The organism is Rhizorhabdus sp. (assembly GCF_018006725.1).
Lineage (GTDB): Bacteria > Pseudomonadota > Alphaproteobacteria > Sphingomonadales > Sphingomonadaceae > Rhizorhabdus.
Map to the genome: position 1 here is coordinate 1 of NZ_JAGMXV010000002.1, position 55,264 is coordinate 55,264.

Annotated in this window: 60 protein-coding genes, 1 pseudogene and 1 riboswitch (1 of these 62 cut by a window edge); of the genes and pseudogenes, 40 read left to right on the forward strand and 21 right to left on the reverse strand. The window is 66.8% G+C overall.

Annotated features, from left to right (window positions below):
* The 8 genes from ccoO to KAY22_RS00565 form a co-directional block, all read left to right on the forward strand.
* A partial coding sequence (ccoO, locus tag KAY22_RS00530) for a cytochrome-c oxidase, cbb3-type subunit II (RefSeq protein ID WP_296618806.1) occupies positions 1–566 on the forward strand: 566 nt, incomplete at its 5' end.
* Entirely contained in the window at positions 563–727 is a 165-nt protein-coding gene (locus tag KAY22_RS00535; RefSeq protein WP_296618808.1) for a cbb3-type cytochrome c oxidase subunit 3, read from the forward strand. The genes ccoO and KAY22_RS00535, both read left to right, overlap by 4 nt.
* Positions 720–1,589 carry a cytochrome-c oxidase, cbb3-type subunit III gene (ccoP, locus tag KAY22_RS00540; protein WP_296618810.1) on the forward strand — a complete coding sequence of 290 codons (870 nt, stop codon included), beginning with the start codon at positions 720–722 and terminating at the stop codon, positions 1,587–1,589. Before KAY22_RS00535 ends, ccoP begins: the two co-directional genes overlap by 8 nt.
* A complete protein-coding gene (gene ccoG / locus KAY22_RS00545; RefSeq protein ID WP_296618812.1) occupies positions 1,589–3,031 on the forward strand; it encodes a cytochrome c oxidase accessory protein CcoG in 1,443 nt (480 codons plus the stop codon). Before ccoP ends, ccoG begins: the two co-directional genes overlap by 1 nt.
* A complete protein-coding gene (locus KAY22_RS00550; RefSeq protein ID WP_296618814.1) occupies positions 3,032–3,487 on the forward strand; it encodes a FixH family protein in 456 nt (151 codons plus the stop codon).
* A complete protein-coding gene (locus KAY22_RS00555; protein ID WP_296618816.1) occupies positions 3,484–5,604 on the forward strand; it encodes a heavy metal translocating P-type ATPase in 2,121 nt (706 codons plus the stop codon). The genes KAY22_RS00550 and KAY22_RS00555 overlap by 4 nt, the downstream gene beginning before the upstream one ends.
* Positions 5,601–5,768 carry a cbb3-type cytochrome oxidase assembly protein CcoS gene (gene ccoS / locus KAY22_RS00560; RefSeq protein ID WP_296618818.1) on the forward strand — a complete coding sequence of 56 codons (168 nt, stop codon included), beginning with the start codon at positions 5,601–5,603 and terminating at the stop codon, positions 5,766–5,768. The genes KAY22_RS00555 and ccoS overlap by 4 nt, the downstream gene beginning before the upstream one ends.
* Positions 5,769–5,891: 123 nt before the next feature.
* Positions 5,892–7,358 carry a porin gene (locus KAY22_RS00565; protein ID WP_296618821.1) on the forward strand — a complete coding sequence of 489 codons (1,467 nt, stop codon included), beginning with the start codon at positions 5,892–5,894 and terminating at the stop codon, positions 7,356–7,358.
* A gap of 5 nt (positions 7,359–7,363) precedes the next feature.
* On the opposite strand, the gene KAY22_RS00570 is transcribed toward KAY22_RS00565, so the two are convergent.
* Together KAY22_RS00570 and KAY22_RS00575 are read right to left on the reverse strand one after the other, a co-directional pair.
* Positions 7,364–7,579, reverse strand: coding sequence for a hypothetical protein (locus KAY22_RS00570; RefSeq protein WP_366514051.1), 216 nt, complete (start codon positions 7,577–7,579; stop codon positions 7,364–7,366).
* Positions 7,580–7,689: 110 nt separating this feature from the next.
* Positions 7,690–8,349 (reverse strand): OmpW family protein, encoded by a 660-nt coding sequence (locus KAY22_RS00575; protein ID WP_296618824.1) that lies wholly within the window; start codon positions 8,347–8,349, stop codon positions 7,690–7,692.
* A 130-nt stretch (positions 8,350–8,479) separates the two neighbouring features.
* Here KAY22_RS00575 and hemN point away from each other — a divergent pair, with 130 nt between their 5' ends.
* The 6 genes from hemN (at position 8,480) to KAY22_RS00605 (ending at position 13,881) form a co-directional block, all read left to right on the forward strand.
* Complete coding sequence (gene hemN / locus KAY22_RS00580; protein ID WP_296618827.1) at positions 8,480–9,799, forward strand: oxygen-independent coproporphyrinogen III oxidase; 1,320 nt, start codon at positions 8,480–8,482, stop codon at positions 9,797–9,799.
* Positions 9,789–10,019, forward strand: a complete 231-nt coding sequence (locus KAY22_RS00585; protein WP_296618830.1) for a hypothetical protein — start codon at positions 9,789–9,791, stop codon at positions 10,017–10,019. The genes hemN and KAY22_RS00585 overlap by 11 nt, the downstream gene beginning before the upstream one ends.
* A 26-nt stretch (positions 10,020–10,045) precedes the next feature.
* Positions 10,046–10,573: a GNAT family N-acetyltransferase gene (locus KAY22_RS00590; protein ID WP_296618833.1), complete on the forward strand. Its 528-nt coding sequence runs from the start codon at positions 10,046–10,048 to the stop codon at positions 10,571–10,573.
* 184 nt (positions 10,574–10,757) lie between these two features.
* Positions 10,758–12,428, forward strand: coding sequence for an MFS transporter (locus tag KAY22_RS00595; protein WP_296618977.1), 1,671 nt, complete (start codon positions 10,758–10,760; stop codon positions 12,426–12,428).
* Positions 12,429–12,540: 112 nt separating this feature from the next.
* Positions 12,541–12,900, forward strand: a complete 360-nt coding sequence (locus KAY22_RS00600; protein ID WP_296618836.1) for a hypothetical protein — start codon at positions 12,541–12,543, stop codon at positions 12,898–12,900.
* 159 nt (positions 12,901–13,059) lie between these two features.
* Positions 13,060–13,881, forward strand: a complete 822-nt coding sequence (locus tag KAY22_RS00605; protein ID WP_296618839.1) for a phosphatase PAP2 family protein — start codon at positions 13,060–13,062, stop codon at positions 13,879–13,881.
* A gap of 4 nt (positions 13,882–13,885) precedes the next feature.
* Here KAY22_RS00605 and KAY22_RS00610 read toward each other — a convergent pair whose 3' ends face one another.
* On the reverse strand, positions 13,886–14,326 hold the full coding sequence (locus tag KAY22_RS00610) for a MerC domain-containing protein (protein WP_296618842.1): 441 nt from the start codon (positions 14,324–14,326) through the stop codon (positions 13,886–13,888).
* A 68-nt stretch (positions 14,327–14,394) separates the two neighbouring features.
* Between KAY22_RS00610 and KAY22_RS00615 the strand changes: the two genes are divergently transcribed.
* The 9 genes from KAY22_RS00615 (at position 14,395) to lexA (ending at position 23,102) form a co-directional block, all read left to right on the forward strand.
* On the forward strand, positions 14,395–15,018 hold the full coding sequence (locus KAY22_RS00615; protein ID WP_296618843.1) for a DUF1826 domain-containing protein: 624 nt from the start codon (positions 14,395–14,397) through the stop codon (positions 15,016–15,018).
* A gap of 64 nt (positions 15,019–15,082) precedes the next feature.
* Positions 15,083–15,676: an aminodeoxychorismate/anthranilate synthase component II gene (locus KAY22_RS00620; RefSeq protein WP_296618846.1), complete on the forward strand. Its 594-nt coding sequence runs from the start codon at positions 15,083–15,085 to the stop codon at positions 15,674–15,676.
* Positions 15,673–16,665 carry an anthranilate phosphoribosyltransferase gene (gene trpD, locus KAY22_RS00625; RefSeq protein WP_296618979.1) on the forward strand — a complete coding sequence of 331 codons (993 nt, stop codon included), beginning with the start codon at positions 15,673–15,675 and terminating at the stop codon, positions 16,663–16,665. The genes KAY22_RS00620 and trpD overlap by 4 nt, the downstream gene beginning before the upstream one ends.
* Positions 16,666–16,977: 312 nt before the next feature.
* Positions 16,978–19,386: a TonB-dependent receptor gene (locus tag KAY22_RS00630; protein WP_296618849.1), complete on the forward strand. Its 2,409-nt coding sequence runs from the start codon at positions 16,978–16,980 to the stop codon at positions 19,384–19,386.
* Positions 19,387–19,534: 148 nt separating this feature from the next.
* On the forward strand, positions 19,535–19,855 hold the full coding sequence (locus KAY22_RS00635; protein ID WP_296618853.1) for a PilZ domain-containing protein: 321 nt from the start codon (positions 19,535–19,537) through the stop codon (positions 19,853–19,855).
* Positions 19,856–19,927: 72 nt separating this feature from the next.
* Positions 19,928–20,722, forward strand: a complete 795-nt coding sequence (gene trpC / locus KAY22_RS00640) for an indole-3-glycerol phosphate synthase TrpC (protein ID WP_296618857.1) — start codon at positions 19,928–19,930, stop codon at positions 20,720–20,722.
* Complete coding sequence (gene moaC / locus KAY22_RS00645; protein ID WP_296618859.1) at positions 20,719–21,192, forward strand: cyclic pyranopterin monophosphate synthase MoaC; 474 nt, start codon at positions 20,719–20,721, stop codon at positions 21,190–21,192. The genes trpC and moaC overlap by 4 nt, the downstream gene beginning before the upstream one ends.
* Complete coding sequence (gene glp, locus KAY22_RS00650; protein WP_296618861.1) at positions 21,192–22,379, forward strand: gephyrin-like molybdotransferase Glp; 1,188 nt, start codon at positions 21,192–21,194, stop codon at positions 22,377–22,379. Before moaC ends, glp begins: the two co-directional genes overlap by 1 nt.
* Before the next feature lie 57 nt (positions 22,380–22,436).
* The gene (gene lexA / locus KAY22_RS00655) at positions 22,437–23,102 is read left to right on the forward strand and encodes a transcriptional repressor LexA (protein ID WP_296618863.1); all 666 of its coding nucleotides are present in this window, start codon (positions 22,437–22,439) and stop codon (positions 23,100–23,102) included.
* Positions 23,103–23,151: 49 nt separating this feature from the next.
* Here the strand turns inward: lexA and KAY22_RS00660 are convergent, their stop codons facing one another.
* The 4 genes from KAY22_RS00660 to KAY22_RS00675 all read right to left on the reverse strand — a co-directional run bounded on the left by KAY22_RS00660 (position 23,152) and on the right by KAY22_RS00675 (position 26,683).
* Positions 23,152–23,526, reverse strand: a complete 375-nt coding sequence (locus KAY22_RS00660) for a VOC family protein (RefSeq protein WP_296618867.1) — start codon at positions 23,524–23,526, stop codon at positions 23,152–23,154.
* A gap of 61 nt (positions 23,527–23,587) precedes the next feature.
* Positions 23,588–24,127, reverse strand: coding sequence for a GNAT family N-acetyltransferase (locus tag KAY22_RS00665; protein WP_296618869.1), 540 nt, complete (start codon positions 24,125–24,127; stop codon positions 23,588–23,590).
* Positions 24,124–26,268, reverse strand: a complete 2,145-nt coding sequence (locus KAY22_RS00670) for a ComEC/Rec2 family competence protein (RefSeq protein WP_296618871.1) — start codon at positions 26,266–26,268, stop codon at positions 24,124–24,126. Before KAY22_RS00670 ends, KAY22_RS00665 begins: the two co-directional genes overlap by 4 nt.
* On the reverse strand, positions 26,237–26,683 hold the full coding sequence (locus KAY22_RS00675) for a nuclear transport factor 2 family protein (RefSeq protein WP_296618872.1): 447 nt from the start codon (positions 26,681–26,683) through the stop codon (positions 26,237–26,239). The genes KAY22_RS00670 and KAY22_RS00675 overlap by 32 nt, the downstream gene beginning before the upstream one ends.
* 218 nt (positions 26,684–26,901) lie before the next feature.
* Here KAY22_RS00675 and gltX point away from each other — a divergent pair, with 218 nt between their 5' ends.
* From gltX to KAY22_RS00710, 7 genes are all read left to right on the forward strand, one after another.
* Entirely contained in the window at positions 26,902–28,326 is a 1,425-nt protein-coding gene (gltX, locus tag KAY22_RS00680; protein WP_296618873.1) for a glutamate--tRNA ligase, read from the forward strand.
* Between the two features lie 66 nt (positions 28,327–28,392).
* Complete coding sequence (gene gltA, locus KAY22_RS00685; RefSeq protein ID WP_296618875.1) at positions 28,393–29,676, forward strand: citrate synthase; 1,284 nt, start codon at positions 28,393–28,395, stop codon at positions 29,674–29,676.
* Between the two features lie 484 nt (positions 29,677–30,160).
* Complete coding sequence (locus KAY22_RS00690; protein WP_296618877.1) at positions 30,161–30,757, forward strand: permease; 597 nt, start codon at positions 30,161–30,163, stop codon at positions 30,755–30,757.
* An 80-nt stretch (positions 30,758–30,837) separates the two neighbouring features.
* Positions 30,838–31,134: a PqqD family protein gene (locus KAY22_RS00695; protein WP_296618881.1), complete on the forward strand. Its 297-nt coding sequence runs from the start codon at positions 30,838–30,840 to the stop codon at positions 31,132–31,134.
* On the forward strand, positions 31,118–31,903 hold the full coding sequence (locus KAY22_RS00700; protein WP_296618882.1) for a hypothetical protein: 786 nt from the start codon (positions 31,118–31,120) through the stop codon (positions 31,901–31,903). The genes KAY22_RS00695 and KAY22_RS00700 overlap by 17 nt, the downstream gene beginning before the upstream one ends.
* Positions 31,807–32,874, forward strand: coding sequence for a hypothetical protein (locus KAY22_RS00705; protein WP_296618885.1), 1,068 nt, complete (start codon positions 31,807–31,809; stop codon positions 32,872–32,874). Before KAY22_RS00700 ends, KAY22_RS00705 begins: the two co-directional genes overlap by 97 nt.
* On the forward strand, positions 32,871–33,704 hold the full coding sequence (locus KAY22_RS00710) for a sulfotransferase domain-containing protein (protein ID WP_296618887.1): 834 nt from the start codon (positions 32,871–32,873) through the stop codon (positions 33,702–33,704). The genes KAY22_RS00705 and KAY22_RS00710 overlap by 4 nt, the downstream gene beginning before the upstream one ends.
* A gap of 4 nt (positions 33,705–33,708) precedes the next feature.
* Here the strand turns inward: KAY22_RS00710 and KAY22_RS00715 are convergent, their stop codons facing one another.
* The 4 genes from KAY22_RS00715 to KAY22_RS00730 all read right to left on the reverse strand — a co-directional run bounded on the left by KAY22_RS00715 (position 33,709) and on the right by KAY22_RS00730 (position 39,154).
* Positions 33,709–35,592: an asparagine synthase-related protein gene (locus KAY22_RS00715; RefSeq protein WP_296618890.1), complete on the reverse strand. Its 1,884-nt coding sequence runs from the start codon at positions 35,590–35,592 to the stop codon at positions 33,709–33,711.
* A 62-nt stretch (positions 35,593–35,654) separates the two neighbouring features.
* Positions 35,655–35,816 carry a hypothetical protein gene (locus tag KAY22_RS00720; protein ID WP_296618891.1) on the reverse strand — a complete coding sequence of 54 codons (162 nt, stop codon included), beginning with the start codon at positions 35,814–35,816 and terminating at the stop codon, positions 35,655–35,657.
* A gap of 107 nt (positions 35,817–35,923) precedes the next feature.
* Entirely contained in the window at positions 35,924–36,622 is a 699-nt protein-coding gene (ung, locus tag KAY22_RS00725) for a uracil-DNA glycosylase (protein ID WP_296618893.1), read from the reverse strand.
* A 78-nt stretch (positions 36,623–36,700) separates the two neighbouring features.
* Positions 36,701–39,154, reverse strand: a complete 2,454-nt coding sequence (locus KAY22_RS00730; protein WP_296618895.1) for a hypothetical protein — start codon at positions 39,152–39,154, stop codon at positions 36,701–36,703.
* An 82-nt stretch (positions 39,155–39,236) separates the two neighbouring features.
* On the opposite strand from KAY22_RS00730, the gene KAY22_RS00735 reads away from it, so the two are divergent.
* The 4 genes from KAY22_RS00735 to KAY22_RS00750 all read left to right on the forward strand — a co-directional run bounded on the left by KAY22_RS00735 (position 39,237) and on the right by KAY22_RS00750 (position 43,691).
* Positions 39,237–39,533 carry a hypothetical protein gene (locus KAY22_RS00735; RefSeq protein WP_296618897.1) on the forward strand — a complete coding sequence of 99 codons (297 nt, stop codon included), beginning with the start codon at positions 39,237–39,239 and terminating at the stop codon, positions 39,531–39,533.
* 142 nt (positions 39,534–39,675) lie between these two features.
* A complete protein-coding gene (locus tag KAY22_RS00740) occupies positions 39,676–40,911 on the forward strand; it encodes a hypothetical protein (RefSeq protein ID WP_296618899.1) in 1,236 nt (411 codons plus the stop codon).
* Positions 40,912–40,953: 42 nt separating this feature from the next.
* Entirely contained in the window at positions 40,954–42,159 is a 1,206-nt protein-coding gene (locus KAY22_RS00745; protein WP_296618901.1) for a DUF2336 domain-containing protein, read from the forward strand.
* Entirely contained in the window at positions 42,156–43,691 is a 1,536-nt protein-coding gene (locus tag KAY22_RS00750; protein ID WP_296618902.1) for an ATP-binding protein, read from the forward strand. The genes KAY22_RS00745 and KAY22_RS00750 overlap by 4 nt, the downstream gene beginning before the upstream one ends.
* Here KAY22_RS00750 and KAY22_RS00755 read toward each other — a convergent pair.
* Positions 43,678–43,932 carry a hypothetical protein gene (locus KAY22_RS00755; protein WP_296618981.1) on the reverse strand — a complete coding sequence of 85 codons (255 nt, stop codon included), beginning with the start codon at positions 43,930–43,932 and terminating at the stop codon, positions 43,678–43,680. The genes KAY22_RS00750 and KAY22_RS00755 overlap by 14 nt on opposite strands.
* 88 nt (positions 43,933–44,020) lie before the next feature.
* Positions 44,021–44,908, reverse strand: a complete 888-nt coding sequence (locus KAY22_RS00760) for a sigma-70 family RNA polymerase sigma factor (RefSeq protein WP_296618904.1) — start codon at positions 44,906–44,908, stop codon at positions 44,021–44,023.
* A 186-nt stretch (positions 44,909–45,094) separates the two neighbouring features.
* Between KAY22_RS00760 and KAY22_RS00765 the strand changes: the two genes are divergently transcribed.
* A complete protein-coding gene (locus KAY22_RS00765) occupies positions 45,095–45,532 on the forward strand; it encodes a carboxymuconolactone decarboxylase family protein (RefSeq protein WP_296618907.1) in 438 nt (145 codons plus the stop codon).
* A 78-nt stretch (positions 45,533–45,610) separates the two neighbouring features.
* Here KAY22_RS00765 and KAY22_RS00770 read toward each other — a convergent pair whose 3' ends face one another.
* Together KAY22_RS00770 and thiC are read right to left on the reverse strand one after the other, a co-directional pair.
* Entirely contained in the window at positions 45,611–46,237 is a 627-nt protein-coding gene (locus KAY22_RS00770) for a DUF2238 domain-containing protein (protein ID WP_296618910.1), read from the reverse strand.
* A 123-nt stretch (positions 46,238–46,360) separates the two neighbouring features.
* On the reverse strand, positions 46,361–48,193 hold the full coding sequence (gene thiC, locus KAY22_RS00775; protein ID WP_296618984.1) for a phosphomethylpyrimidine synthase ThiC: 1,833 nt from the start codon (positions 48,191–48,193) through the stop codon (positions 46,361–46,363).
* Positions 48,194–48,289: 96 nt separating this feature from the next.
* Positions 48,290–48,425: riboswitch (TPP riboswitch) on the reverse strand.
* 82 nt (positions 48,426–48,507) lie between these two features.
* Between thiC and crtY the strand changes: the two genes are divergently transcribed.
* The 4 genes from crtY to aat all read left to right on the forward strand — a co-directional run bounded on the left by crtY (position 48,508) and on the right by aat (position 51,582).
* Complete coding sequence (gene crtY / locus KAY22_RS00780) at positions 48,508–49,650, forward strand: lycopene beta-cyclase CrtY (RefSeq protein ID WP_296618913.1); 1,143 nt, start codon at positions 48,508–48,510, stop codon at positions 49,648–49,650.
* A gap of 27 nt (positions 49,651–49,677) precedes the next feature.
* Positions 49,678–50,265, forward strand: a complete 588-nt coding sequence (locus KAY22_RS00785; protein ID WP_296618915.1) for a TIGR00730 family Rossman fold protein — start codon at positions 49,678–49,680, stop codon at positions 50,263–50,265.
* Between the two features lie 53 nt (positions 50,266–50,318).
* Positions 50,319–50,732, forward strand: coding sequence for a hypothetical protein (locus KAY22_RS00790; RefSeq protein WP_296618916.1), 414 nt, complete (start codon positions 50,319–50,321; stop codon positions 50,730–50,732).
* Positions 50,733–50,826: 94 nt separating this feature from the next.
* A complete protein-coding gene (gene aat / locus KAY22_RS00795; protein WP_296618918.1) occupies positions 50,827–51,582 on the forward strand; it encodes a leucyl/phenylalanyl-tRNA--protein transferase in 756 nt (251 codons plus the stop codon).
* Positions 51,583–51,617: 35 nt separating this feature from the next.
* Here the strand turns inward: aat and KAY22_RS00800 are convergent.
* From KAY22_RS00800 to KAY22_RS00825, 6 genes and pseudogenes are all read right to left on the reverse strand, one after another.
* Positions 51,618–51,851: pseudogene (locus KAY22_RS00800) on the reverse strand (DUF2155 domain-containing protein); the annotation flags it as partial.
* A gap of 245 nt (positions 51,852–52,096) precedes the next feature.
* Positions 52,097–52,591 carry an outer membrane lipid asymmetry maintenance protein MlaD gene (gene mlaD, locus KAY22_RS00805; RefSeq protein ID WP_296618920.1) on the reverse strand — a complete coding sequence of 165 codons (495 nt, stop codon included), beginning with the start codon at positions 52,589–52,591 and terminating at the stop codon, positions 52,097–52,099.
* A gap of 3 nt (positions 52,592–52,594) precedes the next feature.
* Positions 52,595–52,978 carry an NADH:ubiquinone oxidoreductase subunit NDUFA12 gene (locus tag KAY22_RS00810; protein ID WP_296618922.1) on the reverse strand — a complete coding sequence of 128 codons (384 nt, stop codon included), beginning with the start codon at positions 52,976–52,978 and terminating at the stop codon, positions 52,595–52,597.
* A 110-nt stretch (positions 52,979–53,088) separates the two neighbouring features.
* Complete coding sequence (locus KAY22_RS00815) at positions 53,089–53,568, reverse strand: DUF192 domain-containing protein (RefSeq protein WP_296618924.1); 480 nt, start codon at positions 53,566–53,568, stop codon at positions 53,089–53,091.
* Positions 53,569–53,570: 2 nt separating this feature from the next.
* Positions 53,571–54,095, reverse strand: coding sequence for a cold shock protein (locus tag KAY22_RS00820; RefSeq protein ID WP_296618926.1), 525 nt, complete (start codon positions 54,093–54,095; stop codon positions 53,571–53,573).
* A gap of 133 nt (positions 54,096–54,228) precedes the next feature.
* Complete coding sequence (locus KAY22_RS00825) at positions 54,229–54,792, reverse strand: regulatory protein RecX (RefSeq protein WP_296618928.1); 564 nt, start codon at positions 54,790–54,792, stop codon at positions 54,229–54,231.
* 162 nt (positions 54,793–54,954) lie between these two features.
* Here KAY22_RS00825 and KAY22_RS00830 point away from each other — a divergent pair, with 162 nt between their 5' ends.
* Positions 54,955–55,264, forward strand: partial view of a fatty acyl-AMP ligase gene (locus KAY22_RS00830; RefSeq protein WP_296618930.1) — the start only. Its footprint extends 1,415 nt past the window's final position; 310 of the gene's 1,725 nt are visible here — the first part of the coding sequence; the start codon lies at positions 54,955–54,957; its stop codon lies beyond the right edge, outside the window.

Here is a 55,264-nt window from a genome sequence, read left to right on the forward strand (position 1 = left end):
AACTGGCCGGCCGCAACATCTACATCCGCGAGGGCTGCTACAACTGCCACAGCCAGATGATCCGCCCCTTCCGGGACGAGGTCGAGCGCTACGGCCATTACAGCCTCGCCGCCGAGAGCATGTACGACCACCCGTTCCAGTGGGGGTCGAAGCGGACCGGTCCCGATCTCGCCCGCGTCGGCGGTCGCTATTCGGACGAATGGCATGTCCAGCATCTCGTCGATCCGCGCTCGGTGGTGCCGGAATCGATCATGCCGGCCTACGCCTTCCTGCGCGAACGCGATCTCGACGTGAAGCATCTCGACGAACATCTGGCTGCGCTGCGAAAGGTCGGCGTCCCCTACAGCAAGGAGGCGATCGACAAGGCGGTCGAGGATGCGCTCGCCCAGGCCAGCCCCGACGCTGACAGCAGCCTCCTGAAGGCGCGCTATCCCAAGGCGCAGGCCCGCGACTTCGACGGCGACCCCAAGCGGGTGACCGAGATGGATGCGCTCGTTGCCTATCTGCAGATGCTCGGCACGCTGGTCGACACCCGTGCCGCCGAACCGATGGAGCAGGCGCGATGAACTACGAGACGCTGCGCCACGCCGCCGACAGCTGGGGGCTGCTCTTCCTGACCACGACATTCCTGCTCGCGACCTGGCGGGCGCTGCGCCCCTCGGCGCGGGCAGCCCATCGCGACGCGAGCCTCATTCCTCTTCGTGACGAAAGCCCGTGCGATGACTGAGAAGAAGATCGACGAAGCGACCGGGACCGAGACCAAGGGCCATGAATGGGACGGCATCGAGGAACTCGATACGCCGCTGCCCCGCTGGTGGCTGTGGAGCTTCTATGCCTGCATCCTGTTCGCGATCGGCTATTCGATCGCCTATCCCGCGATCCCGCTGCTCGACCGGGCGACCACCGGCCTGCTCGGCTGGACCAGCCAGGGCGAGCTGCGGCAGGAGATGCGCGCGGCGGATACGGCGAACGCCGCCACCCGCACCGCGATCGCCAGCGCCGACATCGCGACGCTCGATCCGCACAGCCCGCTGATGCAGGCCGCCGTCGCGGGCGGTCGCGCCGCGTTCAAGGTGAACTGCGCGCCCTGCCACGGCGCAGGCGCCGCCGGGAGCAAGGGCTATCCCAACCTCAACGACGACGACTGGCTGTGGGGCGGCGACCGCGCCGCGATCCATGCCACCATCCTGCACGGCATCCGCCAGCCCGACAGCAGCACGACGCGCATGTCGCAAATGCCCGCCTTCGGACGCGACGGCATATTGAAGCCCGAAGAGATTCAGGACGTCGTGTCCTATGTACGACTGATCTCGCGGCAGGAGGGCACCAGCCCAGCGGCACAACGCGGTGCGGCGCTGTTCGCCGCCAACTGCGCCGCCTGTCATGGCGCCGACGCCCATGGGAATCGCGAACTCGGCGCGCCGAAGCTGACCGACGCGATCTGGCTCTATGGTGGCGACCGTGAGGCGCTGACGACCACGATCACCAACGCCCGTTATGGCGTCATGCCGGCCTGGGGCGAGAAGCTGGACGCGGCGACGATCAACATGCTCACCGCCTATGTCCATTCGCTCGGAGGTGGCGAATAATGTCCGGTCATGCGGACAGAACCGGCAAGGAGGGCGGGCTCTATGCCCGCCGCGCCGACATCTTTCCGCGCGCGGTCGACGGCTTCTTCCGTCGGCTCAAATGGTACGTCATGGCCGCGACGCTGGCGGTCTATTATGTCACGCCCTGGCTGCGCTGGGACCGGGGCCCCTATGCCCCCGACCAGGCGGTGCTGGTCGACCTCGCCCATCGCCGCTTCTATTTCTTCGGCATCGAGATCTGGCCGCACGAATTCTATTTCGTCGCGGGGCTGCTGGTGATGGCCGGCGTCGGCCTGTTCCTCGTCACCTCGACCGTGGGCCGCGCCTGGTGCGGCTATGCCTGCCCGCAGACCGTGTGGACGGACCTGTTCCTGCACATCGAGCGCTTCATCGACGGCGACCGCAACGCGCAGCTGCGACTGAAGAAGGCGCCGTGGACTACGGCCAAGATCGCGCGTCGCGCCGTGAAGCATGGCGCATGGATCGTCGTCGGCCTGCTGACCGGAGGCGCCTGGATCTTCTACTTCGCGGATGCCCCGACGCTGCTGTCCGACCTGCTGAACGGACAGGCGGCGACCGTCGCCTATGCGACGATCGGCGTGCTGACGGCAACCACCTATGTGTTCGGCGGACTGATGCGCGAGCAGGTCTGCATCTATATGTGTCCCTGGCCGCGTATCCAGGGGGCGATGCTCGACGAACGGTCGCTCATCGTCACCTACAAGGACTGGCGCGGCGAACCCCGGTCGCACGGCACCAAGCGCAGCGAGGGTGCTGGCGACTGCATCGACTGCAAGGCCTGCGTGCAGGTCTGTCCGACCGGCATCGACATTCGCGACGGCGCGCAGATGGCCTGCATCACCTGCGCGCTCTGCATCGACGCCTGCGACGAGATGATGGACAAGATCGGCAAGCCACGCGGTTTGATCGACTATGCGACGCTGGAAGGCTGCGAGGCCGAAGCCGCCGGCGCGGCTCCGATACCGATCGCGCGGACGCTGACCCGGCCGCGTACGCTGTTCTATGTCGGGCTGTGGGCGCTGGTCGGGCTGGTCATGATGTTCGCGCTCGGCAACCGCACGCGCCTCGACCTGACCGTCGGCCATGACCGCAACCCGCTTTGGGTGCGCATGTCCGACGGCGACGTCCGCAACGCCTATACGATCAAGCTGCGCAACATGGAGTCGCGCCCGCGCGTCGTGCTGCTTAGCCTCGACGGCATGGCGGACGCCCGGATGTGGGACTCGGCCGATGGCGAGAGCGCCGCCGCGCCCGTTCTGCGCTTCACGGTGCCCGCCGACAGCGTCGCCCAGCGGCGCATCTATGTCCGTGGAAAAGCGCAGGCGGAAGCGAGCGTGCCGGTCGGCTTCACCGTCACGGCCGCCGACGACCACAAGGCAAGCGACCGCGTCGAGAGCCGTTTCGAAGGACCGGAGGAGTAAATGCGCAGAGGGTTTACCGGCCGCCACATGGCGGCCTCGATGGTCGGCTTCTTCACGGTGGTCATAGCGGTCAACGTGACCATGGCCACCGTGGCGTCGCACAGCTTCGGGGGCACCGTGGTCGACAACAGCTATGTCGCCAGCCAGCGTTTCAACCGCTGGCTCGACGAAGCCGCCGCCGAACGCAAGCTGGGCTGGACGGTCGGGGCCGATCGCGTCGGTGACCGGGCGGAGATTCATCTCCATGGCACCGGCGGCCCTCTCCCCGAAGCCAGCGTCACCGCCGTGGCACAGCATCCGCTCGGGCGCCAACCCGACCGTCCCCTGCGCTTCGAGAGCCAGGGGAACGGCCAATATCGCTCGATCCAGACCCTGCCGGCGGGCCGCTGGCGGCTGCGGATCGAGGTCCGCAACGGCCATGACGCCGCCCGCTTCGTCGACGAGGTGCCCGCATGAACGCGCTGCTGTCCCACGCCGAATTCGTCCTGCCCGGCATTCGCTGCGCCGGCTGCATCGCCAAGATCGAGGACGGCCTGTCCGGGTTGCCGGGCGTCGTTTCTGCGCGTGTCAATTTCACGGCGAAGCGGGTCGCGGTCGATCATGACGGCTCGCTCGACGATGCCGAACTGCGCCGTGCGATCGGAGAGCTGGGGTTCACCGCCGAACTTCTGGTCGAACCCGGCGAAAAGGACGCGGCTCAGGCGCGCGAAAGCCGCGACCTGCTCAAGGCTCTGGCGGTTGCCGGCTTCGCGGCGATGAACGTCATGCTGCTGTCGGTGTCGATCTGGTCGGGAGCGGAGGGCTCCACGCGCGATCTGTTCCACTGGCTATCGGCGCTCATCGCGATGCCGACCGTCGCCTATGCGGGGCAGCCCTTCTTCAAGTCGGCCTGGGCGGCATTGCGCCATGGCCGGACCAATATGGACGTGCCGATCTCGATCGGCGTCCTTCTCGCGACGCTGCTGAGCCTGTTCGAAACGATCGTCGGCGGAGCCCATGCCTATTTCGACGGTGCGGTCTCGCTGCTCTTCTTCCTGCTCGCGGGCCGCTATCTCGACAGCGCGATGCGGGATCGTGCTCGCGACAGCGCTGCGGCGCTGATGCGTCAGACCGCGCCCGGCGGAACCGTGGTCTATCCCGACGGCAGCAGCGCCTGGGTCCGCGCCGCCGATCTCTCTCCAGGCATGCGCATGATCGTCGCCACCGGCGAGCGCTTCAGCGGGGACGGACGAATCGAAAAGGGCGAGACCCTTATCGATGCCTCGCTCGTCACGGGCGAAAGCGAGCCCGCCCCCGCTGCCACGGGCGATCGCGTGATCGCCGGCACGCTGAACCTGGCTGCACCCGTCGAGATCACCGTGACCGCCGCCGGCGCGGATACCGCAATCGCGGGCATGGCGCGGCTGATGGAAGCCGCCGGACAGGGCAAGTCGCGCTATGTCCGCATCGCCGACCGCGCGGCACGGCTCTACGCACCCGCCGTCCACTCTCTGGCGGCGCTCAGCTTCGCCGGCTGGATGATCGCCGGCGCCGGATGGCATCAGTCTTTGCTGATCGCCGTGGCGGTACTGATCATCACCTGCCCCTGCGCGCTCGGACTGGCCGTGCCGGTCGCACAGGTGGTCGCCGCCGGCGCGATGATGCGGCGGGGCATTTTGGTGAAGGACGGCTCCGCGCTCGAACGCCTGGCCGAAGCCGACAGCGTGCGCTTCGACAAGACCGGCACGCTGACGCTCGGACGCCCCGAACTGGTCGGGGACATGCCCCTGTCGGCCGAGGAGCAACCACTGGCACTGGCGCTTGCCCGGGCTAGCCGCCACCCCTTGTCGATTGCGCTCGCGCGCCGGCTCGAAACGCACGGCGTGACCGCCGCCGATCTCGGCCGGATCGTCGAATATCCGGGCAAGGGCGTCGAAGCGCGGCTGGCCGGAAGGACGATCCGCCTCGGCAGCCCGGCCTGGATCGGCTGCATGGCGCCCGGCGAAGAGCTTGCCTGCGCCTTCTCCGTCGACGGTCAGCCGCCGCGCCTGCTGCGCTTCAGCGACCGCATCCGGCCCGAGGCCGAGGCGAGCGTGCGGCGGCTCGAAGCACAAGGGCTCGAATGCGCCATCCTGTCCGGCGACCGGCGCGCAGCGGTCGCGCCGGTAGCGGCCGAACTCGGCCTGACGGCCGCCGTCGGGCTGTCGCCTGCGGAAAAGGTCGACGCGATCCACCGCCAGGCCGCGATCGGCCATCGCGTGCTGATGGTCGGCGACGGGCTGAACGACGGCCCCGCGCTGGCTGCCGGCCATGTATCGATGGCGCCGGCCTCGGCCAGCGATGTCGGACAGATGGCGGCCGACCTGGTGTTTCTCGGCGACTCGCTGGCCCCCGTTCCGACCGCTATTGACGCCGCGCGGCGCACGATGCGCGTCGTCCGACAGAATTTCGTTCTCGCGATCGGGTACAACATGCTGGCGGTACCGCTCGCGCTGGCCGGCATGGTGACGCCACTTGTGGCCGCGATAGCAATGTCGACATCTTCAATCATCGTCGTGGCGAATGCGCTGCGGCTCCGGAGGATCGGCGTATGAACGGAATTGCCTTGCTCATCCCGATCGCGCTCGGCCTCGGGCTCGCCGGTCTCTTTGCCTTCCATTGGGCGCTGCGCGTGGGCCAGTTCGACGACCCGGAAGGCGCGGCAATCCGTATCCTTCTCGACGACGAGCCGGTTGAAAGGGATTCACACGCCTCCTGACTTAGCCGGAGCTGGCAGCCGCCTCTGTAATCATTTCGTCACCAGCCCGTCACAAATGTCATCGAACTGTCATCAACCCGGCCTAGGGCGAGCTGGTTTTTCATCATCCTGAAGGCAAGATACATGGCACGCAGCTTCAAGGCGGCGCTGATCGCGGGCACCCTGCTCGCATTCCCTGGCCCCGCGGGCGCGCAGACGATCGAAGAGCTGAAGCGCGAGATCGACGAACTGCGGACCATGGTCAAGGCGCTGCAGGCGGCCCAGGCCGCCGGCACGGCACGGCCTGCGGATGCCGCCGTAGCTTCATCGTCCACCACCCCGGCCAGCGCCGCGCCCGTCCCGGCGACATCGCTTGCCGCCAGCCCGGCCGTGGCTCCTGCGGCCGGGACGCCAGCCAATGCGCCGGTCGTCCTGGCATCGGCTCCCGTGCACAAGTCCAAGGCCTGGTATGAGCGGCTTCAGATCCGCGGCTACACCCAGATGCGCTACAACGCCTTTCTGTCGGGGGACGATACCGCTCCAGCCGGCATCTCGCGCCTGCGCTCGGTCCACGACTCGTCGATCTCGGACAAGGGAAGTTTTTCGCTGCGCCGGGTCCGTCTGGTCCTGCAGGGCGACGTAACCGACCGCCTGTCGATCTATATTCAGCCCGATTTCGCCACGGCGGTGAACAATCAGGCGGGCAGCGAACGCCGCGAAGGCTTCGGCCAGCTGCGCGACGCCTATGCCGATTTCTTCCTCGACAAGGACAAGCGCTTCCACCTGCGCTTCGGCCAGTCGAAGGTCCCCTATGGCTGGGAAAATCTTCAGTCCTCGTCGAACCGACTGACGCTCGACCGCTCTGATGCAATCAACAGCGCGATCCCGGGTGAACGCGATCTGGGCGTCGTCGCCTTCTACACCCCGACCCATGTCCAGAAGATCTGGGATCGGCTGGCAGCCGATGGCCAGAAGCTGTTCGGCAATTACGGCGCCCTCGGCCTGGCCCTATACAATGGGCAAGGCATCAACAAGACCGAGCAGGACAAGCATCTGATGAAGGTCGCGATGGCGACCTGGCCGCTCGAGCTCGACGGACTGGGCGAGATGTTCGAGGGACAGGTCCTTGAGGTCGGCGGCTCCGCCATGCTCAACAAATTCCGCCCCGAGATCCGCTCGGGCGGGGTCAGCGCGGTCGCCTATGACGACAACCGCGCGGGCGCACATATCGTCCTCTACCCCAAGCCCTTCGGCTTCCAGGCCGAATGGAACTGGGGCAAGGCGCCGCAATTCGACACGGCGACCCAGACGATCCGCTCGAAGAAGCTCAGCGGCGGCTATGTCCAGACGATGTACCGGATCAAGGAAAGCCCGATCGGGCCGATCATGCCCTATGCCCGCTGGCAGCGCTATCGCGGCGGATGGAAGGCCGCGACCAACGCGCCGCGCCTGGAAACCGACGAACTGGAGCTGGGCGTCGAGTGGCAGATCATCAAGCCGCTCGAACTGACCATCGCTTATGCGTCGATGAAGCGCAGCGAAGCCGACGAACGCCGCACCGGCCGCGCCGAGGGGCAGCTGATCCGGACGCAGCTCCAGTTCAGCTACTGATCCGATCAGTCGCTGTTCTTTCCGAACACCGCGTCCTTGGCCGAATCCAGCCCCTTGAGCACGGCCCAGCCGACCGCATAGGTGAAGACCAGCGGGACGATCGCCCGGACCACGGTGGCCGTGGCCGCGCCGATGATCGCGCCGTCGGCGGTCGAATCTTCGCCGTCCGCGCCATCGATGGCGCTGCCGATCAGGGCACCCAGAGCGGTACTCAGCATCATATAATCTCCATGTGTTGCGGGCCTGATACGCCCTGCCCGGGCTGCGGTTCCACAAAAAGAAGGGGAAGCCGAAGCCTCCCCAAGGTGCAAGTCGGAGAGGAGGACTTGTCTCAGAAACGCATGCCGATGCCAGCACCGAAGACGAACGGGTCGAGATGGAGCTTCACCCGCTGGGTCGCAGCGGCAGTCGTGTCGAGCCGCGCGCGGGTGTCGATGTCGATATATTTGACGTCGAGATTGAAGAATGCGCGCTTGCCAATCGGTATGTCGACGCCGGCCTGCAGCGCATAGCCGAAGCTGGACTTCATCGAGACGTCGGTCTTGCCGACCGCCGCCACGAGACCCTTCGACGCCTTCTCCGAATAGAAGATCGTGTAGTTCACGCCCGCGCCGACATAGGGGCGGATCTGGCCTTCCGGCGCGAAATGATATTGCAGCGTCAGCGTAGGCGGCAGCACCCAGGTCGAGGCCAGCTTGCCGATCGATCCGGTCGTGCCGGTGCGGCCGCTGGCGTCGTGCTTGGTGGTCGCCAGGATCAGCTCGGTGCCGACATTCTTGGTCAGCATGTAGGTGAAGTCGACCTCGGGCATGAAGCTGTTGTTCACCTTGACCTTCTCGCCGGGGAAGGCGGGAAGCACGGAACCGGACTTCTCGTTCGGCGCGACGACGATACCGCGCAGGCGAATGAGGAGGTCACCCTGCTCGGCGCGCGCAGGTCCCGCCAGCATGGTGGCAGCGACTGCGGTTCCGATCATCAGTTTGCGGATCATGTCTCGTAAATCCCTGTGCGTTGACCCGGCCCTGATGCGCCCCCGGCCCCGCCGCTCCCTTGACCTCGCGCAACCCCGCTCTTGATACGGATCAAGGGCGCCAGTGCCCCGGCATGCGATCGGTCCGATCATGTGGACCTATCATCCCGCCCTGCTCCAACGCGCGGTGCCGCGCTACACGAGCTATCCCACTGCCGCCGAGTTCCAGCCGGACGTCGGCACCGCCGAGTTCGCCGAGGCTCTCGACGCGATCCCGGCGCGCGCGCCGCTCTCGCTCTACGTACACATCCCTTATTGTCACGAGATCTGCAGCTATTGCGGCTGCAACACCGGTCGGGCGAACCGCAGCCATCGGCTGGCGGCCTATCTTGAAGCGCTGGATGCCGAGATCGACATGGTCGCCGATCGGCTGTCGGGACGGGGCGTGGTGTCGCGCATCGCCTTCGGCGGCGGCAGCCCCAACGCCATCGCCCCGCTCGACTTCGTCCGCCTCGTCGACCGTCTGACCACGCGCTTTCGCGCGTCGGCGCCGGTCATCTCGGTGGAGATCGATCCGCGCACGCTCGATGCGGCCTGGCTGGGAACGCTGCGCACCGTGGGCGTGCAGCGGGTCAGCCTGGGCGTGCAGACCTTCGATCCCGCGATCCAGGACGCGATCGGACGGGTTCAGCCCGACGCCATGATTGCCCGCGCGGTGGCAGGCTTTCGCGACGCCGGGGTCGGCTCGATCAATTTCGACCTGATGTACGGTCTGCCGGGACAGACGATCGCCGATGTCGAGCGTTCGGCGACCCGCGCCATCGAACTGGGCGCCGATCGCATAGCGCTGTTCGGCTATGCCCATCTGCCGTCGATGTTTCCGCGCCAGCGTCGTATCGATGCCTCCGCGCTTCCCGACGCTGCGCTGCGCTTTCACCAGGCCGCAGCGGGTCACGATCTGTTCGTGGCGGCGGGCTATGTACCGGTCGGCTTCGACCATTTCGCGCGCCCGGACGATGCGCTCGCCATCGCCGCACGCGCGGGCACGCTGCGCCGCAATTTCCAGGGCTTCACCGAGGATGGCAGCCGCCACCTGATCGGCTTCGGCGCGAGCGCGATCAGCGAGTTCCCCGAGCTCCTGACACAGCATCAGAAAAATGCCGGCGCCTATCGCGAGACCGTCACCGCCGGCCGGGTCCCGGTCGAACGCGGCATCCGGCGCGACCAGCAGGAACTCGCCCGGGCCAGGGTCATCGAACAGCTGCTGTGTGCCGGACGAGCACGCACCGGACGCGCGTTGCTACAGGCGGCCGGCCCGGCGCTCGACATCTTCGCGCAGCGCAATCTGCTGCGCATCGAAGGCGACACAATAGAACTCGCCGCCGATGCCCTGCCCTATGCGCGCTCGATCGCGGCCTGTTTCGACGGCCACCGTCCCATCAGCGAAGGGCGGTTCAGTAATGCCATCTGAGCCCGGCACCATGGCCCTGATCGCCTCCGCCACGATGATCGTGGCAATGCTCGGCACGGCCGGGCCGGCACCGGCCGCGACGATGCGTGTCGAGCTGTGCAGCGGCGGCGCGACGCGGACGGTCGACGTCCCCATCGGGGGCAAGCACCGCCCCCATGACGAGAATTGTACGATGGCCTGCCACGCGGCCGATCCGCGGCGGCGGCGCGCCGTCACCTGACCTTGTTCCGCCCGAAGGATTTGATCATGTCCGCCTCAGCGACGCTCGCCCCGGTTACCGAACTCCGCACGCGCAGCGGCCAGCCGCTGCTCGTTCGCTCTGCATCACCCGAAGATGCCAGCCTGCTGGTCGCCTTTTTCGAGCGCGTGTCGGCGGAGGATCTGCGCTTCCGCTTCCTCAGCGCAGTCCACCATGTCCCCGCTGGACAAATTCAGGCGATGACCGAGGTCGACCATCAGCGCAGCGAGAATTTCCTCGCTTTCGACGAAGAAGGCGAGATGGTCGCGACCGCCGTGCTCGGCTGCGACGCGGTGTTCGACACCGCCGAGGTGGCGATCGCGATCCGCCGCGACTGCAAGGGGCGCGGCATCGGCTGGACGCTGCTCGACCATGTCGCGCGCGCGGCGAAGGCCCGAGGCATCAAGCGGCTCCAGTCGATCGAGAGCCGCGACAACCATGCCGCGATTGAACTGGAGCGCGAAATGGGCTTCTCGGCGCGCGAATGTCCCGATGATCCCAGTCTGGTCCTGCTGGAAATCCGCTTCGACGGCTGAAGGAGATCGGCGCGCTTCCGACCGCGCAACCGCTTCATCACCCTGCCGCCGCCATCGACGGGCTTGGACGTCGGGGCAGAAATCCGACATGGTGCGCTCCGTGCGCGATCGGGCTCGCTCAGGTCGAAGAGACCGGACCGCGTTTTCAGCCAAACATGGCTTCTAAGCTAAGGGGACGAGGATGATGGAGCGAGCGGAGCTGGCCGAACTGCCCAGGCACCACCGGGCAACCCAGAACGAGAAGCTGGTCATCGCAGCCTCTTCGCTCGGTACGGTCTTCGAATGGTATGACTTCTATCTCTACGGCCTGCTGGCAACCGCCATCACCGCCCATTTCTTCTCGGGCGTCAACGAGACGACCGGCTTCATCCTGGCGCTCGGCGCTTTCGCGGCAGGCTTTGCGGTGCGGCCTTTCGGCGCGCTCGTCTTCGGGCGGATCGGTGATCTCGTCGGACGCAAGAACACCTTTCTGGTCACCATGGCGATCATGGGCCTGTCGACCTTCGCGGTCGGCTGCCTGCCCTCCTATGATCAGATCGGCGTCGCGGCTCCCGTGATTCTCGTCGGCCTGCGCCTGCTGCAGGGCCTGGCGCTGGGCGGCGAATATGGTGGGGCCGCCACCTATGTCGCCGAACATGCGCCCGCCGACCGGCGCGGCCTCTACACCAGCTGGATCCAGACCACAGCGACGCTCGGCCTGTTCGCCGCGCTGCTGGTGGTGATCGGGGTCCGATTCCTGATGGGGGAGGACAGTTTCGCGGACTGGGGCTGGCGGGTACCCTTCCTCGTCTCGATCGTGCTGCTGGCAGTCTCGATGTGGATCCGCCTGCAACTGGCCGAGAGCCCCGTCTTCCAGAAGATGAAGGAGGAAGGCACCACCTCCAAGGCTCCGCTGACCGAAGCCTTTGCCCGCTGGGGCAATCTCAAATGGGTGCTCGTGGCCCTGTTCGGCGCCGTCGCCGGCCAGGCGGTGGTCTGGTACACCGGCCAGTTCTACGCGCTGTTCTTCCTCGAAAAGACCCTGAAGGTCGACGGCGCGACGACCAATGTCCTGACCGCGATCGCGCTGGGCATCGCGACACCCGCCTTCGTCTTCTTCGGCTGGCTGTCCGATCGGATCGGCCGCAAACCGATCATCCTGACCGGCTGTGCGATCGCGGCGTTGAGCTATTTCCCGTTGTTCAACGCGCTGACCGTAGCCGCCAATCCGGCGCTGGCGCGCGCGCAGGCATCGGCCCCGGTCGAGGTGATCGCCCATGCCGCCGAATGCTCGATCCAGTTCGACCCCATCGGCAAGAACAGCTTCGACGATCGCAGCTGCGACATCGCCAAGACCTTTCTCGCCAAGAGCGGCATCAGCTACCGCAATGTCGAGGCTCCGGCCGGCACGATCGCGAGCATCCGCATCGGCGATCGCCGGATTGATGCGCCGGACCCGGCCCGCGTTACCGGCGCGGAACGCAAAGCGGCGGTCGCGGCCTTTCAGGCGGAAGCGAAATCGGCGCTCGAGGATGCTGGCTATCCTGCGGCCGCCGATCCCGCAGCGATCGACAAGCCGATGGTGGTCGCGATCCTGACCATGCTCGTCCTGCTGGTGACGATGGTCTATGGACCGATCGCGGCGCTGCTCGTCGAGCTGTTCCCAAGCCGCATCCGCTACAGCTCGATGTCGCTGCCCTATCATATCGGCAATGGCTGGTTCGGCGGCTTCCTGCCGACGATCGTCTTCGCAATGGTCGCCGCGACGGGCAACATCTATCATGGTCTCTGGTATCCGATCCTCATCGCTGCAGCGACGGTCCTCATCGGCCTCTTCTTCCTGCCGGAAACCTTCCAGCGCGACATCGACCGTTAGGCCGGGGCGCTGCGGGCAAGAGCGCGACAGACAGAGCCGCGCCCGCAAGCCGCGTCGCCATCCGTATGTTTACGAATGGAGCGCGGCCCGTCCTCCTGCCTAGCTCAGCGCCATGCCGTGGAACATCGTTCGCCTCGACCTAGCCCCTGCGCCGGACGATCCGGACGGCTCGCGCGACCATTGCTATTTCCTGCGCCTCCCGCTCAATCCGGCGGGCTTCGTCGACCAGCGGCGCCTGCGCGAGCAGCCCGAAGAGGCGACCGTGTTGAAATCGACACCGGACGCACCGGAACGCAAGGGCCACCTCGCGCATGTCCGCGACCGATGGGTGATCTCTTATGGACCCGACGGGGAGGACGAGGCGGTGTTCCACCTCGAGACCCACCCCTTCCGTCCCGGTGGCTATGTCACGATTACAGGACCCAGGGGACGACCACTGTCTTTCAGGGTCTGGAGTTGCCAGGCTTTGTAAGTCCCTGTCCCGAGGTTCGGGTTCATTCAAGCTTCCGGAAATGATCGTGTCATGATCCCCGGCTTACCGAAGGCGCAGCGCAGGAGGGGCGTCGCCTTGGTCGCCCCGCCGACCGCTGCTACTTATTGCAAGGAGCGAAACAGCCGCGAGAGGATGACGATGACGCGCAAATGCCGGACCGCCCTCTTCAGCGCTGTTGCTGTCATGCTGCTGGCAGGCGGGATCGTCATCGCCGCCGACGTGCCGCCCGCCATGACCTCACCGGTCAACACGCTTCTCGCGCAGGGCTATCTCGCCCGCGAGGCCTTGCCCGACAGCCTCGCCATTCTGCCCGCACCGCCCACCGAAGGGTCCGCCGCGCTGGCCCGCGATCGGGAGGCGTCGAAGGCGGCGCTCGCGCTCGGCAAGGGCGCGCGCTGGGACCTCGCCACGGCCGACGCCGACCTCCGCACGCCGGCTGCGACAGGCGCCTTTTCCTGCGCTGCCGGTTTCGAGATCAGCCCGCAAGCGACACCGGCGATCGATCGCCTCATGCGCCGCAGCCTGCCTGACCTCGGGCTCGCGACCTATGGTGTCAAGGAACGCTATAAGCGGGCGCGCCCGTTCATGGAGAATGGCGAAGCCAATTGCTCGCCCGATTACACCGAGATGCTGCGCAAGGATGGTTCCTACCCGTCCGGGCATAGTGCGATCGGCTTCGGCTGGGGCCTGATGCTGGCCGAGATCGTGCCCGATCGCTCCGCACGGCTGGTGGCACGCGGCATCGCCTTCGGGGACAGCCGGCGCATCTGCAACCTCCACTGGCTCAGCGATGTCGAGCAGGGACGACTTATGGGGGCAGCGGTCGTTGCCCGCCTGCGTGCCGACCCTCGATTTCAGGCCGATCTTCAGGCCGCCAAAGCCGAGGCGATCGCCGCCCGATCGACGGCGCCGTCGCGCAACTGCGCGCAGGAAGACGCCGCTTTGGCCCAGAAGCCCTGATCGATCAGGCGGGGTCGAAGCAGCGCTCCGCCATCGCCGCAGCGGCCGGCCGCCGACGGCGGTTGCGCCAGTTCGCGACATGAGCACCGGCGAGCAACAGGCTGCCGGCGACAGTCAGACCCGTCTCGATCGCCTCGCGGCTGGCAAAGGCGATACCGGCCGCCATCAACGCGAGGCCCGCCGATCCGGCGGCCAGCGGTACCGAGGCCCGGTGCCGCCGCCAACCAGCGACCAGCGCGAAGGCACTGGTCGGGATCGCCACCAGCAACACGACCAGGTGGAAGCTCTCGCCAGGGTCGAGCCGGTCGGCAAAGGCCGGTAGCGCCGCCAGCAGCAAGGGCAGCAGAAGGCAATGCGCCATGCAGGTGAAGGAAGCGCAGACCGCAAAGCCGTCCAGCACGCTCTCGGCTCGGGCCGATGGCCGCTTTTCATCATCCTGCATCATTACCGCCTCTTTCCTTCTGATCGGCGGCCGATATGTAATGGTATAACATTACTTTCAAGGCTGAATCGGTGGCCCCTGTTCTTTCCATCGCTCCCGCAGCTCTCAGCCCGCCGGTCGCGAGAGGGAGCTCGGAGGCGGTCCTGTCGACCATAACCGATCAGGACGTCCAGCTGGCGCTCTGGCAGCGGCCCAGGCCCTTCGCACTCGCGCCGCTGGACAGGCTCGATCCGGCCAGCATTGCCGACATCGACGTGGAGATCGCCGTCGCCGCGCTTTGCGATGGTGTCGCCCGCGCCATAGACGATGCCGGACCGGGATATGCTCCTGTCAGAACCGCGCTCATTGCCGAAGTCGCTGCGCGCGCCACCGGCTTCGCAGCGCTCTTCCCGGCGCCGTGCCTCCGCCTGCGCCTGGAGGTCGTACAGACCAATGCCTGCTGGAAGTTCCATATGGATTATGTCCGGGCGCGGCTCATCGCCACGCTGTCGGGCCGCGGGACGGAGTGGTGTCTCGCGGATCGCACCGACCCGATCGAAAGAATGACGGCCGGCGAGGTGGCCATCTTCAAGGGGCATATGCTGGTGGACGAGCCGCGCATCCTCCACCGCTCGCCGCCGATCGACGGCAGCGGCGAAACTCGGCTGCTGCTTGCGATCGATCCGGTTACGCCCGACCGCCACCAGATAGCTTGAACGCGTCCGGGAGCAGGCACAGATCGCGCTTTCTTGTCGCCCATAAAGCCGTTAGGGCGGCGCCATGATCCTCGTCATCGACAATTATGACAGCTTCACCTGGAACCTCGTCCATTATCTGATGGAACTGGGCGCGCGGGTGGAGGTCGTCCGCAACGACGCGATCAGCGTCGGCCAGGCGATGTCGAGCGGCGCCGATGCCTATCTGATCTCGCCCGGCCCATGCACGCCCAACGAAGCGGGTATCTCGCTCGACCTGGTCGGTGCATGCGCCGAGGCAGGACGTCCGCTGCTCGGCGTATGCCTGGGCCATCAGTCGATCGGCCAGTATTTCGGTGGTCGCGTCGAGCGCGCACCGCAGCTGATGCACGGCAAGACAAGCCCGATCATCCATGACGGCACCGGCCTGTTCAGGGGACTCCCCTCACCCTTCACCGCGACGCGCTACCATTCGCTGGTGGTGCCTGAGGAAACGATGCCCGACGCGCTGCACATCGCCGCGCGCACGCCCGATGGGCAGGTCATGGGCGTACGCCACAAGACGCTCCCGATCCATGGCGTGCAGTTCCACCCCGAAAGCATCGCCACCGAACATGGTCATGCGTTGCTCGCCAATTTCATGCGCGAAGCCGGCATCGCGGTGAAGGACCGCGGCTGACCTTGGCCTCGCTGCCCGATCCGCGTTTTCCGTTCGATCAGGAAACGGCCCATGCCGTCTTCGCGTCGATCCTCGACGGTTGGCATGGCGAGGAAGAACTCGTCACCTTCCTGACGGCGATGGCCGAGCGCGACGAAACCAGCGCGGAGATAGCCGGCGCGGCCCTCGCCATGCGCGAGCGGGTCGTGCCCGTTCAGGCTCCCCCAGGTGCGATCGACGTCTGCGGCACGGGTGGTGACGGGGCGCACAGCCTGAACGTCTCGACCGCCGTTGCGATCGTGGTTGCGGGTGCGGGCGTGCCGGTGGCGAAGCATGGCAATCGGGCAGCCTCCTCCAAGGCCGGCGCAGCCGACACGCTGGAGGCGCTGGGGCTCGACCTCGATCGCGCATCCGAGCGTGCCGAAGCGAGCCTCAACGAGCTCGGCATCTGCTTCCTGTTCGCGCAGAAGCACCATCCCGCGCTCAAGCCGCTGGGCCCGATCCGCAAGCGCATCGGCCGGCGGACGATCTTCAACCTGCTGGGACCGATCTGCAATCCCGCCGGCGTCACTCGCCAGCTGATCGGCGTCGCGCGGCCCGATTATCTGCCGGTCTATGCCGGGGCGCTCGAACGGATCGGTTGCGATGCCGCCATGATGGTGTCGGGCGACGAACCGCTCGACGAACTGTCGATCGGCGGGCCGAGCAGCATCTTTCGGCTCGGCGAGGTCGGTTTCGGCCCCGAGCGGTTCGAGCCCGCCGATGCAGGCCTGTCGCGCCACCCGCTCGAGGCCATTCGCGGCGGCGACGCCACCTATAATGCCGCCGCGCTGGGCCGGCTGCTCGATAGCGAAAGGGGCGCCTACCGCGACGCGGTGCTGCTCAACGCCGCCGCAGCGCTGATCGTCGCGGGTCGTGCAGAGGGTTGGACCGATGGTGTCGCCATGGCCGGCGAGGCAATCGACAGCGGCGCCGCGCGCCGGCTCCTGACCCGCTGGATCGCCTTCTGATCCTATGACGGCATCGGCTAGCTTGGGCTGCCCATAAACGCTCGTTCCGCATTCCCCCTCCACCGCCTTCGGCGGTCCCCCTCCCCGTTCCGGGGAGGAACTTTTACACCTTAGTTCCTCCCCGGCACGGGGAGGGGGACCATGCGAAGCATGGTGGAGGGGAAGCGGCGCTGCCCGCCTAAATCGACCAAGCGCTGCGGCTTGCACCTCGATCACCTTCAAACATTGTTGCGACAAATTCTCATTTTATTAATTGCGAATCATTCTCACTATCGTTAGCAGCGAACCAGCGACATATCGAAGGGGATCCGCATGACGAACAGGGATTTGGCCAGCTCGGGCTTTTTGGCATTGGCCTGCGTGGGCTTCATCGCAAGCGCGCCGGCTGTGGCGCAGACCGCCGCGAAGCCCGATGAGGAGAAGCGGCTCGGCGGGATGACCGTCAGTTCGACCGCGATCGACGAGGACACGCCCAAGGTCGAGCGGATGGAATCCCCCAAATATACCCGCCCGCTGCTTGACACGCCGCAGACGATCACCGTCATCAACAAGGCGACGATCCAGCAGCAAAACCTCCTGACTCTGCGCGACGTGCTCAGCACCGTCCCCGGCATCACCTTCGGCGCCGGCGAGGGCGGCTTCGGCTATGGCGACCGCATCATCCTGCGTGGACAGGATGCCAAGAACGACGTGACCGTCGACGGCGTGCGCTCGGCCGCCTTCCTCAACCGCAACGAGGTCTATAATATCGAGCAGGTCGAGGTGTCGAACGGCGCCAATTCGGTCATGAACGGCGGCGGTTCGGTCGCCGGCACGATCAACCTCGTTACCAAGCGGCCCCAGGGCGACGACCAGACGATCGTCGATGCCGGCGTCGGCACCGACAATTATTACCGCGCCACGCTCGACGCCAACCGCCGCGTCAGCGACCTGATCGCCGTACGTCTCAACGCCGTCTACCATGAGAATGACGTGCCCGGCCGCGACGTCGAGGATTACAAGCGCTGGGGCATCGCCCCCTCGGTCACCATCGGCGTCGACGGCCCCACCAGCCTGACCCTGCAGTTCGAGCATCTCGACGACAAGGCGATGCCCCAATATGGACTGCGCTATTACGCCAATCTCGGCGGCTTCCTGTCGGACTTCGATCGCAGCGGCTATTATGGCTTCGCCAATCTCGACCGGCAGGATTCCAAGACCAATTCGATGCAGGGCATCTTCAGCCACCGTTTCAGCGATGCGCTGAGCGTTCGCAACCTGACCCGCTACGAAAAGATCCGCCAGCACACCGTCACCAGCCAGCCGACCGGTACCTTCTGCCTCGCCTCGACCGGACTGCAGCCGGCAGTTCCGGGCGCGACCGTCGGCGCCGCCTGCCCCGCGACCGTGCCCGCAGGCTATTATCTGCCGACCGGCGGACGCGGCGTCGAACGCTTCATCACCAATGAGACCGCCTATACGCAGACCGACCTGAGCGCCGAATTCGCCATCGGCGGGATCGAGCATTCGCTGGTCGCGGGCGTCTCGGCCTTGTGGCAGGACTATCGCCAGACGCAGGGCACGCTGCCGCGCAACGCCGACGGCTCGACCCCGACCTTCCCGCTCGTCAGCATCGCCAATCCGGGCGAGGTGGTGCAGGGGCCCGCAGGCTTCACCTATGGCAGCAACATCTACACCGGCCCGGTCAACTTCATCCTGACAAGCCGCAATTTCGGTACGCAGAAAAGCTATGCCGCCTATTTGTTCGACACCGCCAAGTTCAGCGACTGGTTCGAACTGAACGGTGGCGTGCGCTATGAGCATGTCAAGGGATCGAACCGCACGCTGAGCTATGTCACCACGGCGGGCGCGGCCAATCTCGGCGACCTGAGTGCGGCGACCGGCCCCTTCCGCGTGAGCGACAATCTGCTGTCCTACCGCATCGGCGCGGTGTTCAAGCCCAGCGCCAATACCAGCCTCTATGTCGCCTATGGCAATTCCAAGCTGCCCTCGCAGGCGTCGGTCGATGGCGCCTGCACCAACGCCAATTGCCGACTGAAGCCGGAGACCACCTATAATTACGAGATCGGCGCCAAGGCCGACCTGTTCGATGCCCGGCTGCTGCTCACCGCCGCGCTGTTCCGCAACGAGCGCAACTCGATCCGGGTAAACTCGAACGACCCGACCCTTCCCGATCAGACGCTCGACGGCAAGCAACGCGTCGAAGGCCTCTCGCTCGGCGCCTCGGCCCAGATCACCAGCAACTGGACGATCTCGGCCAACTATATGTACCTCGAGTCGAAGATCCTGCAGGGCGTGTCCGACTTCTGCCTTGCCAACCCCAGCACCGCCTGCGCCAACAGCGCAGCCTTCCCCGATCCGACGCGCGGCTATGAGCTGGTCAACACGCCCAGCCATTCGGGCAGCCTGTTCACCACCTATCGCTTCGGCTTCGGCCTCGAGGTCGGCTATGGCCTGACCTATCAGGGCAGCTTTCTGCTCAACCAACCGACCGTGGCCCAGCTGACCGCCGGCAATTATGTCGGCTATCGGGTGCCGAGCTACACGATCCACCGCCTGATGCTGTCCTACCCGATCAGCGACCAGCTGAAGGCGCAGGTCAACGTGCAGAACTTCACCGACGAGAAATATGTCACGACGGTCCGCAACAACGTCAACGGCAGCTGGGCGCAACCCGGCGTCGGACGGCAGGCGGTTTTCAGTCTGAACTACCGCTTCTGAACAACTGCGGCAGCGCCCGCGCGAGGATCCGCCATCGGCTAGGCCGGTGGCGGATTCGTGCTGCTCCAGGAGACGCGACTCGGACGGTCTTTACGCATTCATAATCAACGGCATGTTAGCCATGTTTCCCGGATCGAAAGGGAAATCGATGCTTTCTGCCGAAGTCACCGTCGTCAAACCGTCGCGCCGCCGCGAGGAAAGACTCCCGGCCGACCTCCGCGCCCGGTACGGCGCCTCAGGCAATCCCGAACGCGCGCTGTGCCGGATCATCGACGTTTCGAAACATGGCGCGCGGCTCGAGGTCTATTGCGACCTGCCGCTGTCCACGAGCATCACGCTGAAGCTCCCCAACAGCGAGGCTCTGGGCGCGCGTGTCGTCTGGTCTAAGGATTTCGAGGCCGGCTGTCGATTCAACGAGCCGCTGTCCGACGACGAGCTGGAGTTCATCTTCCGCAAGGGAAACGCCTGACGGCCGCCGCTCCCCTTCGACGACGCGGGCGATGCTGGACCCGCGCCCCGTCCGGGGCTATGCCGCGCGGCGATGAGCAACAAGCTGACCGAGATATGCGACACCAAGCGAGAACTGGTGGCGCAGCGCAAGAGCACGATCGCCTTTTCCGATCTGTCCGACCGCGCCCGCGCGGCCTCGCCCCCGCGTGGCTTCCGCGCCGCGCTCGATGCCAAGGTCGCAGCCGGCGGCTACGGGCTGATCGCGGAGATCAAGAAGGCCTCACCGTCCAAGGGCCTGATCCGCGCCGATTTCGATCCGCCCGCCCATGCGCGAGCTTATGAAGAAGCCGGCGCCGCCTGTCTCTCGGTTCTGACCGACGAGCCCTATTTCCAGGGCCATGATGACTATCTCGTCCAGGCCCGCGCCGCCTGCGCGCTGCCCGCGCTGCGCAAGGATTTCATGGTCGACCCGTGGCAGGTCACCGAGGCCCGCGCACTCGGCGCCGACGCGATCCTGATCATCGTGGCCGCCCTGTCCGAGGCACAGATGAGCGAGATCGAGGCAGCCGCGCTCGACTGGGGCATGGATGTGCTGGTCGAAGTCCACGACGCCGAGGAACTGGAGCGCGCGACGCGGCTGCGCTCCCGCCTGATCGGGGTCAACAACCGCGACCTGCGCGACTTCACCGTCGACTTTGCCCGCACCTATGAGCTGGTCGGTCGCGCGCCCGCCGGCTGCACCTTCGTCGCCGAGAGCGGCCTGGGCTCGAAAGCCGATCTCGACGCGATGGCCGAGCATGGCGTGCGCTGCTTCCTGGTCGGCGAGAGCCTGATGCGCGAGGCCGACGTCGCGGCCGCCACCCGCCGCCTGCTTACCGGCGCATGAGCGGCGGGCTCACCCATCTCGACGAAGACGGCGCGGCCCGCATGGTCGACGTCTCGGCCAAGGCCGAAACGAAACGCGAAGCGACGGCCGAAGGTCGCATCCTGATCGCGGCCGATGCGCTGGAGTCGATCCGGGCGGGTGCAGTGAAGAAGGGCGACGTGCTGGCAGTAGCGCGCGTCGCCGGCATCATGGCGGCGAAGAAGACCGCCGAGCTGATCCCGCTCTGCCATCCACTGCCGATCACCGGCGTGACGCTCGACCTGACCATCGAAGCTGACGGCATCCGCGCCACCGCGACCGTCGGCACGACCTATGGCACCGGCGTCGAGATGGAGGCGCTGACCGCCGTCTCGGTCGCGCTGCTGACCATTTATGACATGGCCAAGGCGCTCGATCGCGGGATGCAGATCGGCGACGTGCGGCTGCTCGCGAAGAGCGGCGGCCGGTCGGGCGACTGGAAGGCCGACTGATGGCCTTGATCCCGGTCGCGGAAGCCCAGGCGCGGATGCTCGCGCTACGCGGCCCGCTGCCGGAAGAGACCGTCCCGCTGCTCGACGCGCTGGGCCGCTATGCTGCGCAGGATATCCTTGCCCGGCGTACCCAGCCCGCTTTGGATCTGTCGGCGATGGACGGCTATGCGATCCGCTTCGCCGAGCGGCCGGGTCCCTGGACCGTGGTCGGCGAAAGTGCCGCCGGTGGTGGGCTCGACCACGCTTTGCAGCCGGGCGAGGCAGCCCGCATCTTCACCGGCGCGCCCGTTCCCCCCGGCGCGGACACGATCCTCATCCAGGAAGAAGCGACGCGCGACGGCGACCGGCTCACCATGACCGGCGAAGGGCCGCCCGCGACAGGTGCCCATGTACGACCCGCCGGCGGCGACTTTCGTGAGGGTTCACTGCTTCTCGCCCAGGGCAGCAGCATCGGCGCGGCGGCGATTGCACTGGCCGCCAGCGGCGGCCATGGGACGTTGCCGGTGCGGCGGCGCCCCCGCGTCGGGCTGCTGTCGACGGGCAACGAACTCGTGCCGGCGGGCGAGCCGACTCCCGGCGCGCTGCTGCCGGCGTCCAATGGCCCGATGCTCGCCGCGCTGCTCGGCCGCAGCGCCTGCATCGTAACCGATCATGGCATCGTCCGCGACGATCTCGACGCCATCGCTGCTGCCTTTGCGCGGATGGCAGGCGAAAGCGACATCATCCTGACGACCGGCGGTGCTTCGGTCGGCGACCATGACCTCGTGCTCCCCGCGCTCCAGCAGGCGGGCGCCGTGATCGACTTCTGGCGGGTAAGGATGAAGCCGGGAAAGCCGGTGATGATCGGCACGCTGGGCGAGGCGATCGTGCTGGGCCTGCCGGGCAATCCGGTGTCGGCCTTCGTGACCGCGACGCTGTTCGCCAGGCCGCTGATCGCCCACCTCCTCGGCGCCACGCACCCCGTGCCGATGCCGATGCCCGCGCGCCTCACGGCCCCCCTCCCCGCAACCGGCAACCGCGCCGAATATGTCCGTGCGCGCTGGACGAACGGCGGCGTCGAACCTCTGTCGGGGCAGGACAGCGCCGGCCTTGCCGCACTGGTGCAGGCCGAACTGCTGATCGTCCGCGAGGCCGAGGCCGGAGGCCTTCCGGCGGGTGCGGAGGTGGAGGTTCTGCCCTTCGCTTGACAAGATTCCTGCAGTTGCCTAAATGTTCCCCGTCCGTTCCCGATGGGGTCAAAGACCATGCTCACGCGCAAGCAACATGAACTGCTCTGCTTCATCCAGGAACGCCTGTCGGCGACCGGTGTTTCGCCTTCGTTCGAGGAAATGAAGGAAGCGCTGGAGCTCAAGTCCAAGTCGGGCGTCCACCGCCTGATCAGCGCACTCGAGGAACGCAACTTCATCCGCCGCCTGCCCAACCGCGCCCGCGCGCTCGAGGTGCTGCGCGTTCCCGAGATGACGGGCAAGGCCTCAGCGCCCGCCGCCAAGGCGAAGGCACCCGCCGTCGTTCCGCAGCCAGCGAACGAGAATGTGCTCGAGATTCCGCTGCACGGCCGCATCGCCGCCGGTCTGCCGATCGAGGCGATGGAGGGGCACAGCTCGCTTTCGGTGCCCGCCGCTCTGTTGGGGCCGGGCGAACATTATGCGCTCGAAGTGTCGGGGGACTCGATGGTCGAGGCGGGCATTCTCGACGGCGACTATGCATTGATCCGCCGCGCCGAAACCGCGCGCGACGGCGAGATCGTCGTGGCGCTCATCGCCGACCATGAGGCGACGCTCAAATATTTCCGGCGCGAGGGCGGCATGGTCCGCCTCGATCCGGCAAACCGTTCTTACGACCCGCAGCGCTATCGTCCGGATCAGGTGCAGATCCAGGGCAAGCTCGCAGGGCTTTTGCGACGCTACTGATCGGATCGGCAGGCCCGGCCTCGCAGCGGGACCGGGCGGCCACCAGTGCTCAGCCGAATTTGCAGGCCGAGAATTTGTTGCCGTCGAGATCGCGGAAATAGGACATGTAGAAGCCGGGACCGCGCTCGCCCGGCGCGCCTTCGTCGGCACCACCCAGCGCCAGCGCCCTGGCATGGAAAGCATCGACCGCCTCGCGGCTTTCGAGTTCGAACGCGATCATCGTGCCGTTTCCGGCCGTCGCATCCTTGCCATCGAACGGCCGGACCAGGCCCAGCATCGGGGCCCCGTTCTTGCCGAACACGGCGCCCCCGCTCGGATGATCGAACATCTTGGTCGCGCCCTGCGTCGCCAGCAACTCGGTGTAGAAGGCGAGCGCCTTTTCCATATCGTTGGTGCCGACGGTGACGTAGCGCAATTCCATCATCTCTCTCCTCTGTCGATGCGCTGGTGATAGGGCGATCCCCACCGCCTGCCAATGCCGCCGGTCACGATCGGTTCGCGCCCCAGTCCCCTTTCCCGAGCGCCAGATAGACGCTGTCACACCAGCGGCCACCGACGCACCACGTCCGTTCGGCACGCCCGGTTTCGATAAATCCCAACCCGGAAAGCAGCGCCAGCGAGGCGACATTGTCCGGATCGACGTCGGCCACAATCTGCGGGAGGCGATGAACCACGAAGGCCCGGTCGATCACCGCAGCCAGCGCCTCGCGGGCGAAACCCTGCCGCCAATAGTCGGGGTGCAGGATGAAGCCGATCTCGGGAAAGCGATACAGCCCGACCTTGCCGATCACGCGCTCGTCACGCTCGATCACGAAATCCTCCCCCTCCCCGGGTGGGATCGCTATCGTATCGGCAAGCCAGTCCGCCGTTTGCGCGATATCGACATGGGGCGGGCTCGACCAGAAGCGCATGGCCCGCGCGTCCGACAGGACCGCGTGGAGATCGGCGACATCGCCAGGCCGAGCGGGCCGCAGCGCCAGCCGGGATGTTCGCAGGACGAATGGGTGCGCGCCATCGTCGATCATCGATCGAACCTCACCCAGGGATGGTGCCCCGCCTCGGCGGCGACGGTCGCCACGCCGCCGCGGTCGAGGTCGATCGCGATGCCCCCGGTGCGGGCGAGCAGGCGGCGGTCGATCGTCAGCCAGCGCGCCTTGCAGCCACGCGGCAGGCGGCGGTCGCTGATCACGATATCGGCACGCGCACAGATGCGGGTGAACCGGACCCAGTCGAGCCGATAGGGGCTGCGCGTCGCGGCGATGCGCCAGCGCCGGCCGCCGCGGGCAATCTCGGTCACGCACAGGTCGGTCGAGCAACGCGCCTGCATCAGCGCGTCGACCGGAAGCGGCTCGCCATCATGGCCCGCCGCCTCCCCCAGCATGCCGCGCACATAATCGCCCGCCCGTTCGCGCAGCAGCGCAACGCGGCCGTCGCCGAGGACGAAGGCGACATGCCGCCCGTCGCCCGTGATCAGCACGTCCGGCGCGGGTGCCGTCAGCGCGAGGAGCGTTGCAGCGGCGCAGGGCACGAGTCCCCAGCGCCGCCAGCCGGTCCGCCACAATGCGAGCCAGAGTCCACCCGCGACGAACAACCCGAAGGCGAGCCGCCCCATGGTCGGCAGCATCGTCACCGCCCCCGGCGCCTCGGCCACCGTGCGGGCCAGCCAGAGCAGGCCCGCCAATGCCTGCCCCGTCACCCACCAGAAGGGCGCCCCGAACCCGACGGCGTCGAACAGCAGCGCGAGCGCCTCGGCCGGCATGATCAGGAAGGTGGTCAGCGGGATGGCGACGATGTTGGCGAGCGCGCCATAGAGGCCCGACTTGTGGAAGTGGAACAGCGCGATCGGCGCCAGCGCCACCTCGATCACCAGACCGGAGAGCAACAGCAGCGCCAGCGACCTACCGCGACGGACGAGCCAGCCTTCCTCGCGCGGCGCGGCGAAGGCGCGGATGCGCGGGTGATCGAGCAGGGCGACTAGCGCGGTGACGGCGGCGAAGCTCAGCTGGAAGCTCGGCCCGGCAATCGCCTCGGGCCACAAGAGCAGGACCACCAGCGCGCCCGTCGCGACCAGCCGCAAGGTGATCGCCTCACGTCCCATCGCGATCCCGGCGAGGACGAGCAGCGCGGCGATGCAGGAGCGGATCGTCGGCACCTGCGCGCCCGATAATAATGTATAGACGATACCGGACAGCGCCCCCGCCCCGGCCGCGATCAGCAGCAAGGGCGCCCGCAGTGCCAGCGCCGGGCTGAGCGCAAGCAGGCGCAAGGTCAGCAGCATGACACCGCCAACGACGGCCGAGACGTGCAGTCCCGAGACCGACAACAGATGCGCGAGGCCCGCCCGGCGGAGCGCCTCGGCATCCTCCTCGGCGATGGCACCCTGATCTCCGGTCGCGAGCGAGGCGGCGACCCCGCCTTCGCTGCCCGGCAGCCGCCCCTCGATATGGCGCGACAATACCGCGCGCCGATCGGCGAGCCAGCCCAGCCACCCGCCCTGACTGCCCTGTGTTACCACCGGCGGATCGAGCGCCTTGCCGGTCGCTCCGAGCTGCTGGAACCAGGCGGTGCGGGCGAAGTCCTGCGCGCCGGGCACCGGCGGCGGCGCGGGTGGCATCAGCCGGGCGCGCACATTGATGCCGTCGCCCACCGATAGACGCTCGTCGACCTGCGCCTGATCGATGTTGAGGCGCAGCCGGGGCGGTAGCGGCGCAGCGACGTCCTCAACCGTCACGCGCACGATTTCCCGCGCGGGCAGCCGTTCGACCGAGACCACCCGCCCGGCCACCACCGCGACCACCGGCCGGTCGATCCGCGGCGAAGCGACCCAGTCGGCGCGCGTCCAGATCAGCACGACCCCGAACAGCGCGACCGCACCGCCCACCGCCATCATCCGACCCAGCCGCGAGCCCAGGCCGACCGCACATCCGACGAAGGCGAGCGCGGCAAAGCCCGCCATCGCCGCGAACCAGGCGAAGCGGTCGGGCAGCACCATCCAGGCGGCGATGCCCGCGCCGAGGGCTATCGGCAGCCACAAGGCGATCTGGTCGCGCTCCGCCTCCAGCCGCGTCTCGATCGCGGCGAGCGGGTTCAGCCCGCGCAGCGCCGCGCGCAGGCCGCCGGCGACCGCCGCAGGATCAGAAGCGGAGAGGATCGGCGAGCGGCTCACCGACATCGATCGCCTTGCCGAACAGCCGCGCCTCGGCCTGGACCGTGTCGAAATATTCCCACAGCTCGACGATCTGCCCGCCCTCGACGCGAAAGACCTGACAATAGGTCTGCTCGTAGTGCTGGCCGTCGAGCGTCTCGGCGCCGCCCTCCATCATGCCGACGACGATCGGCGGATCGACCGCGAAGATGCGATAGCGCCGGCCGAGATTGACCTTGCCCGGCACCAGATTGGCCATGACCTTGGGGAACACCTCCTCGAACAGCTGGCGCTTGCCGTTGCAGCGACCGGAGACCGCCGTCCGCCCCGACACGTTGAGCACCACGTCGTCGTGCATCGTCGCGGCGAAACCTTCGACGTCCATCCGCCCCAGGCAATCGTACCAGCGCTCCACCACCGCCCGTATATTCGTCATGCGCCCGTCCTTCCCGCGCCACCCTCTCGGGGCACAGGTCTATGCCGCGAGCCGGGGACCGGCAAGGGCGGGCGATTGCCTCGAAGCGGGGCATTTGCGCGGTCTCCCGGGCCATATTTGCGTTTTGAGCATCGTCAGCCAAATTGACCCGACCGGAAAATGCTTTAGGGGGCGCTGCACAGTCGCAGGCCTTCGCCCCGCAATCGGAGAATCGGCGCTTGAGCGCACAGACGGACACAAAAGCGGTCGTCACCCGCTTCGCCCCCTCGCCCACGGGATTCCTCCATATCGGCGGCGCCCGCACCGCCCTGTTCAACTGGCTGTTCGCGCGCCACCATGGCGGCCAATTCCTGTTGCGGATCGAGGATACCGATCGCGCCCGTTCGACGCAGCCCGCGATCGACGCCATTCTGGATGGAATGCGGTGGCTCGACCTGAACTGGGACGGCGATGTCGTCTATCAGTTTGCCCGCGCCGACCGCCATGCGCAGGTGGCGAACGAGCTGCTCGAAAAGGGCCACGCCTATCGCTGCTATGCGACGCCGGAGGAACTGGCCGAACTGCGCGAGCAGCAGCGCGCGGCCAAGCAGCCGCTGCGCTATGACGGCCGCTGGCGCGACCGCGATCCGTCCGAGGCGCCCGCCGGCGCGCCCTTCGTCATCCGCCTGAAGGCGCCGCGCGAGGGCGAGGTGACGATCGACGACAAGGTGCAGGGCCCGGTCACCGTGCAGAATGCCGAGCTGGACGACATGATCCTGCTGCGGTCGGACGGCACCCCCACTTATATGCTCGCAGTCGTCGTCGACGATCACGACATGGGCGTCACCCACGTCATCCGCGGTGACGACCATCTCAACAATGCCTTTCGCCAGCTGGCGCTGATCCGCGCGATGGGGTGGCCCGAGCCGGTCTATGCCCATATCCCGCTGATCCACGGCGCCGACGGCGCGAAACTGTCGAAGCGCCACGGCGCATTGGGCGTCGATGCCTATCGCGACGAGATGGGCCTCCTGGCCGAGGCGGTGAACAATTATCTGCTTCGGCTCGGCTGGGGCCATGGCGACGACGAGATCATCAGCCGCGAACAGGCGATCGAGTGGTTCGATCTGGCCGGCGTCGGCCGTTCGCCCTCGCGCTTCGATTTCAAGAAGCTCGAGAATCTCAATGGGCACTATATCCGCGAGGCCGACGACGCCCGCCTGGCCGCACTGATCGCCCCCGGAGTCGCAGCGGCGGCAGGGCGCGAATTCGGTGCTCAGGAGCAGGACCTACTGCTGCGCAGCATTCCCTACCTGAAGGTAAGGGCCAAGGATCTCAACGAGTTGACGGAAGGCGCAGCCTTTCTGTTTCGCACCCGCCCGCTCGATATGGACGAGAAGGCGGCATCGCTGCTAGACGAACCCGGCAAGGCGTTGCTGGCGCAGGCCCGCGAAGCGCTTGCCGCGACTGCCGACTGGTATGCGGACGCCCTCGAGGCGGCCGTCCGGTCGGTGGCGGAGCAAGGGGGGATCGGCCTCGGCAAGGTGGCGCAGCCGCTCCGCGCGGCGCTCACCGGACGCACGACCTCCCCGGGCATATTCGACGTTCTGGCCCTTCTCGGCCGCGAGGAGAGCCTGGGACGACTGGATGACCAGCTGCGCTGACGGCTGGTCGAGTTGGCATGAACCAGCCGGCTTGCCGGCACAGGGGCAAACGACAGGAGATTGAACATGGCTGAATCTGTGAAACTGGAGCTCGGCGGAAAGTCGTCCGAATATCCGGTCCTGTCGGGCACCGTCGGTCCCGATGTCGTCGACATCCGCAAGCTCTACGCGAACACCGGCGCCTTCACCTACGACCCCGGCTTCACCTCGACCGCGTCGTGCCAGTCGGCACTGACCTATATCGACGGCGACGAGGGCGTCCTGCTGCACCGCGGCTATCCGATCGACCAGCTCGCCGAGCAGTCGAGCTTCATGGAAGTCGCCTATCTGCTGCTCAACGGCGAGCTGCCGAGCGCGAAGGGCCTCGACGACTTCACCTACACGATCAGCCGCCACACCATGCTGCACGAGCAGCTGGCGCAATTCTATCGTGGCTTCCGTCGCGACGCGCACCCGATGGCGATCATGTGCGGCGTCGTCGGCGCGCTGTCGGCCTTCTACCACGACTCGACCGACATCAACGATCCGAAGCAGCGCCTGATCGCGTCGCACCGCCTGATCGCGAAGATCCCGACGATCGCGGCGATGGCCTATAAATATTCGGTGGGTCAGCCCTTCGTCTATCCGAAGAACGACCTCAGCTACACCGCCAACTTCCTGCGCATGACCTTCGGCGTTCCGGCCGAGGAGTATGAGGCGGATCCAGTGATCGTGTCGGCAATGGACAAGATCTTCATCCTGCACGCCGACCACGAGCAGAACGCGTCGACCTCGACCGTCCGTCTGGCCGGTTCGTCGGGCGCCAACCCGTTCGCCTGCATCGCGGCCGGCATCGCCTGCCTGTGGGGGCCGGCGCATGGCGGCGCGAACGAGGCGGCGCTCAACATGCTGCGCGAGATCGGCACCCCGGATCGCATCCCCGAGTACATCGCCCGCGCGAAGAACAAGGACGATCCCTTCCGCCTGATGGGCTTCGGCCATCGCGTGTACAAGAATTTCGACCCGCGCGCGAAGGTGCTCAGCAAAGCCGCTACCGAGGTGCTCGACAAGCTGGGCATCAACGACCCGGTCCTCGACACCGCCCGCGAACTCGAGCGGATCGCGCTGAGCGACCCCTATTTCATCGACAAGAAGCTCTACCCGAATGTCGATTTCTATTCGGGCGTGATCCTGTCGGCGATCGGCTTCCCGACGACGATGTTCACCGTTCTCTTCGCCCTCGCCCGCACCGTCGGCTGGGTCGCGCAGTGGAACGAGATGATCTCGGACCCCGAGCAGAAGATCGGCCGCCCGCGCCAGCTCTACACCGGCCCGACGCAGCGCGACTACGTCCCCGTCAGCCAGCGCTAAGGCGCCGGTCCCGATCGGCGCGAGAATCAGGGGGTCGGTGCCCAGCACCGGCCCCCTTTTTTGTCGCGCGGAGCATAAACTCCTCCCCGGCAACGGGGAGGGGGCCGCCGAAGGCAGTGAGGGAAAGGGGCCCGCCTCCCGCCCGGCGACATCAGGGAGATGAGGAAGACCCCTCCACCATCCTGCGGATGGTCCCCCTCCCCGTTCCGGGGAGGAACCGGCGCCTCCCGCCTTCCGCCTCCCCAAATCCTTGGCGCCCTCGGAAACGAACCTTCCCGCGCCACCGGCAGCCATCAATAATTCCTCCCCGGCACGGGGAGGGGGACCGGCGAAGCCGGTGGAGGGGAAGGCGCAACCCCTCCCACCCGCGTTGCCGGTGAGGAGCCGAAGCTCTACGGGACAGCGATTCCCGTCACCCGCTGTTCAGCTTGACGCATCCACGCTAGTCTGAACCCGAACGCCACAAGGATCGACGGCCCGCGCAATGACGAAGCTGAACCGACGCGGCCTGCTCGCGGCCCTTCCCGCCCTTTACCTCGCTACCCGCACCGGCAGCGTCGGCGCGAGCAAGGCAGGGATCGCCGGGCAAGCCAGCTTTCAGGACCAACTGGCTCCCTTCTGGGATCAGCTGGCGATGCTTCCCAGCATCCGCCAGCCCGCGACGAAAGCGCCCACCGACGGCATCTGCTACATGTTCACCAACAAGGATTGTGCCGTGTGCCAAGTGGTGCACCAGCAATTCCCCCGGGGCTTCCGCGCGCTGGAGATGCGCTACATCGTCTATCCCTGGCCGGGCGAACCCTATCGCGAGCTCAACTATCTCTACCGTCCGGAAACGACTCTCGCCGAGTATGAGGCCTATATGGCGAAGAAGCTGACCGCGACCTCGCCCTCCGACAGCAGCGCGCAGGTCGACCTCGTCATGGCCGTCGCCGCCGACATGGCATCGGCGCTGGTCGAAGGCGACAGCTTCGGCACACCCTTCTTCTTCCACGGCGTGGAAGGCGATACGCCCGGCCGGATGATCTTCAGCGCGGGGGACATCGTGGCGATGGGACCGTTATTGGATCGGGCGGCTTAGGCTCGCGCTACACCGTTCGGGGGAGTCGATTGCGAACGAGTGGGAATCCGGTATCATCGGATCTTGGAGAAATAGCCGCCGTGACCAATGCCTTGCCCATTTCCATCAATCGCCATGCGACGATTTACCGTTGCCCTCCGGTGCTCTCCACCGAAGTCGCGGGAGAGGCGACGATGATGGATATGGAAAGCGGCCTCTATTTCGGCTTGGATTCGATCGGAACGGACATGTGGCAGCGGCTCGAACATCCCCAGAGTCTGGCTGCCCTGTCCGACGGGATGGCACAAGACTATGCCGCCGACGCGGATCGGATCGAACGGGATCTTGGCGCTTTGCTTCTGACGATGGCGGACCACGGCCTTGTCGAGTTCCGCTGATCGGGCTGCAGCGCAGCAACGATCGGGAGCTGACCTCGCGAAGGACGACTGGCTGACGGCCCGGATCGGGCGCAACAGCGTCGCACAGAATCTCGATCAGGCCGTTGCGAAGGGCGCCCTCGAGCGCAACGATAAAGATAGCTATACCCTGCCCGCAGACGACCGTTCGCATGACCGCACCGCGCGCAATCCGGTGCCTTGGCCCTATCCCTGCCGGAAGCTCCTCTTCCTGTTCGACAATGTCTATGAGCGTCGTCAGGTCCCCTCGACGTGCCGCAGCTGCTACAAGGTCAAGGTGGCGCCTCGCAAGGTATCGCAGCTTGTGCGCATATTCGATGCCACGGTCGGAAAGCCCTATCCGTCGAAGTTCCAGCCGGATATGGACGCCCATTACACATCCGACGTCTACGGCGCCTATTTCTACGCTGACGGTCTTGAACAGGCGCGGGCAATTCATCGGGACATCAGCGCTACATTGATCGAAGACTCTGCGCTTGATGGCGTTCCGATCACGATCAAGCGCGGATGCACGGAATATGAGATGCATTGCGGTCCATCGGACCAGTATAGTTTCCCGGATGGGCTGCCGGCGATCGAGGAAAAGCTGCTGGAGATGATCGATATGCCTGCCGGCACATCGAGACACAGTTCCCGCAACCTCATCATCCTCATGTGGGTCCGGCAGGCATTCCGCATCGGCGACGACAGCTATCTCGAACTCACGGGTGGACGCCGCCTTTTTCCGGAAACCGTGAAATACGCCCCCTGATCGGCCGTCGGCGCGCATCCTACTCTCTTTTTTTCCGGGCAACGAAGATGCACTATGAGCTTTGCGGTCTTAAATTCGCGTCCGAATTGCCTCTCCCGGAGCTTCTTCCCTGGTCCGGCGACGATCGGCCGGCGGATGTGGACATCATCCTAGGAAGCGTTGGCCCCAGCCTCGACGAGGCAATTCATGTCGGACCTTTTTTTCAGGCATCGCGCGACGGTAGCTGCCGCTACGAGATTGCCGACGTTGCAGCCTACAGGATCGAGGGCGGGCGTCGCATCACGATTGCGCCGCGCCTGCCGGTCGGCGAACCCGCAATCCGTGTCTTCCTGCTCGGAAGCGTATTTGGCCTGCTTTGTCACCAGCGCGGCCTGATTCCCCTTCATGCAGGCTGCGTCGAGATCGACGGAAAAGCCGTCGCCTTCGCGGGCAATTCGGGGGCAGGCAAATCGACGCTCGCAGCCGCGTTCCATCGTCTGGGTTTTCCCATACTCGCTGATGACGTGACGGTGGTCGATGTAAACGGAGCAGCTCGACCGGTTGTCCTACCATCCTTTCCCGGCATGAGACTTTGGCGCGACACGATGGACGCCCTTGATATCTCAAGCGGCGGGCTTGATCGCGTGCGGCCTGATATCGACAAATATCTGATTCCGATCGAACAAAACCCGGTCCGCTCGCCCCTGCCGCTTTCCATGGTATTTCACCTGAGGATCGCCAAGGATCATCGGCAGGTTGGCGACCAGTTGCTTGCCGGCTCCTCCGCGCTATCCGCCTTGCTAGACTCGGTCTATCGACGCATGTCGGCCTTCCGGATGGGGCGGAGAGAAGCACTGCTCGCCCGGCTCATGCGCGTGCTTGCGGCGCCGTCCGTCGAACTGACCCGGATCATGGACATGGATCAGCTCGATGCGACCGTGGACCACATGGTGCGCCGCGTCCGCACGGAGATGGAACTGGTCTCGGGATGAGCTGCTATCATTGGCTGGCCTCCTACCCCAAGTCGGGAAACACATGGCTGCGGCTCGCCTTGGCAAGCCTCAGTAAGGGCGGCCAGAACCTGGACTTCCGGTCATCCGAACTGTTCGCACCGATCGCGTGCGATCGCGCCGCAATGGACGAGGTGGCGGACGTCGACAGCGCAGCCCTGACTCTGGCCGAGGAGGAGGCTGCCCGTCCGGCCTTCTTTCGTCTCGAGGCGGCCTGGCTGGGCAAGCCACAGCTGCGAAAGGTCCATCACGCCTGGACCCGCACGGCTGCGGGCGAACCGCTCTTCCCTCCCGACGTCACGGCAAGCGCCGTTTACGTCATCCGCGACCCCCGTGACGTTGCCATTTCGCTAGCCCATCACCATGGCTCCAGCATCGATGCCGCCATCGCCTTCATGGACGATCCGGCTGCCATGCTTGCAGGCGGGTCAGGCTATGGCAGCCCCCAGTTGCGACAAAGGCTGCTGACGTGGAGCGACCATGCGCGCAGCTGGCTTGCCTCCCCAATACAACCACTATTGGTTCGGTTCGAGGACATGCTCGACACCCCTGCGGATTCGCTCGAACGGGTTGCCCGCCATCTCCGCTGGAACCCGTCTGCCAGCGCAATAGCGGGCGCTGTAGAGGCGAGCCGCTTCGACGCCCTCCAGGCACAGGAAGAACGGCACGGCTTTCGTGAGCGGACGCGGGCAGAAGTTCCCTTCTTCAGACGCGGCTTAGCAGGCGGGTGGCGCGACAGCCTCACACCGGCGCAGAGGCAGCGCATCGAAGCCAGCCACGGCGAGGCTATGGCGATGTTTGGCTATCTTTGACCTTTCATCCGCCATTGCTGGGGTCAAGCCAGCGCAGGAAGGAACCTACATGGAGGCCCCGCACCAGGGTCGACCGATAGGCAGGCCCCGCCGCCGTCGCAGCTTCGGCGGTCGCGGGCCATTGGTCGAGCAGGCGCTTGAGCCGTGGCAGGTCCAGCGCCTGCCGCGCGAGGGGCGAGGTCTCGATCTCTTCCAGCTGCTCGTGCAGGCGATCCCGCCGCAGCCTCAGATTGTGAAACCATTCTGCATTCTGTTCGGCCTTGACGCTGTTGTCGCGAACCTCCTTCGGGAGCACATCGCGGAAAGCCTCACGCGCCAGCCAGCGGAAGCGGCCATCCCGCACGAACGCTCTTTCAGGCAGTGACAGACAGAAATCGACCACCCGGCGGTCACTGAACGGACTCGTATGGTCGACTCCGGTCAGAGCGCGCAAAGCTGCGATATTGTCGACGGTCCCCGCCCGCCGCCGCATGTAGATGTCCACCGCTTCCCGATATCCGGGCGGGCGATGGCGAAAGCCTCCCGGAAACCCCTCTTCGATCAGGAGCTCGGTCACGCCGGCCTCTTGGGCGAAGTCCGGGTGAATGGGGCTGTAGTGGCGCCAATCCCCGGGGCGTGGCCCCTTGCCACGTATCAAATTCCATGTGCCGCCGAAGAAAGCCATATCGATATGGTCGCGCAGGCGGCCCTGCCCCCCGCGAGCCAGACGCCACGCTTCGAGCGCCGCTCTCGCTGGCTCGCCCTGACGAACCAATGCCGACAGCGACCCGCGGTGGGTGATCGACATCTCACCCTCGTCACCGGTCATCAGCATCTGCACACCGGCAGCCTGCGCGTGCTGCCACGCACCGAGCAGCCAACCGATATTCGGCGCGAGCCCGATGGGCTGGCCCGTCGCTACGAAAAGATGCGTCGGGTCGACGTCTACCCTGTGAACCGGAGGCATGATGTGATCGATCCGCAAATTGCCGTGGCAGCGCGCCAGCGCCTCCAGTTGCGGACGACCGTCCGGCACCCAGCCGGGATGCACGGCCAGGTCCTGATCGCCTGGCACGAGGGCGATACCGAGAACGGATTCAGGCGCCCGCACCGCCGCCGCCACGCCAGCCACGATCGAAGAATCGAGACCACCGCTGAGCGAAACCGCAACCGGCCCGGTCCGGGCACGATCGCATATAGCGCGCTCCAGCAGCTCGCGCGCGCCTTCGGTCCATTCGGAGGGTTTGACCGGACCGGGGCGGCGAAACGGGCGCCAGTTCGCCTCGAGCCGCAATCGCTCGGCCGTGATTATGGCCGTCGTGCCCGGCAGGACATGGCGGATGTCGCGATAGACCGTCCGGTCGCCCATGCCGGGATGAAGTGCTACGAATTCGGCCAGCGCCTGCCGATCCAGGTCGCGGGGCACGTCGGGAAGCGCGAGCAGAGCGCGAACGCTGGTGGCGAAAGCGACGAGTCGGGTATCACGATAATAATATAGCGAGCGGGATGCAGAGGGATCCCTCGCAAGAATCAGACACGCATTCGCAGCGTCCCAGATCGCCCACGCAAACTCGCCCAGCATCTCGCGCGGTGCATCCGTCCCCCAGCGGTCGAACGCAGCCAGGACCAGCGTCTTGTCATCGGGCTCCCGATCGGACAGATTCAGACGTGCCGCCAGATGGACGCGATCATCGACGCGTCCGTCGAATAGCGAAACTATGGGCCCGTCCGGCTTTTGTCGGGAAGAAGATCTACCGCGTTCCGCGAGCGCGGCGACAAGGGGAGGCGCCGAGACTATCGTCGGCTTCAGATGACCTGTTGCCGTCGCTGCAGAAATCAATCGGGCCGAGTCACCCGGGTCAAGCGGGCCCCTGCCATCCCAGCGAACGATGCCGGCGAACGCGCTCATGCCATGCGCTGAAAACGCAGCGTTTTCAGCGTAGATGCTTCAACGTGCAAACGAAAGGAGCGTCAGGAGGTTGGCGCGAATATCGACGAGCCGTCGTTGCGGGACGAGGTGCTGCCGCTGCGGGTAATTTCATCGACATGCTCGACTTTCAGCACAGGCGGGTGCCACGGCCGCAGAGGAGCCTGATTGTCGCGCTCGGGCATCCGTCCAACAGTGTCAGTCATCGGTATCTGCCTTTCCTGCAACCCTATTCCTGAAGGTGCATAGGTAGCGACCCAATGCCTGTCAACGAACGCTACGCAGGCCTGCGGCCCGCATCACGCCTTCTTCCTCACCCCACCGCCGGTAGCGACCAATCGATCGGCTCCATCCCATGCGCCTCCAGAAAGGCATTGGCCTTCGAGAAATGCCGGCATCCGAAGAAGCCGTTATAGGCCGATAGCGGCGAGGGGTGCGGCGCCTTCAGCACGAGATGGCGGCCGCCCTTGTCGGTGCTGTCGACGAAGGCCGCCTTCTTCTGCGCATAGCTGCCCCACAGCAGAAAGACGACCGGATCGGTCTTCGCGTTGACCAGCCGGATCACCGCGTCGGTGAACTTCTCCCAGCCGCGGTCGCGGTGGGAGGCGGCCTGGGCCATTTCCACGGTCAGCACCGAATTGAGCAGCAGCACGCCCTGTTCGGCCCAATGTTCGAGGAAGCCGTGCGCCGGCCGTTCCAGCCCCAGGTCGCTATGCAGTTCTTTGTAGATGTTGACGAGGCTGGGCGGCGGCGGAACGCCCGGGCGCACGCTGAAGCACAGGCCATGCGCCTGGCCGGGGCCGTGATAGGGGTCCTGCCCCAGAATCACGACCCGTACCTTGTCGAGCGGGGTGAGATCGAGCGCCCGGAACCATTCGCTCGCCGCCGGGAAAATGCGACGGCCCTGGCCGCGCTGCTCGACCAGAAACTGGCGCAGCGCCGCCATATAGGGGGCCTCGAATTCGGGGGCGAGCGGTCCCTTCCAGCTCTCGTGCAGCTTGATGTCGGCCATGGCCGCTGTGTGGCGCAGCTTGAGCGGAGGAACAAGAGCGGCGGGAGGCTGAGCGCGGGCCGGGCCGCGCGGGCGCGATCAGACCAGCAGGCGCTCGATCGCCTGGGCGAGCGCGACATAGAGCTTGCCCATGTCGGACGACAGCATCGTCACCGCCAGCGCCCCGCCGTCGCGGCTGGCGAGAACGCGGCGCAGCAGCGCCTCGAAATCGTGGATGTAGCGATTCACATGGCCGCGGAAATCGACGTCGGCATCATAGAGCGCCGCGATCCGCCGCGCCTCCTCGGTCCGCAGCAGGCGGACGGCGGCGCGGGTGAACGCGCCGTGGTCGCCATGGAGATAGGCCTTCCATGCGCCGTCGGGCACGTCGTGCGACAGCAGCTTGGTGACGTCGATCGCGGCCGAGTTCAGATGCTCGACGAGCACGGCGACCTCGCGGCTGATCGCTTCCTGGTCGGTCCTTTCCTGGCTCGCGCCCGCCTCGGCGACGCGCTTCTCCATCGTTGCGGCCGCCTCGGTGATCGACAGCATCTGCTGCATCAGTCGCTCGCTCGCCTGATTGGCGGCCGCGACCGCCGCCTCGGCGGTGTCGGAGATCAGGTGGATGCGCTGGGTGATCTGATCGCCGAAGGTGCGCTCGATCGCCTCGGCGCCGCTGCGCGCGAGCGTCTCGCTGGCATCGGGGATGATCGATTCGAGCGCCTCGCGCGCGCCGCGCGCCGCTTCGCTCGCGGTTTCGCGTACCTTGAGGATGGCATCGACCAGCTTGCTGCCCGACAGCTCGGACAGAGCGCGCATATTGCCCTCGCTCTCGGCGATCAGGCGGGCGAGTTCGTTCGAATGGTCGCGGAGCGCCTCGAGCCGGGCATTGGCCTCTTCGGCGAAGGCGTCGGACAGTTCGCGCTGGCGTTCGAGCAGGGCGTCACCATCGGCGGCGATGCCGGCCATGCGGCGGGCGGCGAGATCGCCCAACCCCGCAATCGCCTCGCGCTGGCGGTCGATCAGCAGGTCCGCCGAGCCGAGCCGGTCGGTCGCGCGCTCGACGGTCTGGGTCAGCTGTTCGGCCTGCGCCGTGATCGCGCGCATCACGCCGTCCCCGCGCGCGGCCTCCGCCTCGACCCGGTGCATCACCTGGGGCAGGTCGCGCTCGACATTGGCGATGATCGAATCGAACGCGATACGCAGCGCATTGGCGCGGTCAGTCAGCGTGCGCGCGCCGGCCATGCTGTTGGTCACCGCCTGGCCGAGATTGTCGACATGGTCGCTGAGGGTCACGACCAGTTCGGCGAGGTCGGCGGTCTGTTCGGTGCTGGTGGCACCCAGCGCCTCGAACCGGCTTTCGATCGCCGACAGCGCATGTTCGAGATTGGCGACCAGCCGGCGCGCATCCTCGTCCTGGCGAGTCAGCTGGCGCGACAGGTCGGCCGCCATGGCACCCATTTCGGTCAGGCGTTGCGCGATCGAGGCGGCGGCGGCGGTACCGGCCTCGTCCAGCGCAGCGCGGCCATGGTCGATCATCGCCGCCATCGCCTCGCGCTGGGCATCGATGCCCGATCCGACCTGGTCGATCGCATGGACCGCCTTGTCGAGCGTGCCGTCGATCGTCTGGCCAAGCGAGGCCGCCGCCTCCTCGATCGTACGGGTGGTGCGCTCGGCGCGGGTTTCGATTCGGCCGATCTGGGTCGCGAGACGGCCCGAGGCGGCGCCGATCATCTCGTCCGCCTCATGGCTGCGCGCGACGATCGCCGACAGCGCCTCCGACAGGCCATCGGCGTGATCCTTGGCAGTGCCGCCGATCGACCCGATCAGTTCGGCCACTTCCTTCACCATGTCGAGCGAGCGCGGCAGGTCCTGCATCAGCCCGCTCATGTCCGAGCGGGCACCGCCGGCCGCGTTCTGCAGCAACTCGGTCTGGCGCGCGAGGAGGTCGGTCTCGTCGCGCATGTCCATGCTAATCTGCTGGAGCTTTTCGGCCGCACGGTTGCCTTCGTCGAGCAGCGCATTGGTGTGACCGGCAAGATCGGTGCGGCGGTTGTCGAGCACGGCGGTGATCCGGCCCACAGCCTCTTCCAGCCGACGCGCCTCGACCCGCAGCGACAGCGCGGTATCACCGAAGCGCTTCGCCTCGCGCAGCGAGCCACGCTGGAGCAGGATGTACAGAATGCCGAGCAAGGCAAGCGGGCCGCTGAGCAGCGCTACGCCATTGGCGATTGCGGCGAGGTCGCCCGAAGTGGGCGCGGCGCCGCCGATCCATAGCGCGACCCAGCCGGTCGCGAGCGCGCCGAACAGCACCCCGATGGCGATGTCGGCACCGCGACGACGCGGCATATAGGAAACCGGATCGAGATGCGCCGGCGCATCCTCGCGAGCGCCCTCACCAAGGATCAGCTCGCTGCTGTCGGCCGGGATTTCGGAGGTCGTGGGGCTGTCCGCATCGTCCCCGTTCGGCAGCGTCGCGGCGGAACGAACGGCCTCGGCCTCGGCCGCGTTGGCGGCGCGCCAGCGATCCAGCGGATGCGGTGCCTTCCCCATGGGCTCAACCCCTACAGGAATCGCGAGTCGCGGCATAGCCCGCAGTAACGAAATCTTTACGCCTGCGGGCGCTGATGGCGGGATGACCATCGATCCCGGAACGCTCGACCGCCTTCTCGCAGACGCCGTCGGCCCCGACAGCGCGGTTGCGGCCGATCTGCGGGCGCTGTTCCTCGCCTCGGCCACCCAGCATCTCGCCGCTATGTCGCAACCCTCATCGCCTGCGTTCTGGCGCGAGGAGGCGCTTCGCCTGCAGGGGCTTGCCGCGAGCTTCGGTCTGGTCGAACTGGCGGATCAGGCCGCCGAAGCAGCGGCCTCCGCCCCCGACACGGCTATGCTCGACCGGCTCGCCTGCAGCCTGGCAGACTGCCGCCGCTGAGGCACCGCTCGGCGGTTGCCCAACCAGCCGCCGTCTTGCCGTCTCGACCCGGCCCGAAAGGGGACGGGCGGGGCCATGATCGGCTTTGCAGAATCCTCCTTTTCCCCCTATTGCGACCGGCTTGCCGAGGGGGACGTGTCCATTGCCGCTCGCCGCGCTGATTGCCGCGCAGGATCAGGTCGACCGGGGTGACGGGCTGCGCGCGGTCCTGCCGCTGGCCGGTCGCACGCTGATCGAACATCAGGCCGGGCTGGCCCGCCGGGCCGGCGCCGCGCATGTCGTGGTGCTGGTCGAGCGCGTACCCGCCGCACTCGCACAGGCGATCGACCGTCTGCGGCGCGACGGTCTGCGGATCGAGATAGCCCGCACCGTCGGCGATGCCGTCGACCGATTCCATCCCGACGAACGCGTGCTGCTGATCGCCGATGGCGTGGTCGCGGCGCAGGCGGCGGTCGACGCGCTGGTCGATACGCCTGGCCCCGCTTTGCTCGCGCTGCCGGACATGCCAGACCATGAGGCGTTCGAACGGATCGATGCCGAGGACCGCTGGGGCGGCTATGCCGTGATGGACAAGGCGATGCTCGTCGCCACCGCCAACATGCTGGGGGACTGGGATTTCAGCTCCACCCTGTTGCGCCGGCTGGTGCAGGGCGATGCCCTGCGCGTGCCGGCATTGGCGCCCGACGGCCCGGCGGCGGAGGGGGGCGCGGCGCTACCGCCGCCGGTGATCGCGACCGGGCCGGCCGCGACCGCTGCGGTCGAGCGGCTGATGCTCAGCCGCGCCGAGCGCGACGAGGGCAACTGGGCCGAACGCCATCTCCACCGGTTGATCGCGGCCCCGCTGCTGCCGCAGGCGATGGTCCGGCGGATCGACGAGCGGCAGGTCGCCTGGGGATCGGTCGCGGTTGCCTGGCTCGCGCTATTGCTGGCGGGGTTCGGCTATTTCTGGGGGGCCGCGCTGCTGCTGCCGATCGCCGCTGCGGGAGGGGCGCTGGCCCGGCGCATGGGGCTGGTGTGGAGCGACGCCCCCGCCGAATTCCTCCCCGGCGCGGCACGGATGCTGGCGAGTGCCGCGGTGCTAGGTCTGCTCGCGCGGCACGAGGCGGCGACCGGGGGCTGGGGCTGGTGGACAATTGCACTGCTGGTGCCCGCGTCGCTCGGCGGAATGGCAGCCCTCCGCCCGGTGGCCCGAGCGCTGCGGGCGCCGCCGACGCCGCTCTGGACCGCCAGCGAAGATGCGCTACTGTGGCTGGCACCGGCCCTGGCGGTGCTGGGCGGGTGGCGCTGGGCGATCGCGGCGCTCGCGGCCTATGCCATGGCCTCTTTCCTCGAACGCTTCCGGGCGGTGTGGAAGAGCGCCAGTGCTTGCGAGGATTGATCGTTTAGCTTCGATTTAACGACATTTCGATACGAACGACGCATGATGGGGTTGGAAGACGAGTGGCGGCCGGAAGGGCAGTCCGCGGCGACGCGGTGGCTGCATGACGCCGCACGCGCGCTCGACAGCGTCGAAAGCCGCGTCGGCCGCGCCGCCAGCGACCTGTTCCACGACAGCGCCGTGACCCTGTCCGACCAGCACCGCGCGCAGATAGCGCAGTTGATCCGCGCGCTGATCGGCGCGATCGAGGACGAACTGCGCGTCCGCCTGATCGGCGCGCTGGAGAGCAGCTATCCCCTTAATGATACTGACTTTTCATCTGCATCGGACGCAACTGTCGCACACCGCCTGCATGACGCTCCCATAGCTCCGCCGCAGGCCGCGACCGATGCCGCGCTGATCGCGCAGCTCGGTTCCGCCACCACCCCGATCGCGCTTCCGCTGCTAGAGCCGACCCCGCTGCTGCGCGAGCCCGATCTCGTCGCCGCGATGCTCCGCCGGGTCGACGAACATCGCCTGGCGCTCATGCTGGGGCGCGGCTCGCCCTATCATGTCGCCGACCTCGCCCAGCGGCTGCTCGACAAGGGCGATACCGCGCTGGCGGAGGCGACGATGGCACTGCTGATCGCCGAGAGCCGCCGCTATGATGCGTTCGGCGATCCCGCGCTCGCCCGCACCGATTTGCAGCCCGGCCCGCACCGCAAGCTGCTCTGGGCGGTGGCGGCGGCCCTGCGCCATTATCTGGTCGACCGGCAAGGCATGGCCGAGGCCCGCGCCGACCTGCTGATGGCAGGCGCCGTGCGCGGACTGCTCGCCGAACATGACGACAGCGACACGCTGGAGGCGCGCGCCGACATTCTGGCGAAACTGCTTTCCGATCGCGACATGATCGATGACCAACTGCTCGTCGATGCGCTGGAGGAAGGATGGCTGGCGCTGTTCACCGCCGCGATCGCCCAGCGCGCGGGGATGGATTCGACCGGTGTCTGGTCGATGGTGACGGATCCGCACGGGCTGATGCTCGGCACCATCCTGCGCGCGATCGAGTGCGACCGGGCGGCGGCGGTGACGATGCTCTACCGGATCGGATCGGCCGAAGGCGCGGCCGAGGACGAGATCGTCGCCCGCGCCGAGGCGTTCGACCGGATGAGCCAGCGGCAGGCTGCCGAGGCGGTGCTGATCTGGCGGCTCGATCCCAATTATCGCCGCGCGGTGATCGAGATCGGCGAAGGCGGCCGGCGGCGATGAACGCTCCGCAGGGCGTCCGGCCCGTGTTCGGCAAGGTCGACGCGCAGGGGCGTCTGGTGGAGGCCGACCCTCCTCTGCTGCGGCTGCACCAGCAGGCCGGCGGAGTAACCGGCGGGATGATCGCGCTGCCCCAGCTGGGACAGATTGCGCGGCTGTCGCGCCGGCTGGGCATTCCGATCGCGCGACAGGTGATCGCCGCCAGCGACGAGCAGGATGTCGCCCTGTGGGTATCGGTGCGCCCCGCTGAGGACGACGACGGGGTCGTCCTCGCCATTACCGGCTGGCAGGAAAATCTCGCCTCGCAGCCAACCCCTGCGACCGAGGCCGTACGCTGGCGCGACTTCGGCCGCGCGGCCGCCGACTGGATCGTCGAGACCGACGCCATGCTGCGCATCGCGCAGAGCCCTCCCAATCTGCCCGCGACCATCGGCGCGCCGGTAGAGACGCTGCTGTCCTTCAGCCGCGATGCAGAAGGGCTGTCCTCGATCGTGGCAGCTGCGATGCGCGCCGACCGGTTCGAGGATGGCGAGGCGCATTGCCTGCTCGGCCGCGGCGTGGCGGTGCGCGTCGCCGGCATGCCCAGCTTCGGAGCCAATGGGGGCTTTGCCGGCTATCAGTTGCTGATCAGCCGCCGCGATGCTCCGCTTCCGCCTAAGCCGGTGGCCGCCGGCGGTCACGCCAATCCGCCGCCGCTCGACGCCGCCTTCGGCACCGCACTGGGTCAGGCGATGCGCGAGCCGCTCGACCGGATCATCGCCCATGCCGACAGCATCTCCGATCGCGGCGACGGCCCGGTGCGGCGCGATTATGCCAGCTATGCCGATGATATCGCGGGAGCGGGCCGCCATCTGCTCGCGCTGGTCGAGGATCTGGTCGACCTTCAGACGATCGAACGTCCCGATTTTCGCCCCGAAGCCGAGGCCGTCGACCTGATCGATGCGTCCGCCCGCGCCGCCGGACTGCTCGCCGTGCGCGCCGATCTGGCGCAGGTGCGGGTGATAGGACCTGCCTGGCGAAGACGGCCTGCGCTCGCCCCGACACTCGTCGCTGCAACCCTCTCGGCGGGTGCGACGCCACCGGCCATGGCGGGCGATCCCGCCGCCGCCAATCACGGCGTGTCGGGCCCGATGGCGGCGCAGTGGCGGCCCATCCCCGACCCTTCGGCATCGACCGCCATATCGCCCATCGTCGCGCACGGCGATTTCCGCCGGATCCTGCAGGTGCTGATCAACCTGCTGAGCAACGCGATCCGCCACACTCCGCCCGGCGGGACGGTGCGCATCGACTGCGCACGCGAGGGGGACATCGCCGCCGTGATCGTCGCCGACGAGGGCGAAGGCATCGCCCCCGAGGACCAGGAGCGCGTCTTCGACCGGTTCGAGCGGCTCGGCCTGCAAGACGGTACCGGCAGCGGCCTCGGCCTCTACATCTCCCGCCGACTCGCCCGCGCCATGGGCGGCGAACTCGGCGTCGACAGCGCGCCTGGGAAAGGCGCGCGCTTCGTTCTGACGCTACCGATCAGCTCTCGCTGAGTTCCACGACCTCGAACTGAAAAGACCGCCAGCCTCTGGCCTTCGCGGCCTCAGCTGCCGCCTCCTTCTTGCCTCCCGCCTCCTTGGCCGACTTGCTGTGGCCCCAGAAAACCTCGGTCTTTCCGTTTTCCAGAATGGCGACGATGCGCCAGAAATGGGTAAAGGGCGCGGCGGTCGGGCCGATCGTCTTCACATAGCCATCGGCCATGGTCGCGGTCAGGATGCGCTTCTTTCTCGCCATCGGCCGCTGATAATGGCCCATCCACAGATCGTCACGGCATTATACAGCGTACGCCGAGCTCGGCTGCATCCACAGGAGTGTCGCACTGTCAGGGGCCGGGTGCCGAAGCGGACGTGAAGGACTGGACCCTCATCAGCTTCTCGGGATTGCTGACGATGTAGATCGCGACGATCCTGTCGTTGCGGATTTCGAGAGCGGTGGTCTGCAGCACCTCGCGGCCGTCGATACTCACATAGCCTGGCAGGCCATCGATGGTGACCATGCGCAGGAGCCGGGGTGGCTTCGGGGCTTTTCGATGGAGACTGGCGTAGAGCCGCCGGACGCGGTCCACTCCCTGGACGACGTTGTGAAAGGCCAGAACCTTGCCACCACCGTCCATGTGAATCGCGACATCCTCTGCCAGCAGAGCCGATAGAGCGCCAGTGTCACCATCACGTGCTGCAGCGAAGAAAGCGCGCGCGATCCGATCGCCTTCGGCTGCGTCGAGCGCGTACCGCGGCCGGGCATCCTGCACATGTTTGCGAGCCCGCGAGGCTAGCTGGCGGACAGCGGCGGGTTCGCGACCCAGCGTCAAAGCCACCTCGCCGAGCGCCACGTCGAATATATCGTGCAACAGAAAAGCTGCCCGCTCCAACGGCGACAGTCGTTCCATCGCAAGCATGAGCGTCACCGTGATGTCGTCAGCCGCCGCTTCATCCGGCTCGACGTCACTGATCAACGGCTCCGGTAGCCAGGGACCGACATAGGTTTCCCGGCGCATGCGCGCAGACTTCAATCGGTCGAGACACAACCTCGTGACGATTCGCGTGAGATATGCGGCCGGCGCATCGATCGTGGCTTCGGCAGCTGCGAAGCGAAGCCAGGCGTCCTGCGCCACGTCTTCGGCCTCGCTGATGGACCCGAGCATGCGATAGCCGAGCCGGATCAGCCGCTGCCGTTCCAGCTCGAAATCGGCGGTCCTTTGCTCCGTGGTCATCTGCGCATCCTTCATGTGCGGTGCCGCCCACACGCATGACGAGGCAGACCGCCCGGATGTGACGTCATCCGGACCGTTCGAAGAAATTCTTCCGCGATGTCACAGCCGGACCCCGCACCTCGTCATGCTGGATAGCGCCGGACCACGGGCGCGCAACGAGGAACGTTCATGACTACAAAGCATCGCTTGAACTGGAATGAGGTGGCGCCCGCAGGCGCGAAGGCCCTATTCGGTATCCATCACTATATCACCCGGGAAACGGCGCTGCCCGACGAGTTGATCCACCTCGTCTTTCTGCGCGTCTCGCAAATCAATGGGTGTGCGCACTGCATAGACTTGCACAGCCGCGACCTGCTCAAGACCATGCCCCTCGAAAAGGTGCTGCTCGTACCGGTGTGGGCGGAAGTGCCCCACCTGTTTTCCGACCCATATCGCGCAGCCCTGGCATGGGCCGAGGAGGTCACGCTGATAAGCGAGACCCACGCATCGGACGAGGCTTATGCCAAGGTGGCAGCGGCGTTCCAGCCAAAGGATCTGGTCGATCTCACCCTAGCCATTGCCGCAATGAACGCCTTCAATCGGCTCGGCGCGCCGTTTCGTCTGCCGGTAAAGGCAAAGCCGTGATGCCGGGCAGGGCAGGATCCGTCCATGCTCGGACGGCGGGCGGTCAGGAGGGGTGAGCAACCCTCCTGCCCTACTCCCTCACCGGACGGACGTGGACTGCATAAGCTGCCGATCATGCACGGCGCTCAACCCTGCCAGCGCCATCATCGCGCCGATCAGGCACATCAGCATGTCCCATTGCGTGTCCCAGACGTCGCCCTGCGTGCCGAGAAACTCTTCCGCGCCCTGGCCGAGGAGCATCGCGGCGGCGAACTCGATCAGTTCGTAGGTGGCGCTGACCGCGAGACAGCAGGCGAGGACGAGTGCAGTCACGAGCTTGCCCGGCGCGATTCCGCCCAGCCGGATCAGCAGTTCGCGCAGGACGATCGCGGGGACGAAGCCCTGCATGAAATGACCGAGGCGGTCATAGGGATTGCGCGCCAGATCGAGCCAGTCCTGCACCATGAAGCCGACCGGTACGCGCGCATAGCTATAGGCGCCGCCGACGATCAGGACGAGGCCATGAACCGCAGTTAAACCGAAGGCGAGGCCGGTCAGCGGGAAGCGCGCGGCGGACAGCCAGAGGACCGGGAGCGCGATCAGGACGGGCGCGACCTCCATCCACCATGTGGTCCGATCGAAGGGATGCCAACCCGACCAGGCGAGCGCCGCCAGCCAGACTATCGTCACCACCAGAAGCGGCTTTCGCTGATCGATCAGGTGCATCCTTCTCCCCTCCCGGCCTGGTGACCGGGGTCATGGCCGTGCGCGGTCGACCACCGCAAATGAAAAGAGGCCCGGCAATGCCGAGCCCCTTTCATCGTTGAACGGCAGTTGCCGCCCTCACCCTCACTCGGCGGCGGGGAGGTAGATCTCGCCGCCCTTTTCGCGGAACACGTCGCTCATCGCGCGCATGCCGGCTTCGGCTTCTCCGGCGGCGATGAACTGGTCGGCGGGGGCGTTCTTCGTCGCGGCGAAATCGCGCACTTCCTGCGTGATCTTCATCGAACAGAATTTCGGCCCGCACATCGAGCAGAAATGCGCGGTCTTTGCGCCTTCGGCCGGCAGCGTCTGGTCGTGATATTGCTCGGCCGTGTCCGGATCGAGCGACAGATTGAACTGGTCGCGCCAGCGGAACTCGAAGCGGGCGCGGCTGAGCGCATCGTCGCGCAGCTTGGCGGCGGGATGTCCCTTGGCCAGATCGGCGGCGTGGGCGGCCAGCTTGTAGGTGACCACGCCGACCTTCACGTCGTCGCGATCGGGCAGTCCCAGATGCTCCTTCGGGGTGACGTAGCAGAGCATCGCCGTACCGAACCAGCCGATCATCGCCGCGCCGATCGCCGAGGTGATGTGATCGTAACCCGGCGCGATGTCGGTCGTCAGCGGCCCGAGCGTGTAGAAGGGCGCCTCGCCGCACGCCTCGAGCTGCTTGTCCATGTTCGCCTTGATCTTGTGCATCGGCACATGGCCGGGGCCTTCGATCATCACCTGGCAATCATGCTTCCAGGCGATCTGGGTCAGCTCGCCCAGCGTCTTCAGCTCGCTGAACTGGGCTTCGTCATTGGCGTCCGCGATCGAGCCGGGGCGCAGGCCGTCGCCGAGCGAGAAGGCCACGTCATAGGCCTTCATGATCTCGCAGATTTCCTCGAAGCGCTCGTAGAGGAAGCTCTCGCGGTGGTGCGCCAGGCACCATTTCGCCATGATCGACCCGCCGCGGCTGACGATGCCGGTCACGCGCTTCGCCGTCATCGGGATGAAGGGCAGGCGGACGCCGGCGTGGATGGTGAAATAATCGACGCCCTGCTCGGCCTGCTCGATCAGCGTGTCGCGGAAAATCTCCCAGGTCAGGTCCTCGGCGATGCCGCCGACCTTCTCCAGCGCCTGATAGATCGGCACGGTGCCGATCGGCACGGGCGAATTGCGCAGGATCCATTCGCGCGTGTCGTGGATGTTGCGACCGGTCGACAAATCCATGACCGTGTCGGCGCCCCAGCGGATCGACCAGACCATCTTGTCGACTTCGGAGGCGACGTCGGAGGCGACCGCCGAATTGCCGATATTGGCGTTGATCTTCACCAGGAAGTTGCGGCCGATCGCCATCGGCTCGGATTCGGGGTGGTTGATGTTCGACGGGATGATCGCGCGGCCACGGGCGACCTCGTCCCGAACGAATTCGGGCGTGACGAAATCGGGGATCGACGCGCCGAAATCCTCGCCGTCGCGCAGCAGCTTTTCCTTGAGCGCGGCGCGGCCGACATTCTCGCGAATCGCGACATATTCCATTTCGGGGGTGATGATGCCGCGCCGTGCGTAATGCATCTGAGTGACGTTCATCCCCGCCTTGGCGCGCAGCGGACGCTCGACGACGTTGGGGAAAGGAGCGACGCCGCCCGCGCGGTCCGGACCCTTGAGACCGTTATCCTCGGGCTTTACCGCGCGGCCCTGATACTCCTCCACATCGCCACGGCCGAGAATCCAGTCACGACGCAGCGCCGGCAGGCCGGCCATGATGTCGATCTGGGCGTTGGAATCGGTATAGGGGCCCGAACAGTCATAGACGCGCACCGGCGGCTCGTTGGCGGACGGTTCCAGCGCGATCTCGCGCATGGCGACGCGCACGCCCTGCGGCCCTTCGACATGGATCTTGCGCGATCCGCGGATCGGGCCGGTGGTGACCGCCATTGCGGGGCGCGCGCCGCCGGCTGACAGGTTCGTCGGATCTGCGTCGGCCATCTCGTCTCTCTCCTCCAGGGGCGCGTCCGGCAGGAAAAAGGGAGACCGCGTGCGGCTTTCCCTCCCTACGCCGGTACGAACCGGATCAGGTTCAGCGGGTCGTGGGCGTTGCAGCACCACCTCTCAGCCCTTGTGTCCATCGGCCGCGAACCGGCCGGCGGGGGCTCCCCGGGGATGGCCAATCGTAACCAATGTCTCGCTCCGGCGAAAGAGCGGACTGCTAGGCTGGCTAAAGAGACAGCGCCGTCTATATGCTGGGCAGGATGAGCGGCCCCAATTGCGACCTTGCGATCATCGGCGGCGGCCTGTCGGGCGGCCTGCTGGCGCTTGCCGCACGGCGGGAGCGGCCCGACCGGCGCGTGATCCTGATCGAGGCGGCGCCGGCGCTGGGCGGTGCCCATCTCTGGTCCTTCATCGACAGCGACATCGAGCCGGAGGACAAGCCACTGCTCGAACCGCTGATCAACTATGGCTGGCGGGCATTCTCGGTCGTCTTCCCGCTCTACAAGCGCGCGCTGCCCTTTCCCTTATACAGCATCCGGTCCGACCGGTTCGACGCCGCACTGCGTGAAGTGATGCCGGCTGAAAGCATATTGACCGGACGACGCGCGGTCGCGGTTAGCCCGACCGAGGTGCGGCTGGAGGACGGTACGCTGATCAGCGCCCGGGGCGTGGTCGATGCGCGCGGGCCTGGGGACCTGTCGCTCCTCGACCTGCACTGGCGCAAATTCGTCGGCTATGAGCTGACCCTCGACGGCCCGCACAGCGTGCGCCGCGCGACGATCATCGACGCCGCTGCGGATCCGGCCGAGGGCTTCCAGTTCATGACGATGCTGCCGATCGAGACCGACCGGCTGTTCATCGAGGATATACGCTACGAAGCCTGGCCCGACCTCGACATGAACGATCATGGCGCGCGCATCGTCAACCACGCCGCCCGCTTCGGCTGGCGGATCCGCAGTTCGGCGCGTGGCCAGGCGGGCATTTTGCCGATCGTGCTCGACGGCGATTTCGAAAGCTATTGGCGGTCGGGTGGCGAGGGCGTGGCGAAGGTCGGCCTGCGATCGGGGCTGTTTCACCCGATCCTGGGCAATTCGCTGGGGGACGCGGCGCGAACGGCGCAGTTGGTTGCCGGGGCGGACGACTGGTCCGGCCCCGCGCTACATGCGCTGCTTCATGCACATGCGACGAAAAGCTGGGCGCGGCGCGACTATTATCGACGTTTCGCGCGGCAGATGCTGCGCGAAACCCCGGTGGCGGGAAGCTACAAGATGCTCGAATCGCTCTACGCGATGGACGCCGACCTTATCGCGCGCTTCCACGCAATGAAATTGGGCTTTACCGACCGGATGGCGCTCAGCCTCGGCGAAGGGCCGATGCCGGTCACCGCCTTTCTCAAACGATGACATCTATCAGCGACGGACCCTGCTGCCATGGCGATTTCCACTCTCTGCGTCTTCTGCGGCTCCAGCCCCGGCCATGACCCGGTACATGGCACGGCCGCCCGCGCGCTGGGCGGGGCGCTGACCGATGCGGGGATCGACCTGGTCTATGGTGGCGGCCATGTCGGCCTCATGGGCATGGTCGCCGACGCCGTGCTGGCGGGTGGCGGGCGCGTGACCGGGGTGATTCCGCAGGCGCTGCACGACCTGGAGGTCGCGCATCACGGGCTCACCACGCTGCACGTCGTCGGGTCGATGCACGAACGCAAGGCGATGATGGCAGACCTGTCCGACGGCTTCATCGCCATGCCGGGCGGGATCGGGACCTTCGAAGAACTGTTCGAGATGTGGACATGGGGGCAACTGGGCTATCACCGCAAGCCGGTGGGGCTGCTCAATGTCGGCGGCTTCTATGACCGGCTGGTCGGCTTCATCGACGATGTCGTCGATGCCGGCTTCCTGCGCGCCGCGCACCGCTCGATGCTGATGGTCGAGGAGGATCCCGCTGCGCTGGTCGCGCGAATGCAGGCCTATGAGCCGCCGGTCATCGAGAAATGGATCGGACGCGAGCAGAGGTGAGCGCGTCCGATCCATTCAGCCCGGCGAAAGCCCGCGCGGGCCATTCCGAGGCCATGAAAGCCCTGCTTCCCCTTGCGCTGCTGCTACTTCCCATTTTGGGCGCCTCGCCGGCTATCGCCGCCGAACGCAAACCGATCGATGCGAGCCCGCCACCGCGCGTGGCGACGCTGGTCGTTTATGGCGACGACCCCTGCCCGCGCAGTTCGGACGAGGAAATCGTCGTGTGTGCGCGCCAGCCGGAAAGCGAGCGCTATCGCATCCCCAAGGAGCTTCGCAACAAGCGCAAGACCGACATCCCCTCGCAAAGCTGGGCTTCGCGGGTCCGGACGCTCGACATGGTCAGCAAGCGCGGCCTGCCCAACAGTTGTTCGCCCGAGGGGTCGGGCGGCCAGACCGGCTGCATGCGCCAGTTCCTTGAGGCAGCCCGCGCCGAGCGCGAAGCCGCCAAGGCCGAGGCGGAGCAGTAACCGGTCGCTTTTGCGCTACGACATCTGCCATCCCGTATTGCCCCCACTTGGGAGATCGATCGCGCGGCGCTATAGTTGACGGCGGACCGAATAGATGAAGACGATCGACCCCGAACTGCTCCTTAGAGCCTATTCGATCGGCGTGTTCCCGATGGCGGACAGCCGTGATGCCGACGACGTCTATTGGGTCGAACCCAAGAAGCGCGGCATATTGCCGATCGACCAGTTCCGTCTGTCGCGATCGCTGGCCAAGGTCATCCGCTCGGATCGCTTCACCGTCACCTGTGACGCCGCTTTTGCCGAAGTCGTGGCGCAGTGCGCGGAATCGACCGACGACCGGCCCGACACGTGGATCAACACTGCGATCGAATCGGCCTATGCCGATCTGCACCGGCGCGGCCATGCCCATTCGATCGAGTGCTGGCGTGACGGCCGGCTGGTCGGCGGACTCTACGGCGTACGCCTCGGGGGAGCCTTTTTCGGGGAAAGCATGTTCAGCCGCGAAAGCAACGCGTCGAAGGTCGCGCTCGCCTGGCTGATAGCCCGGCTGCGGGTCGGGGGCTTTCGCCTGCTCGATTGTCAGTTCATCACCGAACACCTCCGCTCGCTCGGCGCGATCGAAGTGAGCCGCGACGATTATGTGGCGTTGCTGGACGGGGCGCTAGGCGTTGCCGGTCTGGGCGCGGGCGGGGCTGCGGGTGTCGCAGCAGACGGAGCCACAGCCGGCGCGGCCTGGTCGCCGCCCGACTTCTTCGCACTCGACGGCGGCGCGACGCGACCCGACAGGCGCACCGTGTCGGGACCGATATCGGGGTGCACCATCGTGCAGCTCTTGGGCCAGACGTCGTAAACGGGATCCTCGACAGCGTTGAGCGAGGGGGATTCCTTGAACAGCCAGCCCGAGAAGATCCGCCGCCAAGCCCCGTCGCGGCCGCGCACATCGGTCTGGACGAAGGCACCGGTCAGCTTCTGATCTTCCCACGGCGCCGTCGTTTCGCAGGCGCGGAGACGGACGATCACGTCGCCCACGCGTATCGCCTGTCCGGGCCGCATTTTCAGATCGCGCGATTCGCCGTTGCGCTTGTTCAGCAGACCCAGCACCGCCACGCGGTCGCCCATCGGCGTGCCCTGGGTCACGAGTGGCTTGTCGGGAATGGGATCGGCGACAGGAGCCGCCGCCTGGGCCGTCTTGACGGGCTCGGCCGCAGCCCCCTCGCTCTCGTCTCCTGCGGGATCGAGCGGCACCGCTCCGGCCTGTTCCTCCGACTGGACGGCTTCGACCGGCGCCTGTTGCTGCCCGATCGCCTGCCAGGCGCCAAAGGCGACGAGGCCGCCGAGCGCGACCGCGCCCAGCAGGACCGGCTTCACGGCTTCGCCGCTTCGTCGCTGCCGCCGCCCGACGAGCCGCCGGACTTGTTGATGAACTGGCCGACCATGCCCATCAGATCCATCGCACCCTGGGTGTCGGCGATGGTGTCGCCTTCCTTCAGCGAAACCGTGTCGCCGCCGGGGATGAGCGAGATGAAGGTCGCGCCCAAAAAGCCTTCCGACGTGATCGCCGCGCTGCTGTCGGCAGGCAGCTTGAGCGCCGGATCGAGCGCCAGCTTCACCTTGACCTGATAGCTTTGCGGGTCGAGCGCCTGCTCGGCGACGGTCCCGACTTTCATGCCGGCCACACGAACGTCGCTGCCGACGTTGATGCCGGTGCTGTTGGGGAAAAAGGCGGTGACGTGGATCGCCCCGGCCTTCGCGCCGCCGCCGGTGGCGCCATAGGCGAACCAGACGAACCAGACGGCGAACAGGATGACGAAGAGGCCGACCAGCGCTTCGCCGATATTTTCACGCAACAGCGATTTCATGACTCAGTTCGGGCTCCATGCCTCATAATCGCCGGTCGCCGCCGCTCGGACGCCGCCCCGCTCCAGGGCACCAGACGGACGATAGGCCGCTTCGGTTCCCGTCAGGTTCGGCACCGCCGGCTGCTGCCAGGCGCGGGGCGCGGGCAACTGGTCGGGAGTGAAGTCGGTGCTGTAGTGCAGCCAGCCATGCCATTCGGCCGGAACCCGACTCGCATCATTGGCCCCGGAATAGATCACCCAGCGGCGGGGGCGACCGTCGGTTGCCTTGCCACCCTCATAATAGACGTTGCCCAGCGAATCCTCGCCGATGCGGGTGCCGTTCTTCTTGGTAAAGCGGAGGGTGCCGATCGTGGCGCCGTCCCACCAGGTGAAAATCTTCTTGAGCATGCCGTCCGCTTAGCCTCTGCCGCCCATGCCGCGCAACCGTTTAGACGCTGGACCGTGACAGCTTGCGCAGGGCTGAACGCGGGCGACGGGCGTCGCTGCGCGCCCGTTCGTCATCTGCCCGCCCAGGAAACGCGATCGCCTTCGGCGATGCCGTGCCGTGCCGCACCGCCTCCGGCGATCTCGAGCACCGCCGCGACCGGCTCACCCGAGGGGATCGGACTGAGATCCTCGGGCACCGCATTGGCCGCGATCCGCGCAATGCTGCCATCCGCGCGGATGAAGATAAGGTCGAGCGGAATATAGGTGTTCTTCATCCAGAAACTGGCGAAGCGCGGCGGAGTCATCGGGAAAATCATCCCCCGATCCTCGGCGAGGCTGGTGCGGTACATCAGGCCCCGCGCCTGTTCCTCGGGGGTGCGGGCGACCTCTACGCGGAACGCAACCTTGCCGGCTCTGGTAGCGATGCTCAACGGCACCGTCGCGGCAGCCGCCTCGCCGGCGGCGGCATCGCGCGCGCCGGCCGGTCCCGGCGCACAGGCGGCCAGCAACAGAGCGGCGGCGACGGCGCCTGGCAGACGCAATGCGCGCATGGTCACTCGGCGATCAGTTCGACCGCGAGCGGCCCCTTGCGGCCCTCTGCGATGCGCGCGCGCATCCGTGTTTCCGGCAGCAGATCGGCCAGGCCCGCGCGGCGCACCGTTTCCATGTGCACGAAGATATCCTGCACATCGCCCTCGCGAACGACGAAGCCATAGCCCTTCAGCCGGTTGAACCACTTGACCACGACAGCCTCCGGCTCGCCTGCGGCGTCGATCAGCGCGGTGGGATCGACTCGGTCGGCGGTGCGCTTGGCGACCAGATCGGGATCGGGACCGGTGGCGGTCGACAGGTCGATCGCAAGAATACGGCGCGCCTGCAGGCCACGGTCGCGGGCGACGACCTCACAGGCGACACGCGCGCCTTCCGGAAGGGTACGACGGCCATGGTCACGCAGCACCGAAAAGTGGACCAGCACGTCCCCTTTGTCTCCATCGGTGGCGATGAAGCCGAAGCCACGGGTGGCATCAAACCATTTGACCGCCCCCACGACGGTCTCGGCGGGCTCGCCTGCTGCCATCGATAGCCGTTCCTGACCGCTGTCCAAGCTGACATCGCGCAACGTCACAGACGCAACTGACTTATCATTCATTGTCGAGACACCCGCTGCTTGACGTGCCAGCCTATCACAGCGCGCCGCTGAAACGAAGCTCTTACGTGCCAGGATGCCATCCATCGCTCGTTACGCCGTCGACTTCAATATCCAGTTCGGCCGCGTCCATAGCCAGCACGCGCGCGACGATGTCCATCGGATGCCCGGCCCGCGCCATCGCCGAAACCCAGCGTCGGCGTTCGTCCCGATCCGGCACATGATCGGCATAGGGGCCGATCCGCCGTCGCCGGGCGAAACGCAGTGCGGCCTCCTCGGCGCCGGAGTCGATATCCTCGCGCACCCCATCGGTCGTCTCGGCATCGATCCCCGATGCCCGCAGCGACGCCACGATCCGGCGGGCTCCATAGCCGCGCCGCAGCAATGACTGCGCGCGCGCATCGGCAAAGGCGCCGTCATTGACATAGCCGCGCTCGGCGAAGCGGGCGACCATCGCCTCGACCGGCGGCGCCCCCTCCCCGGCCCAGCCGCGCTCCTTGAGCTTGCGGCGCAGATAGGCGGCCAGCTTCGCCCGCGTCGTCGCATAGCGCGCGGCATAGTCGAGCGCGGTGCGCGACAGCGTTTCGGCGTCATAAGGACGGGGGTCACGGGGGGCTGATCGGGGCATGCGCCATCTTTGTGCCACAGTCGGGCCGGATTTTGAACGCGCGGCTGGGTGAAGGCAGCCAGCTTGTACAGGCCTGTCCGGCGATCGGGCCGCCGCCACGGAGGTGCGTCGATGCTGGATGGGGCCGAAATCACTTCGGAAAGACAAGGGATCAAGACGAGAATGGCATTGGTGCCGACGCCGACAGTCGATGCGCTGCCGCGCCGCTTCGCCGATTTCGAGACGCTGGGTGCGGCGCTCGACTATGCCGCGACCGGTGTGCGCGGGCTCAACTTCCATGACGCCCGCGGAACGCTGACGACGCCTTATCCCTTCGCACAGCTGCGGGTCGACGCGCTCGCCAATGCACGCCGCCTGATCGCGGCCGGCATCGCCCCCGGCGATCGCATCGCGCTCGTCGCCGAGACCGGCCCCCATTTCGCGGCGCTGTTCTTCGGCGCAGTCTATGCCGGCGCCTGGCCGGTTCCCTTGC

Bases quoted from the DNA above. Each gene is read 5' to 3' on its own strand.
- KAY22_RS00535 (WP_296618808.1), top strand. From the start codon at position 563: ATGAACTACGAGACGCTGCGCCACGCCGCCGACAGCTGGGGGCTGCTC.
- ccoP (WP_296618810.1), top strand. From the start codon at position 720: ATGACTGAGAAGAAGATCGACGAAGCGACCGGGACCGAGACCAAGGGC.
- ccoG (WP_296618812.1), top strand. From the start codon at position 1,589: ATGTCCGGTCATGCGGACAGAACCGGCAAGGAGGGCGGGCTCTATGCC.
- KAY22_RS00550 (WP_296618814.1), top strand. From the start codon at position 3,032: ATGCGCAGAGGGTTTACCGGCCGCCACATGGCGGCCTCGATGGTCGGC.
- KAY22_RS00555 (WP_296618816.1), top strand. From the start codon at position 3,484: ATGAACGCGCTGCTGTCCCACGCCGAATTCGTCCTGCCCGGCATTCGC.
- ccoS (WP_296618818.1), top strand. From the start codon at position 5,601: ATGAACGGAATTGCCTTGCTCATCCCGATCGCGCTCGGCCTCGGGCTC.
- KAY22_RS00565 (WP_296618821.1), top strand. From the start codon at position 5,892: ATGGCACGCAGCTTCAAGGCGGCGCTGATCGCGGGCACCCTGCTCGCA.
- KAY22_RS00570 (WP_366514051.1), bottom strand. From the start codon at position 7,579: ATGATGCTGAGTACCGCTCTGGGTGCCCTGATCGGCAGCGCCATCGAT.
- KAY22_RS00575 (WP_296618824.1), bottom strand. From the start codon at position 8,349: ATGATCCGCAAACTGATGATCGGAACCGCAGTCGCTGCCACCATGCTG.
- hemN (WP_296618827.1), top strand. From the start codon at position 8,480: ATGTGGACCTATCATCCCGCCCTGCTCCAACGCGCGGTGCCGCGCTAC.
- KAY22_RS00585 (WP_296618830.1), top strand. From the start codon at position 9,789: ATGCCATCTGAGCCCGGCACCATGGCCCTGATCGCCTCCGCCACGATG.
- KAY22_RS00590 (WP_296618833.1), top strand. From the start codon at position 10,046: ATGTCCGCCTCAGCGACGCTCGCCCCGGTTACCGAACTCCGCACGCGC.
- KAY22_RS00595 (WP_296618977.1), top strand. From the start codon at position 10,758: ATGGAGCGAGCGGAGCTGGCCGAACTGCCCAGGCACCACCGGGCAACC.
- KAY22_RS00600 (WP_296618836.1), top strand. From the start codon at position 12,541: ATGCCGTGGAACATCGTTCGCCTCGACCTAGCCCCTGCGCCGGACGAT.
- KAY22_RS00605 (WP_296618839.1), top strand. From the start codon at position 13,060: ATGACGCGCAAATGCCGGACCGCCCTCTTCAGCGCTGTTGCTGTCATG.
- KAY22_RS00610 (WP_296618842.1), bottom strand. From the start codon at position 14,326: ATGATGCAGGATGATGAAAAGCGGCCATCGGCCCGAGCCGAGAGCGTG.
- KAY22_RS00620 (WP_296618846.1), top strand. From the start codon at position 15,083: ATGATCCTCGTCATCGACAATTATGACAGCTTCACCTGGAACCTCGTC.
- KAY22_RS00630 (WP_296618849.1), top strand. From the start codon at position 16,978: ATGACGAACAGGGATTTGGCCAGCTCGGGCTTTTTGGCATTGGCCTGC.
- KAY22_RS00635 (WP_296618853.1), top strand. From the start codon at position 19,535: ATGCTTTCTGCCGAAGTCACCGTCGTCAAACCGTCGCGCCGCCGCGAG.
- trpC (WP_296618857.1), top strand. From the start codon at position 19,928: ATGAGCAACAAGCTGACCGAGATATGCGACACCAAGCGAGAACTGGTG.
- moaC (WP_296618859.1), top strand. From the start codon at position 20,719: ATGAGCGGCGGGCTCACCCATCTCGACGAAGACGGCGCGGCCCGCATG.
- glp (WP_296618861.1), top strand. From the start codon at position 21,192: ATGGCCTTGATCCCGGTCGCGGAAGCCCAGGCGCGGATGCTCGCGCTA.
- lexA (WP_296618863.1), top strand. From the start codon at position 22,437: ATGCTCACGCGCAAGCAACATGAACTGCTCTGCTTCATCCAGGAACGC.
- KAY22_RS00660 (WP_296618867.1), bottom strand. From the start codon at position 23,526: ATGATGGAATTGCGCTACGTCACCGTCGGCACCAACGATATGGAAAAG.
- KAY22_RS00665 (WP_296618869.1), bottom strand. From the start codon at position 24,127: ATGATCGACGATGGCGCGCACCCATTCGTCCTGCGAACATCCCGGCTG.
- KAY22_RS00675 (WP_296618872.1), bottom strand. From the start codon at position 26,683: ATGACGAATATACGGGCGGTGGTGGAGCGCTGGTACGATTGCCTGGGG.
- gltA (WP_296618875.1), top strand. From the start codon at position 28,393: ATGGCTGAATCTGTGAAACTGGAGCTCGGCGGAAAGTCGTCCGAATAT.
- KAY22_RS00690 (WP_296618877.1), top strand. From the start codon at position 30,161: ATGACGAAGCTGAACCGACGCGGCCTGCTCGCGGCCCTTCCCGCCCTT.
- KAY22_RS00710 (WP_296618887.1), top strand. From the start codon at position 32,871: ATGAGCTGCTATCATTGGCTGGCCTCCTACCCCAAGTCGGGAAACACA.
- KAY22_RS00715 (WP_296618890.1), bottom strand. From the start codon at position 35,592: ATGAGCGCGTTCGCCGGCATCGTTCGCTGGGATGGCAGGGGCCCGCTT.
- KAY22_RS00720 (WP_296618891.1), bottom strand. From the start codon at position 35,816: ATGACTGACACTGTTGGACGGATGCCCGAGCGCGACAATCAGGCTCCT.
- ung (WP_296618893.1), bottom strand. From the start codon at position 36,622: ATGGCCGACATCAAGCTGCACGAGAGCTGGAAGGGACCGCTCGCCCCC.
- KAY22_RS00730 (WP_296618895.1), bottom strand. From the start codon at position 39,154: ATGGGGAAGGCACCGCATCCGCTGGATCGCTGGCGCGCCGCCAACGCG.
- KAY22_RS00735 (WP_296618897.1), top strand. From the start codon at position 39,237: ATGACCATCGATCCCGGAACGCTCGACCGCCTTCTCGCAGACGCCGTC.
- KAY22_RS00745 (WP_296618901.1), top strand. From the start codon at position 40,954: ATGATGGGGTTGGAAGACGAGTGGCGGCCGGAAGGGCAGTCCGCGGCG.
- KAY22_RS00750 (WP_296618902.1), top strand. From the start codon at position 42,156: ATGAACGCTCCGCAGGGCGTCCGGCCCGTGTTCGGCAAGGTCGACGCG.
- KAY22_RS00755 (WP_296618981.1), bottom strand. From the start codon at position 43,932: ATGGCGAGAAAGAAGCGCATCCTGACCGCGACCATGGCCGATGGCTAT.
- KAY22_RS00760 (WP_296618904.1), bottom strand. From the start codon at position 44,908: ATGACCACGGAGCAAAGGACCGCCGATTTCGAGCTGGAACGGCAGCGG.
- KAY22_RS00770 (WP_296618910.1), bottom strand. From the start codon at position 46,237: ATGCACCTGATCGATCAGCGAAAGCCGCTTCTGGTGGTGACGATAGTC.
- thiC (WP_296618984.1), bottom strand. From the start codon at position 48,193: ATGGCGGTCACCACCGGCCCGATCCGCGGATCGCGCAAGATCCATGTC.
- crtY (WP_296618913.1), top strand. From the start codon at position 48,508: ATGAGCGGCCCCAATTGCGACCTTGCGATCATCGGCGGCGGCCTGTCG.
- KAY22_RS00785 (WP_296618915.1), top strand. From the start codon at position 49,678: ATGGCGATTTCCACTCTCTGCGTCTTCTGCGGCTCCAGCCCCGGCCAT.
- KAY22_RS00790 (WP_296618916.1), top strand. From the start codon at position 50,319: ATGAAAGCCCTGCTTCCCCTTGCGCTGCTGCTACTTCCCATTTTGGGC.
- aat (WP_296618918.1), top strand. From the start codon at position 50,827: ATGAAGACGATCGACCCCGAACTGCTCCTTAGAGCCTATTCGATCGGC.
- mlaD (WP_296618920.1), bottom strand. From the start codon at position 52,591: ATGAAATCGCTGTTGCGTGAAAATATCGGCGAAGCGCTGGTCGGCCTC.
- KAY22_RS00810 (WP_296618922.1), bottom strand. From the start codon at position 52,978: ATGCTCAAGAAGATTTTCACCTGGTGGGACGGCGCCACGATCGGCACC.
- KAY22_RS00815 (WP_296618924.1), bottom strand. From the start codon at position 53,568: ATGCGCGCATTGCGTCTGCCAGGCGCCGTCGCCGCCGCTCTGTTGCTG.
- KAY22_RS00820 (WP_296618926.1), bottom strand. From the start codon at position 54,095: ATGGCAGCAGGCGAGCCCGCCGAGACCGTCGTGGGGGCGGTCAAATGG.
- KAY22_RS00825 (WP_296618928.1), bottom strand. From the start codon at position 54,792: ATGCCCCGATCAGCCCCCCGTGACCCCCGTCCTTATGACGCCGAAACG.